47 protein-coding genes, 15 pseudogenes and 1 other annotated feature (1 of these 63 running past the window's edge) are annotated in these 57,671 nt (G+C 39.5%); of the genes and pseudogenes, 28 read left to right on the top strand and 34 right to left on the bottom strand.

Features of this window, described 5'->3' with window-relative positions:
• The 3 genes and pseudogenes from ABLC00_RS18890 to ABLC00_RS18880 all read left to right on the top strand — a co-directional run.
• A pseudogene (locus ABLC00_RS18890) lies at positions 1–77 on the top strand (IS256 family transposase) (it extends 1,146 nt beyond the left edge of the window).
• A 42-nt stretch (positions 78–119) separates the two neighbouring features.
• Complete coding sequence (locus ABLC00_RS18885; RefSeq protein ID WP_002055446.1) at positions 120–2,786, top strand: excinuclease ABC subunit UvrA; 2,667 nt, start codon at positions 120–122, stop codon at positions 2,784–2,786.
• 162 nt (positions 2,787–2,948) lie between these two features.
• Positions 2,949–3,886, top strand: a pseudogene (locus ABLC00_RS18880) (IS5 family transposase).
• Positions 3,887–4,019: 133 nt separating this feature from the next.
• Here ABLC00_RS18880 and ABLC00_RS18875 read toward each other — a convergent pair.
• Positions 4,020–5,183, bottom strand: coding sequence for a zinc-dependent alcohol dehydrogenase (locus ABLC00_RS18875; protein WP_001202406.1), 1,164 nt, complete (start codon positions 5,181–5,183; stop codon positions 4,020–4,022).
• 1,031 nt (positions 5,184–6,214) lie between these two features.
• Here ABLC00_RS18875 and ABLC00_RS18870 point away from each other — a divergent pair.
• The 4 genes from ABLC00_RS18870 to ABLC00_RS18855 all read left to right on the top strand — a co-directional run bounded on the left by ABLC00_RS18870 (position 6,215) and on the right by ABLC00_RS18855 (position 9,318).
• Positions 6,215–6,490 (top strand): metal/formaldehyde-sensitive transcriptional repressor, encoded by a 276-nt coding sequence (locus tag ABLC00_RS18870; RefSeq protein WP_001133624.1) that lies wholly within the window; start codon positions 6,215–6,217, stop codon positions 6,488–6,490.
• Between the two features lie 21 nt (positions 6,491–6,511).
• Positions 6,512–7,624 (top strand): S-(hydroxymethyl)glutathione dehydrogenase/class III alcohol dehydrogenase, encoded by a 1,113-nt coding sequence (locus ABLC00_RS18865; protein WP_000842147.1) that lies wholly within the window; start codon positions 6,512–6,514, stop codon positions 7,622–7,624.
• 228 nt (positions 7,625–7,852) lie between these two features.
• A complete protein-coding gene (gene fghA / locus ABLC00_RS18860) occupies positions 7,853–8,692 on the top strand; it encodes an S-formylglutathione hydrolase (RefSeq protein ID WP_000402508.1) in 840 nt (279 codons plus the stop codon).
• A 323-nt stretch (positions 8,693–9,015) separates the two neighbouring features.
• Positions 9,016–9,318: a putative quinol monooxygenase gene (locus ABLC00_RS18855; RefSeq protein ID WP_000920559.1), complete on the top strand. Its 303-nt coding sequence runs from the start codon at positions 9,016–9,018 to the stop codon at positions 9,316–9,318.
• Between the two features lie 138 nt (positions 9,319–9,456).
• On the opposite strand, the pseudogene ABLC00_RS18850 reads toward ABLC00_RS18855, so the two are convergent.
• Positions 9,457–9,729: pseudogene (locus ABLC00_RS18850) on the bottom strand (IS3 family transposase); the annotation flags it as partial.
• Positions 9,730–9,914: 185 nt separating this feature from the next.
• Here ABLC00_RS18850 and ABLC00_RS18845 point away from each other — a divergent pair.
• From ABLC00_RS18845 to ABLC00_RS18835, 3 genes are all read left to right on the top strand, one after another.
• Entirely contained in the window at positions 9,915–11,072 is a 1,158-nt protein-coding gene (locus ABLC00_RS18845; RefSeq protein WP_033847075.1) for an iron-containing alcohol dehydrogenase, read from the top strand.
• 84 nt (positions 11,073–11,156) lie between these two features.
• A complete protein-coding gene (locus ABLC00_RS18840) occupies positions 11,157–11,834 on the top strand; it encodes a type 1 glutamine amidotransferase domain-containing protein (RefSeq protein WP_033847074.1) in 678 nt (225 codons plus the stop codon).
• Between the two features lie 200 nt (positions 11,835–12,034).
• Positions 12,035–13,162 (top strand): alkene reductase, encoded by a 1,128-nt coding sequence (locus ABLC00_RS18835; protein WP_033847073.1) that lies wholly within the window; start codon positions 12,035–12,037, stop codon positions 13,160–13,162.
• Positions 13,163–13,245: 83 nt separating this feature from the next.
• Here ABLC00_RS18835 and ABLC00_RS18830 read toward each other — a convergent pair whose 3' ends face one another.
• Complete coding sequence (locus ABLC00_RS18830) at positions 13,246–13,476, bottom strand: hypothetical protein (RefSeq protein ID WP_001087955.1); 231 nt, start codon at positions 13,474–13,476, stop codon at positions 13,246–13,248.
• Between the two features lie 110 nt (positions 13,477–13,586).
• Positions 13,587–14,195, bottom strand: coding sequence for a TetR/AcrR family transcriptional regulator (locus tag ABLC00_RS18825; protein ID WP_000804055.1), 609 nt, complete (start codon positions 14,193–14,195; stop codon positions 13,587–13,589).
• Positions 14,196–14,338: 143 nt separating this feature from the next.
• On the opposite strand from ABLC00_RS18825, the gene ABLC00_RS18820 reads away from it, so the two are divergent.
• Positions 14,339–15,358 (top strand): NADP-dependent oxidoreductase, encoded by a 1,020-nt coding sequence (locus ABLC00_RS18820; RefSeq protein ID WP_000859511.1) that lies wholly within the window; start codon positions 14,339–14,341, stop codon positions 15,356–15,358.
• Positions 15,359–15,374: 16 nt separating this feature from the next.
• Positions 15,375–16,013: a glutathione S-transferase family protein gene (locus tag ABLC00_RS18815; protein WP_000593330.1), complete on the top strand. Its 639-nt coding sequence runs from the start codon at positions 15,375–15,377 to the stop codon at positions 16,011–16,013.
• A 410-nt stretch (positions 16,014–16,423) separates the two neighbouring features.
• Here the strand turns inward: ABLC00_RS18815 and ABLC00_RS18810 are convergent, their stop codons facing one another.
• Entirely contained in the window at positions 16,424–16,855 is a 432-nt protein-coding gene (locus ABLC00_RS18810; RefSeq protein WP_000684950.1) for a PPC domain-containing protein, read from the bottom strand.
• A gap of 299 nt (positions 16,856–17,154) precedes the next feature.
• Between ABLC00_RS18810 and ABLC00_RS18805 the strand changes: the two genes are divergently transcribed.
• Positions 17,155–18,354, top strand: coding sequence for an integrase arm-type DNA-binding domain-containing protein (locus ABLC00_RS18805; protein WP_033847072.1), 1,200 nt, complete (start codon positions 17,155–17,157; stop codon positions 18,352–18,354).
• A gap of 33 nt (positions 18,355–18,387) precedes the next feature.
• Positions 18,388–18,609 (top strand): annotated as a pseudogene (locus ABLC00_RS18800) (antitoxin HicB).
• Positions 18,610–18,884: 275 nt separating this feature from the next.
• Here ABLC00_RS18800 and ABLC00_RS18795 read toward each other — a convergent pair.
• Positions 18,885–19,136, bottom strand: a complete 252-nt coding sequence (locus ABLC00_RS18795; RefSeq protein ID WP_000937271.1) for a hypothetical protein — start codon at positions 19,134–19,136, stop codon at positions 18,885–18,887.
• A 194-nt stretch (positions 19,137–19,330) separates the two neighbouring features.
• Between ABLC00_RS18795 and ABLC00_RS18790 the strand changes: the two genes are divergently transcribed.
• Positions 19,331–19,552, top strand: a complete 222-nt coding sequence (locus tag ABLC00_RS18790; RefSeq protein WP_000627021.1) for a helix-turn-helix transcriptional regulator — start codon at positions 19,331–19,333, stop codon at positions 19,550–19,552.
• Positions 19,553–20,072: 520 nt separating this feature from the next.
• On the opposite strand, the pseudogene ABLC00_RS18785 reads toward ABLC00_RS18790, so the two are convergent.
• From ABLC00_RS18785 to ABLC00_RS18770, 4 genes and pseudogenes are all read right to left on the bottom strand, one after another.
• A pseudogene (locus ABLC00_RS18785) lies at positions 20,073–20,243 on the bottom strand (IS5/IS1182 family transposase); the annotation flags it as partial.
• 7 nt (positions 20,244–20,250) lie between these two features.
• Positions 20,251–20,653, bottom strand: a pseudogene (locus ABLC00_RS18780) (helix-turn-helix domain-containing protein); the annotation flags it as partial.
• Positions 20,654–20,898: 245 nt separating this feature from the next.
• Positions 20,899–21,603: an IS6-like element IS1008 family transposase gene (locus ABLC00_RS18775; RefSeq protein WP_001067790.1), complete on the bottom strand. Its 705-nt coding sequence runs from the start codon at positions 21,601–21,603 to the stop codon at positions 20,899–20,901.
• Between the two features lie 249 nt (positions 21,604–21,852).
• Positions 21,853–22,131 (bottom strand): annotated as a pseudogene (locus ABLC00_RS18770) (hypothetical protein); the annotation flags it as partial.
• A gap of 10 nt (positions 22,132–22,141) precedes the next feature.
• Here ABLC00_RS18770 and ABLC00_RS18765 point away from each other — a divergent pair.
• On the top strand, positions 22,142–22,441 hold the full coding sequence (locus tag ABLC00_RS18765; RefSeq protein ID WP_369028993.1) for a helix-turn-helix domain-containing protein: 300 nt from the start codon (positions 22,142–22,144) through the stop codon (positions 22,439–22,441).
• A gap of 183 nt (positions 22,442–22,624) precedes the next feature.
• Here the strand turns inward: ABLC00_RS18765 and ABLC00_RS18760 are convergent, their stop codons facing one another.
• Together ABLC00_RS18760 and ABLC00_RS18755 are read right to left on the bottom strand one after the other, a co-directional pair.
• Positions 22,625–23,353, bottom strand: coding sequence for a substrate-binding domain-containing protein (locus ABLC00_RS18760; RefSeq protein ID WP_171062543.1), 729 nt, complete (start codon positions 23,351–23,353; stop codon positions 22,625–22,627).
• A gap of 436 nt (positions 23,354–23,789) precedes the next feature.
• A pseudogene (locus ABLC00_RS18755) lies at positions 23,790–24,722 on the bottom strand (IS5 family transposase).
• A gap of 232 nt (positions 24,723–24,954) precedes the next feature.
• Between ABLC00_RS18755 and ABLC00_RS18750 the strand changes: the two are divergent.
• Positions 24,955–25,194 carry a hypothetical protein gene (locus ABLC00_RS18750; RefSeq protein WP_016165165.1) on the top strand — a complete coding sequence of 80 codons (240 nt, stop codon included), beginning with the start codon at positions 24,955–24,957 and terminating at the stop codon, positions 25,192–25,194.
• Positions 25,195–25,489: 295 nt separating this feature from the next.
• Here the strand turns inward: ABLC00_RS18750 and ABLC00_RS18745 are convergent, their stop codons facing one another.
• Positions 25,490–26,368: a LysR family transcriptional regulator gene (locus tag ABLC00_RS18745; RefSeq protein WP_121595086.1), complete on the bottom strand. Its 879-nt coding sequence runs from the start codon at positions 26,366–26,368 to the stop codon at positions 25,490–25,492.
• 137 nt (positions 26,369–26,505) lie between these two features.
• Between ABLC00_RS18745 and ABLC00_RS18740 the strand changes: the two genes are divergently transcribed.
• Together ABLC00_RS18740 and ABLC00_RS18735 are read left to right on the top strand one after the other, a co-directional pair.
• Positions 26,506–27,573, top strand: coding sequence for a YeiH family protein (locus tag ABLC00_RS18740; RefSeq protein ID WP_016165167.1), 1,068 nt, complete (start codon positions 26,506–26,508; stop codon positions 27,571–27,573).
• Positions 27,574–27,654: 81 nt separating this feature from the next.
• Positions 27,655–28,359, top strand: a complete 705-nt coding sequence (locus ABLC00_RS18735; protein WP_001067783.1) for an IS6-like element IS1008 family transposase — start codon at positions 27,655–27,657, stop codon at positions 28,357–28,359.
• A gap of 50 nt (positions 28,360–28,409) precedes the next feature.
• Here ABLC00_RS18735 and ABLC00_RS18730 read toward each other — a convergent pair.
• From ABLC00_RS18730 to ABLC00_RS18715, 4 genes and pseudogenes are all read right to left on the bottom strand, one after another.
• Positions 28,410–28,637 (bottom strand): annotated as a pseudogene (locus ABLC00_RS18730) (transposase); the annotation flags it as partial.
• 49 nt (positions 28,638–28,686) lie between these two features.
• A pseudogene (gene glmM / locus ABLC00_RS18725) lies at positions 28,687–28,899 on the bottom strand (phosphoglucosamine mutase); the annotation flags it as partial.
• A gap of 86 nt (positions 28,900–28,985) precedes the next feature.
• A complete protein-coding gene (gene sul2 / locus ABLC00_RS18720) occupies positions 28,986–29,801 on the bottom strand; it encodes a sulfonamide-resistant dihydropteroate synthase Sul2 (RefSeq protein ID WP_001043260.1) in 816 nt (271 codons plus the stop codon).
• 134 nt (positions 29,802–29,935) lie between these two features.
• Positions 29,936–31,169, bottom strand: a pseudogene (locus ABLC00_RS18715) (IS3 family transposase).
• Positions 30,764–30,880: a sequence feature (AL1L pseudoknot), on the bottom strand. Its footprint overlaps the pseudogene before it by 117 nt.
• Before the next feature lie 56 nt (positions 31,170–31,225).
• On the opposite strand from ABLC00_RS18715, the pseudogene ABLC00_RS18710 reads away from it, so the two are divergent.
• Positions 31,226–31,333 (top strand): annotated as a pseudogene (locus ABLC00_RS18710) (DUF3761 domain-containing protein); the annotation flags it as partial.
• Positions 31,334–31,550: 217 nt separating this feature from the next.
• Positions 31,551–32,015, top strand: a complete 465-nt coding sequence (locus ABLC00_RS18705; RefSeq protein WP_004968108.1) for a hypothetical protein — start codon at positions 31,551–31,553, stop codon at positions 32,013–32,015.
• A 597-nt stretch (positions 32,016–32,612) separates the two neighbouring features.
• Here the strand turns inward: ABLC00_RS18705 and ABLC00_RS18700 are convergent.
• Positions 32,613–33,254, bottom strand: a complete 642-nt coding sequence (locus ABLC00_RS18700) for a TetR/AcrR family transcriptional regulator C-terminal domain-containing protein (protein WP_004787586.1) — start codon at positions 33,252–33,254, stop codon at positions 32,613–32,615.
• 65 nt (positions 33,255–33,319) lie between these two features.
• Between ABLC00_RS18700 and tet(39) the strand changes: the two genes are divergently transcribed.
• The gene (gene tet(39), locus ABLC00_RS18695) at positions 33,320–34,507 is read left to right on the top strand and encodes a tetracycline efflux MFS transporter Tet(39) (RefSeq protein WP_004856455.1); all 1,188 of its coding nucleotides are present in this window, start codon (positions 33,320–33,322) and stop codon (positions 34,505–34,507) included.
• A 225-nt stretch (positions 34,508–34,732) separates the two neighbouring features.
• Complete coding sequence (locus ABLC00_RS18690) at positions 34,733–35,344, top strand: recombinase family protein (protein WP_015060246.1); 612 nt, start codon at positions 34,733–34,735, stop codon at positions 35,342–35,344.
• A gap of 189 nt (positions 35,345–35,533) precedes the next feature.
• Here ABLC00_RS18690 and ABLC00_RS18685 read toward each other — a convergent pair whose 3' ends face one another.
• The 5 genes from ABLC00_RS18685 to ABLC00_RS18665 all read right to left on the bottom strand — a co-directional run bounded on the left by ABLC00_RS18685 (position 35,534) and on the right by ABLC00_RS18665 (position 40,476).
• Positions 35,534–36,418: an Mph(E) family macrolide 2'-phosphotransferase gene (locus ABLC00_RS18685; RefSeq protein WP_000155092.1), complete on the bottom strand. Its 885-nt coding sequence runs from the start codon at positions 36,416–36,418 to the stop codon at positions 35,534–35,536.
• A gap of 55 nt (positions 36,419–36,473) precedes the next feature.
• Positions 36,474–37,949: an ABC-F type ribosomal protection protein Msr(E) gene (gene msr(E), locus ABLC00_RS18680; RefSeq protein ID WP_000052512.1), complete on the bottom strand. Its 1,476-nt coding sequence runs from the start codon at positions 37,947–37,949 to the stop codon at positions 36,474–36,476.
• 492 nt (positions 37,950–38,441) lie between these two features.
• Complete coding sequence (gene nadS / locus ABLC00_RS18675) at positions 38,442–38,714, bottom strand: NadS family protein (protein ID WP_000369781.1); 273 nt, start codon at positions 38,712–38,714, stop codon at positions 38,442–38,444.
• On the bottom strand, positions 38,707–39,027 hold the full coding sequence (locus ABLC00_RS18670) for a type II toxin-antitoxin system RelE/ParE family toxin (RefSeq protein WP_000897307.1): 321 nt from the start codon (positions 39,025–39,027) through the stop codon (positions 38,707–38,709). The genes nadS and ABLC00_RS18670 overlap by 8 nt, the downstream gene beginning before the upstream one ends.
• Before the next feature lie 123 nt (positions 39,028–39,150).
• On the bottom strand, positions 39,151–40,476 hold the full coding sequence (locus ABLC00_RS18665) for an ISNCY family transposase (protein WP_008942541.1): 1,326 nt from the start codon (positions 40,474–40,476) through the stop codon (positions 39,151–39,153).
• A gap of 178 nt (positions 40,477–40,654) precedes the next feature.
• On the opposite strand from ABLC00_RS18665, the gene ABLC00_RS18660 reads away from it, so the two are divergent.
• Entirely contained in the window at positions 40,655–41,074 is a 420-nt protein-coding gene (locus ABLC00_RS18660) for an SMI1/KNR4 family protein (RefSeq protein WP_001180106.1), read from the top strand.
• A 150-nt stretch (positions 41,075–41,224) separates the two neighbouring features.
• Positions 41,225–42,550 carry an ISNCY family transposase gene (locus ABLC00_RS18655; RefSeq protein WP_008942541.1) on the top strand — a complete coding sequence of 442 codons (1,326 nt, stop codon included), beginning with the start codon at positions 41,225–41,227 and terminating at the stop codon, positions 42,548–42,550.
• A 90-nt stretch (positions 42,551–42,640) separates the two neighbouring features.
• Here the strand turns inward: ABLC00_RS18655 and ABLC00_RS18650 are convergent, their stop codons facing one another.
• A complete protein-coding gene (locus ABLC00_RS18650; RefSeq protein WP_000985609.1) occupies positions 42,641–42,922 on the bottom strand; it encodes an addiction module antidote protein in 282 nt (93 codons plus the stop codon).
• Entirely contained in the window at positions 42,923–43,225 is a 303-nt protein-coding gene (locus tag ABLC00_RS18645) for a type II toxin-antitoxin system RelE/ParE family toxin (protein WP_000286964.1), read from the bottom strand.
• Positions 43,226–43,373: 148 nt separating this feature from the next.
• Between ABLC00_RS18645 and ABLC00_RS18640 the strand changes: the two genes are divergently transcribed.
• Positions 43,374–43,904: a hypothetical protein gene (locus tag ABLC00_RS18640; RefSeq protein WP_000172759.1), complete on the top strand. Its 531-nt coding sequence runs from the start codon at positions 43,374–43,376 to the stop codon at positions 43,902–43,904.
• 88 nt (positions 43,905–43,992) lie between these two features.
• On the opposite strand, the gene ABLC00_RS18635 is transcribed toward ABLC00_RS18640, so the two are convergent.
• The 7 genes and pseudogenes from ABLC00_RS18635 to ABLC00_RS18605 all read right to left on the bottom strand — a co-directional run bounded on the left by ABLC00_RS18635 (position 43,993) and on the right by ABLC00_RS18605 (position 49,592).
• Positions 43,993–44,307, bottom strand: coding sequence for a BrnA antitoxin family protein (locus ABLC00_RS18635; protein WP_004728120.1), 315 nt, complete (start codon positions 44,305–44,307; stop codon positions 43,993–43,995).
• Positions 44,294–44,581, bottom strand: a complete 288-nt coding sequence (locus ABLC00_RS18630; protein WP_000438825.1) for a BrnT family toxin — start codon at positions 44,579–44,581, stop codon at positions 44,294–44,296. The genes ABLC00_RS18635 and ABLC00_RS18630 overlap by 14 nt, the downstream gene beginning before the upstream one ends.
• 255 nt (positions 44,582–44,836) lie before the next feature.
• On the bottom strand, positions 44,837–46,162 hold the full coding sequence (locus ABLC00_RS18625; protein WP_008942541.1) for an ISNCY family transposase: 1,326 nt from the start codon (positions 46,160–46,162) through the stop codon (positions 44,837–44,839).
• 134 nt (positions 46,163–46,296) lie between these two features.
• Positions 46,297–46,902 (bottom strand): LysE family translocator, encoded by a 606-nt coding sequence (locus ABLC00_RS18620; RefSeq protein WP_000447788.1) that lies wholly within the window; start codon positions 46,900–46,902, stop codon positions 46,297–46,299.
• 49 nt (positions 46,903–46,951) lie between these two features.
• Positions 46,952–47,779 carry an AraC family transcriptional regulator gene (locus tag ABLC00_RS18615; protein ID WP_000073658.1) on the bottom strand — a complete coding sequence of 276 codons (828 nt, stop codon included), beginning with the start codon at positions 47,777–47,779 and terminating at the stop codon, positions 46,952–46,954.
• 173 nt (positions 47,780–47,952) lie between these two features.
• Positions 47,953–48,659, bottom strand: a pseudogene (locus ABLC00_RS18610) (IS1 family transposase).
• A 90-nt stretch (positions 48,660–48,749) separates the two neighbouring features.
• Entirely contained in the window at positions 48,750–49,592 is an 843-nt protein-coding gene (locus ABLC00_RS18605; protein ID WP_002002480.1) for a carbapenem-hydrolyzing class D beta-lactamase OXA-58, read from the bottom strand.
• Positions 49,593–49,672: 80 nt separating this feature from the next.
• Here ABLC00_RS18605 and ABLC00_RS18600 point away from each other — a divergent pair.
• Positions 49,673–50,041, top strand: a pseudogene (locus tag ABLC00_RS18600) (IS1-like element ISAba3 family transposase); the annotation flags it as partial.
• 134 nt (positions 50,042–50,175) lie between these two features.
• Here ABLC00_RS18600 and ABLC00_RS18595 read toward each other — a convergent pair.
• A pseudogene (locus tag ABLC00_RS18595) lies at positions 50,176–51,243 on the bottom strand (ISNCY family transposase); the annotation flags it as partial.
• 65 nt (positions 51,244–51,308) lie between these two features.
• Between ABLC00_RS18595 and ABLC00_RS18590 the strand changes: the two are divergent.
• Positions 51,309–52,013, top strand: coding sequence for an IS6-like element IS1008 family transposase (locus tag ABLC00_RS18590; protein ID WP_001067790.1), 705 nt, complete (start codon positions 51,309–51,311; stop codon positions 52,011–52,013).
• Positions 52,014–56,732: 4,719 nt separating this feature from the next.
• Here ABLC00_RS18590 and repM read toward each other — a convergent pair.
• Positions 56,733–57,671 carry a replication initiation protein RepM gene (gene repM, locus ABLC00_RS18585; protein WP_002046604.1) on the bottom strand — a complete coding sequence of 313 codons (939 nt, stop codon included), beginning with the start codon at positions 57,669–57,671 and terminating at the stop codon, positions 56,733–56,735.

Here is a 57,671-nt window from a genome sequence, read left to right as displayed (position 1 = left end):
TGCCAATTCAAAATTGGCGTTTAGCAATGAATTGGTTTACGATTCAGTTCGATGATCGATTAAAAGATCATTTATAAAAAATGGGACTAACACAAAATAATTTACAGGCTCGTAGAAACATGAAAATACATTCTTTTGGTGAACACAATAACATTACTTTATCTAATAATTGTATTGAAGTTCGAGGTGCACGTGAGCATAACCTTAAGGATGTAGATGTTTCTATCCCAAGAAATGCACTTGTTGTTTTCTCAGGTGTATCGGGTTCAGGAAAATCATCACTTGCTTTTGGAACTATTTTTGCTGAAGCACAAAGAAGATATTTCGAATCTGTTGCACCTTATGCAAGACGCTTAATAGATCAGGCCGGAGTACCAGATGTTGATGCTATTGATGGTCTACCACCAGCAGTAGCATTGCAACAACAACGTGGTGCAAGTAATACCCGTTCTTCTGTTGGAAGTGTAACAACTTTATCAAGTCTCGTGCGAATGATTTATTCGCGTGCTGGTGCATATCCTGCCGATCAGCCAATGTTATATGCCGAGGACTTTTCACCGAACACTCCTCAAGGTGCCTGTCCTACCTGTCATGGTTTAGGTCACATTTATGAAGTTACAGAATCGACAATGGTTCCTGACCCAACACTCAGTATTCGTGAGAGAGCTATCGCATCATGGCCACCTGCTTGGCACGGGCAAAACTTACGCGATATCCTAGTAACCCTAGGGTATGATGTTGATCGACCATGGAAAGATTTACCGCAATCGGATAGAGACTGGATTTTATTTACTGAAGAAACCCCAACAGTTCCTGTCTATGCTGGTTTAAGCCCCGCTGAGACTCAATCTGCACTTAAACGTAAACTAGAACCCAGCTATATGGGCACTTTCACTGGTGCTCGTCGCTATGTCCTTCATACTTTTGCTAATACCCAAAGTACGTTGATGAAAAAACGTGTTTCACGTTTTATGGAAGGAAAAATATGCCCTTCCTGTCATGGTAAACGCCTTAAACCAGAAGCCTTATCTATTACCTTTGCTGGAGTAGATATTGGTGAGTTTATGCAACTTTCTTTGGATAAGTTAACTTGCCTGCTTGAGCCCATTGTTCTAGGCAATTTCGACGCTCATGATGCTGGAGAAAAGACTAATAATAAAGTAACCCAACTTGATAGATCTGAACGAGCAACAACAGGTAGAGCAGTGCATTCTGTATCTCCAGATGTAAGACGTACGTCAGCACTTTCAGATGAAAAGAAAATTGCTGCGCAGCGTTTAGCAAATGGTGTGGTGGGGCGTTTAAATCAATTACGCCAGTTAGGTCTTAGTTATCTAACATTAGATAGAGCCACACCGACTCTTTCAGCGGGAGAGTTACAACGTTTGCGTTTAGCAACACAATTAAGTTCTATGCTATTTGGTGTAGTTTATGTACTGGATGAACCGTCTGCTGGATTACATCCTTCAGATAGTCAGTCATTATATGATTCTCTCGATAAATTAAGAGACGCTGGAAACTCCGTATTTGTTGTAGAGCATGATTTAGAGCTCATGCGTCGTGCTCAATGGTTAGTGGATGTTGGACCAGATGCAGGAGAGCAAGGTGGTAATATTTTATATAGTGGAGTACCTCAGGGTTTAAGTGAGATTTCAGCTTCACGTACTGCAAGTTATTTATTTAATAAAATCCCAGTTACTCAAAGTTATGGACGTACACCCTCTGGTTGGCTTGAACTTAACAATATTTACCGACATAACCTGCATAATATTGATGCTCGTATACCTCTTGGTGTACTTACAGCAGTTACAGGTATTTCAGGTTCAGGTAAATCTAGTCTCGTTTCTCAAGCTTTACCCGAGTTAGTACTTTCATATTTAGGCAATGAATCTGAAACTGAAAACAATAATGAAAATAATCCTTTAAATGAAGGAATGTTGGTTACCGAGGTTACACAGGGTTCTCTGGCTGGTGATGTGGAGGCTATACAGCGTCTGGTACAGGTTGATCAAAAACCAATTGGCCGTACTCCACGTTCTAATCTGGCAACTTATACGGGTTTATTTGATCATGTTAGAAAGTTATTTGCTGGGACTCCTGAAGCTCGCCAAGCTCATTATGATGCTGGACGTTTTTCGTTTAATGTGGCTAAAGGGCGATGTGAAACTTGTGAAGGTGAAGGCTTTGTCAGTGTAGAATTATTGTTTATGCCAAGTGTATATGCCCCTTGTACGACATGTCATGGTGCTCGATATAATGATGACACTCTGAAAATTCGCTGGAATGGACGTAATATTGCTGAAATATTAGGAATGACCGTCAATGAAGCACGTGATTTTTTTGATGGAGAGGTCTCGATTGCTCGTTCACTACAATTATTAAAGGAAATTGGCCTTGGTTATTTACGTTTAGGGCAACCAGCGACTGAACTATCTGGTGGAGAAGCGCAACGTATTAAATTGGCGACCGAGCTGCAACGCAATCAGCGTGGAAATACACTGTATATACTTGATGAGCCAACTACAGGTTTGCATCCATCAGATGTAGATCGATTGTTAGTTCAATTGCAGCGATTAGTCGATGCGGGTAATACCGTGGTTATGATTGAGCATGATATGCGTGCCGTTGCACAAGCAGATTGGGTGATTGATGTGGGACCAGGTGCTGGAAATGCTGGTGGGAATATTGTTGTGGCAGGAACACCAAAACAAATAACAGAAAATCAAGATAGCCGTACTGCTCCATATTTAGTTAATGAGTTAGTGAGTCGTGATACTAAACATTGATATTGCGAGTGGGTAGAATAAAACCTTAAATTAAAAGCCTGTAAAATCAATCAGATATTTTTTTTAGGTGGTGTGTGAGCATGAAATCTAAAATTTTTTTCAACTAAGGGCTTTGTTGCACAAACCTATTTCTAAAGGCTTATTCCACAATATAATTTTCAAATGAATAAGCCCGCACCTAAAATCTACCGCACAACCAATTGGCCCGCATATAACCGAGCACTCATGAGTCGCGGAAATATTGCCATTTGGTTTGATCCTGCTACGCAATGGTATGCGCCATCAAAAGGCAAACAAGGGCGAAATCAAACCTACTCCGACGCAGCCATCCAATGCTGCTTAATGATTAAATCCTTATTTCGTCTGTCTTTACGTATGGTTACTGGCTTTGTGCAAAGTCTGATTAAACTTTGCGGATTAAATTGGATAGCTCCAGATTACACTACGCTTTGTAGAAGACAAAAGCATATTGATATTGTAATCAGCTACCAAAAAAGTAGAGATGGGCTGCATCTACTCATGGGCTCTACAGGCATGGAGTTTCTAGGTGAGGGTGAATGGAAGCGCAAGAAACATGGACCTGAATATCGTCGCCAATGGCGTAAACTACATATTGGTATAGATGCCAAAACCCTGCAAATACGAGCATTTCAGCTTACAACCAATAATGTCAGTGATTCACAGGTGCTTGGTGATTTACTTAATCAGATTCCACAAGATGAGCGGATTGACTCTGTTTATACCGATGGAGCTTATGACACCAAGCAATGCCGTCAGGTCATTGCAATTGCAGATCGGCAAGCGCATGCGGTGATTCCACCTAGAAAAAATGCGAAACCATGGAAAGATACAAAGAGTAGCTCGCTAGAACGAAATGAATTACTTCGAACAGTTAAACGTTTAGGCAGGATACTATGGAAAAAATGGTCAGGCTATCATTGGCGAAGTTGGTTGAAACTAAGATGCATTGCATCAAATTATTAGGAGATAAACTCAGTGCAAGGAGTTTTGATAGCCAAGTCAATGAGATTCATGCACGTGTAGCAGTGCTCAACAGATTTACGGAATCAGGTCGACCATTTACCCAAGTTACGCCTTAAATTTGGCTCAATTAGGGGCGCTTTGCATTTCAAATCTTTGTGCAACAAAGCCCTTAAAAACAAGAAAAAGAGGATTGATAAAATGATGATAAAAAATAAAAAAGCGCCTGATGGCGCTTTCCTTTAATCATATTTATGGCGTCAGAATTACTTTACGACAGTCTTCTTCTTTTTTATCAAAAATACGGTAACCTTCCGCAGCATCTTCCAGTTTCATGCGATGGGTAATAATCAGATCTGGAGACAGATCTCCATTTTCGATATGTTCTAGCAACTGCGGCAAGTAATTATGCACATGAGTTTGTCCCATTTTAAAGGTTAAACCTTTGTCAAAGGCATCACCAAACAGGAAGCCGTGAATTGGACCGGCATAAACTCCAGGTACACTCACCACACCGCCGCGGCGGACCGCTGCAATACATTGTCTTAACGCTGAACCACTCGAACCTTCTAATTTCAGGTTAGTCATTACAGTTTCCAGCATGCTGCCTTTGGCTTCAAAACCGACCGCATCAATGACGGCATCGACTCCACGATAACCCGTGGTATTTTGAATGATAAATTCAGCGGCATCGACTTCATCAAAATTGACCGGAATCACCCCATAGGTTTGATGTGCGAAACTCAGACGATAAGGATGGTGATCGACCATAAAAATCTGCTCGGCACCGAGCATCCGCGCACAGGCAGCAGCCAGCAGACCGACTGGGCCAGCACCATAAATCGCCACACTGGAACCTCGACCAACTTGGGCATTGTTCACTGCTTGCCAGGCGGTTGGCAGAATATCAGTCAGGAATAATACTTTTTCATCAGGCAGGGAACCTGGCACTTTAAATGGTCCGATATTGCCCTTGGGAATCCGTACATATTCAGCCTGACCACCCGGTATACCACCATACAGATGGCTAAAGCCAAATAAAGCTGCCCCTGGTGGAATCTGTTTTTTATTGAGAATTGCACCACGGCCGGTATTGGTATTTTCACAGGCAGCCATTAGTTCATGTTCACAGAAAAAACAGTGACCACATGCAATCACGAAAGGAATAATTACCCGGTCGCCTTTTTTGACTTCTGTGACTTCAGGGCCGACTTCTTCTACAATTCCCATAAATTCATGGCCGAAAATATCGCCATCTTCAGTGGCCGGAATTTTACCCCGGTATAGGTGCAGATCTGAGCCACAGATGGCAGTCGCTGTCACCCTTAAAATGACGTCATCTGGTTCCTGAATCACTGGATCTGGAACGGATTCAACTCGTACATCCCGAGCACCATGATAGGTAAGAGCACGCATGCGGATTTCCTCTTTCTAGTTCAACATTAAACAGACTCGTATCAAGGCTGCCAAAAATAAAAAACACTTTTATTAGAGCCTTATGCACCAAGAAATCGCTGTAAATTAATGTATGAAATAAGACATCCGAGTGTTTAAAAAATAAACTTATATAGGGTTTACGTAATTAGTGACCTTATGTGTCGAATGAATAGAAAAGAACAGAATTAAAGAAACATCTAGTAATTTCTATAACTTATAGATTGTTAATTCTGTGCTATCTATTATTTTTAGAAATAAATGTCCCTAACATAATCATAGAGGTACTAACTCCCCCTATTACTAAACTCATGAGTATTATTTCTATACTTAATATCTCTGTCCAATGGCTATGGTCACTCCACGGAATATATATGCCATGTCCAAATAAAAAATTTATAGTGCATAAAATAAGGAAGCTAATGAGAGTGGATATTATCAAGGTAACTATAAGATTTTTCCAAACCTCCTTATTTTTAGAAAGAGTTATTACTTTAATCGTTATACTCTGTAAATAAATATCGTAGATTTCAGCTCTAAAAATTTGATTTATTTAACAATATTTTAGTATTTGGCGTATTTTGCCAGTGAATATTATTTGATTAGTACACAAAATAGTGAACAGAAACTAGCTGTGGTTTCTTGTTGGCTTTCAAAGATCTTTAGTTTATAAGCCCACCTCACTTTCCTTGAGTGGGCTTTTTTTATGCTATTGCTTCGCTCGGCAAATATTTTTTAAACAAAAAAATGATAAAGAAGCCTTTTAGATACATCTTTTAAACATTTTGATTCATATTGCATTTATAATAAATATGCTAACTAGTTGTTCCATTCCCTCAGAGGTTAGTAAAAACTATTGTTTCAGCATGAAATAATGATTTGGCCCACTTCTGTGGGTTTTTTAATGCCTTAAAACGCTCTCGTTTGCCCTCTAAGGTCGGTTTATAAAAAATATTGTTCTTTTTTATACTATGGGGTACTATAGTATCAATGCTAGCAAATAAGGAGGTCTGATGCCTAATCAGGTCGAAGACAAAAAAAAGATTCTTCTACGCGTCAGAAAGATCAAAGGTCAGACACAAGCGATTGAAAAAGCGCTAGAAGACAATGTGGAATGTGGTGCGATTCTGCAACAAATATGCTCTGTGCGTGGTGCTATTAATGGTCTAATGAATGAGATGTTAGAGGTTCATTTAAAGGACACTTTAGTATCAGGTGAAACCACAGAACAACAACGAAAAGAAGAATTGGCTGAAATCGCCAAGATTCTAAAATCATATTTAAAATAGATCTGTATAAGGAATTATTCCATGAAGTCACGTGCTGCCGTTGCGTTTGGTCCTGGTCAACCTCTTCAAATTGTTGAAGTTGATGTTGCACCACCGAAGAAAGGTGAAGTATTAATCAAGATTTCCCATACCGGTGTGTGTCATACAGACGCATTTACTTTATCTGGCGATGATCCTGAAGGCGTTTTTCCGGCTATTCTCGGGCATGAAGGTGCTGGTGTCGTAGTTGAGGTTGGTGAAGGCGTGACTAGCGTCAAACCAGGTGATCATGTAATTCCACTTTACACCGCTGAATGTGGCGAGTGCCTATTCTGTAAATCTGGAAAATCGAACTTGTGTATTTCCGTTCGAGAAACTCAAGGTAGAGGCGTAATGCCAGATGGCACGACTCGTTTTTCCTACAATGGTCAACCGATTTACCACTATATGGGCTGCTCAACGTTCAGTGAATACACGGTAGTGGCAGAAGTATCATTGGCTAAAATCAATCCTGAAGCCAATCACGAACATGTCTGCTTACTAGGTTGTGGTGTAACAACGGGTATCGGTGCAGTACACAACACGGCTAAAGTACAAGAAGGTGATAGTGTTGCGGTCTTTGGTTTAGGTGGTATTGGTCTAGCAGTCGTACAAGCCGCACGTCAAGCTAAAGCAGGACGTATTATTGTGGTTGACATGAATCCAGATAAATTTGTGCTGGCAAAAGAGTTTGGCGCAACGGACTTCTTGAACCCTAAAGACTACGATAAACCAATCCAGCAAGTCATTGTCGAAATGACTGGTTGGGGTGTAGATCATTCATTTGAATGTATTGGCAACGTGAATGTAATGCGTGCAGCCCTTGAAAGTGCACACCGTGGCTGGGGACAATCTGTAATTATTGGTGTAGCTGGCGCAGGTCAAGAAATCTCTACCCGTCCATTCCAACTGGTTACTGGTCGTAAATGGCTAGGTTCTGCGTTTGGTGGCGTAAAAGGTCGTACGCAACTTCCAGGAATGGTTGAAGATGCCATGAAAGGTAAAATTCAATTAGAACCATTTGTGACACATACGATGGGCTTGGATCAGATCAATGAAGCCTTTGATCTAATGCATGAAGGTAAGTCAATTCGTACTGTAATTCATTACGAATAATTCCGTCAGACCTTATAGTTTTCCATGCATGTGCATCATGAATGACATGCATGGAATCCTCTAAAACGGCACATTATCTGTAAAACCCATCTATCTGTGTAGGCATCGTGTATAGGTTCAACAAACCTGCCTACATTTTAAATCTTAATCACTATTCTCTGTGGAGAATGACAGACTCTTTGTTTACTCGATTTCTCATGAAGTCTTGCTCAACATAGGTAATTGATTATGGAAATAATTGAGAAACATGCTTCTTTTGGTGGATCGCAAGAAGTGTATTGCCATCAGTCAACAGCATTAAACTGTTCAATGAAATTCTCAATATATCTGCCACCTCATGACAAAGATGAGCGGTTGCCAGTTTTATATTGGTTATCAGGGCTGACTTGCAACGAACAGAACTTTATTACTAAAGCCGGAGCACAAAAGTATGCGGCTGAACATAAAGTCATTATTGTTGCACCAGATACCAGCCCACGTGGAGAAGATGTACCAGATCATGCAGATTATGATTTAGGCCAAGGTGCAGGATTCTATGTGAATGCAACACAAGCACCCTGGTCACAGCATTTCAAAATGTATGATTATATTGTGGAAGAGCTCAGAAATCTGATTGACCTGAATTTTCCGACCAACCAAGTCCAAAGCATTATGGGGCATAGCATGGGTGGTCATGGTGCATTAGTCATTGGGTTAAAAAACCCTGAGCTGTATAAAAGTATTTCTGCTTTTGCACCAATTGTTGCACCTAGCCAAGTACCTTGGGGGAAAAAGGCTTTCACACACTACCTAGGTGAAAACGAAACTTTATGGAAAAGCTATGATGCGATTGAATTAATCAAAAACGCGGAAGTTCATTTACCTATTTTAGTCGATCAGGGAACAGCTGATGATTTTCTTGAAGAACAGTTAAGACCTAAGCTGCTTAGTGATATTTGTTTGGAACAAGAATATCCTCTTACACTTAACCTAAGAGAAGGGTATGACCATAGCTATTACTTCATTGCGAGCTTTATAGAGAAACATATAGAGTTTCACAGCAAATTCCTAGCAAAAAAACTTTCATAGATATGAGGATATACATGTTGTTCTTGAATGCTTCTTGAGCAATATAATCTCCAGATGAAGAGGTCAGCTTATAAATCTAAGGTAGAGTCAATTGATCCTTATATAACTAAGATTGAATTTAATCATCTCATATCTTGATTTTTGATTCAAATGTTAATGATATTAACTTGAATAAATTCATAGCATTATGTCGAAATAAAAATCTAAATTTTGGCTCAGCTATGGGAAATTTTTTTAACTTTTATACAACAAAACTTTCTGACATGCATACATTAGCAATGTCAGAATCAGTTTGAATTCTAATCAATTGTGGAGTTTTAGTCATGCTTAAAACAGCTTTATATGTGCGTCTTGAAGCTAAACCGGGTAAAGAAGAAGAAGTGGAAGCTTTCCTTAAAGCCGGTTTACCTATTGTAATGGAAGAACCTGCGACCGTTGCGTGGTTTGGCCTACGTCTTGGACCTACAACATTTGGTATTTTTGATGCATTTCCTGATGAGGCGGGTCGCCAAGCGCATTTATCTGGCAAGGTTGCAGCTGCTTTGATGGCTCAGGCCGAAGAGCTATTTTCAGAGCCACCGTCTATTGAAAAAGTAGATGTTTTGGCGAGTAAACTACCAGCTTAAACCGACGCTTAAATGTATGAGTGTGCTGCCTGAAATTTTGAATGAAAGGCAGCACTTCAACACTGTGAGGTTTGTCAGAGGCTTTTTATTCAAGTTGGGCTACTTTATTTATTGGCTTAATCTCATCGTTTACATGGGTCAATATCCAAAACAGGGTAAATAAACGAATGAATCCACATGCCTTATATTGAACCAATCTATCTAATTTAGCGCTGCATTTGTACATCTGCTAAACCTTGCCAATCTGCTTTTAAAATATTTAATCATTGCTATTTTCTATGAGCCATTCACTGTTTCAGCCAATGCGTTCACGACCATGTCAATAGTCATACGTGTTGATATCTTCCATCCAACAATCGCTCGTGAAAATACATCAATAATAAAAGTGGTATAGAACAAGCCTGAATTTGTTTAAGCATCACTCAAGTTGGCAAGCTGAAATAATTTTTTTAAAAAAATAGACGACTGGTCTATTTTTATGTATAGTTAGCACATGGTGTAGGCAAAAGCCACAGTATTGTCCAATTTTTTAAAGTTTATTTGATGAATAACGGTGGCTTTTCAAATCAATTAGCTGATCATCCTAGGATAAAAATATGCTGAATTTTAACTTTTATAATCCGACCCGCATTATTTTTGGTGGCGATACAATAGCTGAAATCAATGACTATGTGCCTACAGAAGCAAAAGTGTTAATGTTATTTGGTGGTGAAAGTGCACGTAAGAATGGTACTTTAGCTGAAGTGCGTGAAGCATTAGGTGCAAGAGAAATTCATGAATTTGGCGGAATTGAGCCGAATCCGAGTTATGAAACCCTCATGAAAGCTGTAGAGCTGATTCGAGAACAAAAGATTGATTTCTTGTTGGCTGTCGGTGGTGGATCGGTAATTGATGGTACTAAATTTATTGCAGCAGCAGTCAATTATACAGGGGATACATGGGAGATTTTAGAAACCCATGGTACTAAAATTACTCAAGCTTTGCCTTTTGCGAGTGTACTCACCCTTCCGGCAACTGGTTCAGAAATGAATAGCGGTGGTGTAGTAACCAGAAAATCGACCCAAGCCAAATTGTCATTTAGCAGTCCCTATGTTTTTCCGCAATTTTCCGTACTAGATCCGAATAAAAGCTTTAGCTTGCCGACGCGCCAGTTGGCTAATGGCGTGGTGGATGCATTTGTTCATGTCATTGAACAGTACTTAACTTACCCTGTGAATGCACAAGTACAAGATCGTTTTGCCGAAGGTCTATTGCAAACTCTGATTGAGATTGGACCGAAAATCTTGGAAGATTCAGCAGATTATGACACGCGTGCGAATTTGATGTGGTCTGCTAGCATGGCACTGAATGGGCTGATTGGAGCTGGTGTACCACAAGATTGGTCAACCCATTTGATTGGACATGAGCTCACGGCTTTACATGGTATTGATCATGCTCGTACCTTGGCCATTGTGTTGCCGGCCAATCTACAAGTGCGTCGTCAAGAGAAGCGAGAAAAATTACTACAGTATGCAGCTCGTGTCTGGCAGATTGTCGAAGGTGATGAAGAACAACGTATTGATACGGCTATTGCTCGTACTCGAGCCTTCTTTGAGCAACTTGGATTGCCGACTCGTCTTAGCGATTATGGACTGGGGGAGACAGATATTGAGATCATCATTACGCAACTTAAATCACACAATCTGACACGGCTAGGCGAACACAAAAATGTTTCATTAGAGATCAGTCGCCAAATTCTTGCGACGAGCATCTAAATAAGCTATCTGGCATGCTCACGCCACACAGCAAGTGATCATGCAACAATGCTCCTCAATCATGAAAATTATCGGAGAAATAACATGAAAATTTTAGTCGTTTTAACCTCACATGATCAACTTGGCAATACTGGTAAGAAAACAGGTTTCTGGCTAGAAGAACTTGCTGCACCGTATTACACCTTTATTGACTCTGGTGCTGAAGTTACGCTGGCGTCGCCTCAAGGTGGGCAGCCACCACTAGATCCTAAAAGTAATTTAGCCGATGCGCAAACTGAAGCCACTCATCGTTTTGAAGCTGATCCAACTGCAATGCAAGCATTGGCACAGACGCATAAACTTAGCGAAATTTCTGTAGCTGATTATGATGCGGTGTTTTATCCAGGCGGGCATGGTCCATTGTGGGATTTAGCAGAAGATCCGATTTCAATTTCTCTGATTGAACAGGCGATTCAGTCTGGCAAACCTGTTGCAGCAGTGTGTCATGCCCCAGGTGTTCTTCGTCATGTGAAAGCGAGTAATGGAGCGCCTTTAGTCAGCGGTAAATTAGTCACTGGTTTTAGCAATACTGAGGAGGCTGCTGTAGGCTTGACTGAAATTGTACCATTTTTAGTCGAAGACATTCTTAAAGAAAATGGTGGTCATTATTCTAAAGTAGATGATTGGCAAGTACATGTTCAAGTAGATGGCTTGCTGGTTACTGGACAAAATCCAGCCTCTTCTGCTGCAACTGCTACAGCATTACTTCAATTGTTGAAATAAAGAGTAGCTAGCGTCTGTTGTGGTGCTTAGCAGTGAATAACTTCTGACTCTGAGCAACGGGTGCAATAAGCAAAATAACCCTCACTTAATGGTGGAGGGTCTGAGTTAATAGCTTTCTTTCCTTTATTTTTCTATATACAGGAAGGAAGGGTATTTTTTAATTTAGATCAATTAAGTCATGATTATTTGGATACAATGAAATGAAAGACAGCATACTTTTTCAAAACTTAAGCTTAGGCCCTTATGTTTTGCGAAACCGTATTGTATTGCCACCATTAACGCGGTCGCGCAGTACTCAGCCAGGGAATATTCCAAATGAACTGATGGCAACCTATTATCAACAGCGTGCCGGGGCAGGATTTATGGTCACCGAAGGTACGCAAATCGAGCCACGTGGTCAAGGCTATGCTTGGACTCCCGGTATTTACAGCCCTGAACAGATTGCTGGATGGCGTAAAGTGACTGAAGCAGTGCATGCTAAAGGAGGCATTATTTTTGCACAACTTTGGCATGTTGGGCGTGTTTCACATACATCTTTGCAACCCGATCATGCATCACCGGTCGCGCCTTCGGCTATTAGGGCTGATAGTAATGTTAAAGTCTTTATTGAGACCGGGCCCAATGCAGGGGCCTTGGCTGATCCTTCAATGCCACGTGCTTTAAGCAATGCAGAAGTTAAAGAATTAGTGCAACTCTATGCTCAAGCTGCACGCAATGCCTTGGCTGCTGGTTTTGATGGAGTTGAAATTCATTGTGCAAATGGTTATTTGGTAAATCAATTTATCTCTGCACATAGTAACCACCGTGAAGATGAATATGGTGGATCACTAAACAATCGTTTGCGTTTTTTACGTGAAGTAGTAGAGGCAGTTGCTGAGGTGGTTGGTGCAGATCGTTTAGGAGTGCGTTTTGCCCCGCTATTTGAAAGTACAGAGGAAGATCGTGTTTACATGGGGTTGGTTGAAGATGATCCACATGTGACTTATATTGAAGCCATAAAAATACTTGAAGAAGTTGGGATTGCCTATTTATCGATTGCAGAAGCTGATTGGGATAATGCACCAGAACTTCCTCATGATTTTCGTAAAGATGTCAGAGACACTTTCAGTGGTCGGATTATTTATGCAGGTCGATATACGGCAGAAAGAGGGACTCGAATTTTAGAGGCAGGGCTGGCCGATTTAATTGCATTTGGACGCCCATTTATTGCGAATCCAGATTTACCCGATCGCATCGCCAATGGGTGGCCATTGAATGCAGTAGATGCAAGTACTATGTATGGTGGGACGGAAAAAGGCTATATTGATTATCCAGCTTACGCAGATTAATATTGACTTAATGAGTTATTTTGCCAACCTTTGTGGTTGGCAAAATAACGACTTAGGATTGCTGTTGCCAGCATAAATTCTTCTTAAAACAAATTCTTAAAATTTTTTAGCTGTGTAATGAGCCAACCTGCCAGTGGGAAAGAAATCAGTTGCGTTACTGGCACTAATACTATGACTTCAATCAACACCATCATCGGGAAACTTTGATGCTCAGTAATTGGCTTTAATAAAGTGAGTACCAGTAATAGTGTGGGATATAAGCCTAAATATCCGACTAAAATACGAGTCATGAGGGCTTTAGGAGGAGAATTCATTGTGCGCTATACTCATGATTGTTAATTGATCTAATAGCAACACAATAATAGGTAATCATTGGACTGCTATCATGAATTATTAATTATGTAGTTGATATTTAATTTAATTTTTATGAATCTTCACTTTTTAATAGAAATTTAGTTGCTCTCAGAGCTTGATGTAATGGTGTTTTATCTTTTTGCAACTTACTCAGTAATGCTGCACCTAACCACATTTGGTAAAGTACTTGTGCCAAAGTCGAGGCCTCAGTATCTGCTTGGATAGATTGATCCTGTTTACCCAAATCAATTAAACCAGCAATACGTTGGATTACATCATCCACGCCAGCGGACATAATGGAGCGCATATCTTCAGATAGATCGGCAACTTCTGCGGCAAGTTTCACAATTAAACAACTATCCGCCCAACCACACTGTGTTTCAGGATCTTCTATCCATAAATTAAAATACTCAATCAGCTTTTGATAAGGAGATTTATCGCTACGCCATACATCATTTAAACGAACTTGGTAATTATCCACATAATGCTGTACCAATTCACATCCGAAAGCTTCCTTGGATTGGAAATAATGATAAAACGAGCCTTTGGGGATCTCACAGCTCTGTAAAATTTCCTGTAATCCTACACCAGTAAAACCTTTATGCAAAATCAGGTCTGAACTGGTGTTAAGAATGTGTAAGCGCTTCGCTTCAGACTTTTTAATAGGATTAGGCTTCATATTAATTATTTACTCTATTACAAAAAATAGACCAGTCGTATTGTTTTTTATTATAACTCCTCTACAATGGATGTAAAGAAATTTTAATCATAATTTTTGATTGTGAAGGGAAGTAATTCTAAATAAAACATGGAGTTATGTGTGTGAAAACAGTTATTAATCAACGCATCGTTTTAGCTAAACGGCCAGTGGGTGAGCCAAAACACAGCGATTTTCGTATTGAACAAGTTGAGCTCAATGAACTTAAACAAGGCGAGATATTGTTAAAAACCATTTACTTGTCACTCGATCCTTATATGCGTGGTCGCATGAGCGATGCTCCTTCATATGCAGCACCGGTTGAAATTGGCGAAGTGATGGTCGGTGGAACAGTCAGTCAAGTAGTGGCCTCTAAAAACCCAAAATTCAAAGAAGGCGAGTGGGTTTTTTCAGGAAATGGCTGGCAGGGCTACGCAATTTCTAATGGGACTGCATGTCAAAGCTTAGGTATGCAACCTGAACATCCATCTTGGGCATTGGGTATTTTGGGAATGCCAGGATTTACTGCTTATATGGGGTTGTTGGACATTGGTCAGCCTAAAGCCGGTGAAACTTTAGTCGTTGCAGCTGCAACGGGACCTGTTGGTGCTACGGTTGGACAGATTGGCAAACTTAAAGGTTGTCGCGTGGTTGGCGTCGCAGGTGGGCCTGAAAAATGCCGTTATGCAGTAGAAGAACTCGGCTTCGACGCTTGTATCAATCATCATGATGAAAATTTTGCAGAACAATTACAACAAGCAGTTCCGAACGGTATTGATATTTATTATGAGAATGTAGGGGGTAAAGTGTTTGATGCGGTATGGCCATTGCTTAACTCTGCGGCACGTGTACCGGTGTGTGGTGTGGTTTCCCAGTATAACGCTACCGAGCAAGTACAAGGGCTAGACCGTTTACCGGGCTTTATTTCCACCCTTTTAAAAAAGCGTATTCGCATGCAAGGCTTTATTATTTTTGATGATTATGGCAGTCAGTATCCGGAATTCTATCAGCAAATGTTTGAATGGTTGAAAGACGGAAAAATCAAATATAAAGAGCATATGGTGCAAGGTTTAGATAACACGATCAATGCTTTCAATGGTATGTTGAAAGGCGAAAACTTTGGCAAAGTGGTTGTAAAAATTTAAAAAAATAGGAATTATCATGATTAAACTACATCATTTAGATCAATCACGTTCTTTTCGCATTTTGTGGTTACTTGAAGAAATCAAGCAGCCCTATGAGCTGAAACGCTATTATCGTGACTCAAGCACGCATTTGGCCCCTGAATCTTTAAAAACCATCCATCCTTTAGGGAAATCTCCAGTATTGGAATGGGATGGCAAAGTTATTGCAGAGTCAGGCGCAATCGTTGAGTTATTAATTCAGAAACTTGCGCCGCATTTAGCACCAGATATGGATGAATCTACTTATGTCGATTATCTACAGTGGATTCATTTCTCAGAAAGCTCTGCCATGCTGCCATTTTTGTTAAAAACGTTTAATGCGATAGAAACCAAGCAAGGTACGAAGTTGGTATTTCTAGAAAATTATACTCAAGTTGAGTTCGATAAGGTATTTGGCCATTTAAATGAATATTTAAAAGATAAAGAATTTCTAGTGGCAGACCGTTTAACCGGTGCTGACTTTATGATGGGCTTTGGACTACATGCTTTAGTTTATCATATGGGACAAGGTGAAAATTATCCCCATATCCAACGTTATGTAGCAGGTTTAAGCCAACTACCTAGCTGGCAAGTCGCAGTACAAATTGAACAAAATGGTGTGAAAAGTCAAAAATAGCAAAATTGTTTTTTTAACGCAATTGAGAAAAAGAATCATGATTGACAAGTACATATGATTATAAAATAACCTGACACTTATTTAAAGTAAACGCCTAATGAATTTCATCGGGCGTTCTCTATTTTAAAGATAAGGAATTACCATTATTTAAGACAAGTTTCGCCTATTCTTTCACTGCAAATTCCTATCAAAAGAGCTTGAATATCACGACGGTTACGTTGAAAGATATAATCAACTTTTGAAAGAAAAGTGACTAACGCACAGCAACATTAAATTATTCCTTGGGGTATTAAACAAGTAATCTATATCATTTTAATAACATAAACACATATGCGTAAAAATCACGCCCCGCTTAACTGGCAATAGTTTTTGAACCCTCGTATAAAAGCTTAAAAGAATCTAGCAAGTCTTTATTTAATGTTAATACTCATCCAGTATTGAGGTTTTTTATCTTTTCTTGCCTGTGATCTAGGTTGTAATACTCTAATTTCATACTCACCTGAAGCAGGTAAAATATAAATACCATTATCATCAAGCTCTGGAGAATATTCTCCAATATTGATGGAGTCTTTTAATTGATTACCCCGTAAGTAAGCTTCAACATTTCCTCCAGTCAACTTCACTTTTAACTTTTGCCCTTTTTTAGCATAAAATTTGTAGGAATCATACTTGTATCCCTCTATCCTTCCGTAATAATTTGCAGAGTAAGCTTTTTTTGCAAACTTAACTACAACAGTCTTTCGTATATCATTGTTATCATTTGCAAGTACGGCTGGGCTAAGCATAGTTAAAGTTAGGGCCATAAAAGCACCAGCTAGTAATTTCGTATTCGCTATTTTCATAAGGTTACCTTAATTCTTGTATCGCCCCTGACATAGTAACATAAGTAATAAGTAACCATGAATCATGGAACAGAACTGTGAATAGTCATAACATAGAGTTGCACTTCAAATGCTAATTTAAGACTTGCGAAATCAATGGTTAATTAATTGGTCACTAAGGAATAGCCAATCTAGATATAAAGTTTATTTAACAAATACTTATAAAAATATATGATGCGTATCATACGCATCATATATAAAGCGTTCTATTTTGATATAATTGATCCAATCAACCCCTTATTAGGTTTCATTTAAATTCCATGAGTCTTACTGATATTAAAGTTCGCCAAGCTCATTGCAAGGAAAAAACCTGTTTTTTATCCGATGAAGATGGGCTTAGCCTGAAGATTGAGCCGAGTGGAAGAAAATCTTGGTGCTATCGCTATACAGATCCACAAACTAAAAAACGTCGACGCATTCAGTTAGGTCTTTATCCTGATTTATCGCTGAAAAAGGCACGACAAGTCAGAGATGACTTTAAAGACAATAATTTCTGTTTTGAACATCATACTGCCTCTAATCTTATCACCTTTGGTAAGGTCGGGGAGGAGTGGTTACAGTTCAAACTGAAGAATGCCTTCAACGATCTACCCCGCTGTGGTGTACTACAGTTAGCAGAAAGATGCTTACAGCAAGATATTTATCCAGACCTTCAGGATTTACCTTTTCAAAACATCAAGCGCTATGACCTGGTTTCAGTAATCAAAAAAATAGAGGGACGCCAAGTAAAAGAACCTGTCAAAAAAGCTTGTAGTTATTTGAACCAAATTTATGACTACGCTGTAGCGATGGGTTATTGTGAGTTCAACATCGCTCATGGTTTAAATAAAATCACCATTAACAGCAAAATCAAGAAAAATTATCCGTATTTGAAAGCGGAGGAAATATCTGATTTTAAGAATAAATTACAAAAATTGGATGCCCATCCCATTATTAAAAAAGCACTGATGTTCAAATTACATACTGGCGTGAGAGGGGCCGAATTGTTATTGGCTGAGCCTCATCATTTTGATTTAAATGAAAAAATCTGGAAAATACCTGCCTTGCATATTAAACAGTTTCGACGAAAAGTTATATTAGGCCATGAGATTCCAGATTTTTTAGTTCCACTTTCAAATCAGGCTTTAGAGATTTTGAAAGACGTCATGCAGTGGTCATACGGTGAAAAATACCTTTTTGCTAGCCCTCGCAAACACAATCAACCAATTCATTTTAATACTCTAAATTTGGCCATACGTAAGATGGGGTATGGCAAACATCAACTATCTTCTCATGGATTACGTTCTACTTTTAGTACCATTTTGAATGACTCAGGTTTGTTCCAAGATAAATGGATTGAGGCACAACTTTCACATATTGATAAGAACCGTACCCGTGCCAGCTATAATCACGCTGACTATTTAGCTCAACGGACTGAAATGATGCAGTGGTGGGGTGATTATTTAAGTACTAGTAAGTGAAAATCGTACTTTTATACATAAACTTAAAACATGATGGGGTGTCAAATGGATAGTAAACAATATACTTACCGTGTTAAATGGTCAGTTGAAGATAAGGGGTATGTTGGGTTATGTGCTGAGTTTCCATCATTGTCTTAGCATGATGCGGATCAGTCTAAAGCATTCTCAGGAATAGAGGAGCTCGTTGCTGATGTTGTCGCTGATATGATTAGCAATAATGAAAAAGTTCCTACACCACTCTCCGGAAAAATATAGTAGGCAATTTATTGTCCTTGTTCTCAGTGGTTCAACAAAAACTAGCCCTCGAAGCTGCAGAACGTAGTGTGGGCATGAATCGTTTAGTATCAGTAAAAAGAGCTATGTAATTTTAGTCTTTACTAAGGTCTAGTAGGAGTGAGTGATAAAGCAGGAACAAGAATTTATGCTTCATATATTCTGTAAATCGTATGAATTTGAATTAATAGGTATTTTAAAAGAAAGTTTTCTTTGATTTAGTGTTTTTATATAAAAAAATAATTTTTAAAAATAACTTAGGCTAATTGATAAACACTATCTGGAAAGATTAAAAGAAAATATTTTTTAATTTCTGCTAATTCATTTAAGGCAGGTTCCCTTTCTAGCAGTTGAAATGTCCAAATAAGTACAGCCTGATGATTATCATAGCAAGTATTTACTCCAAGAAAATTAGCCAATCCATAACTTCTATTGATGTTCATTTCTTTAATTAATTGATTTCCTAAGTCACGAGCTTGCTGGCTGATTAATAACTCATTTGGTAACACGGCGGTTATCTCCACAAAAAAATCTAATGCAGGTTCAATCCTTATATTTAAAAAGTTATAATTTAATTGAAATGGATAAAATATACTTTCTATAAGTTGTAATAACCTGCTGTAGGTTAATTTTAGCAAAGTATTACTCAGGCAACAACTTCAAATAACCCACAGCAAGTTATTTTTTGTAAATTAATTTAAATATGATTACTTGTAAGTTATCTAGCCTCATGGGCGATAGAAAAATTTTAAAATTAAGTGAAGTGGTGCATGCGACAGGAATCAATCGTAATACGCTGACAAGTATGTATTATGACCGTGCTATACGTATCGAATTGCCAGTCGCTGATAAGTTATGTAAATACTTTAACTGTACGATGAATGATTTGTTTGAGTTTAAGGAAGAAGTTGAAGAAAAAGATTAACCAATACTTCTTTTGATAAGTTTTCTCTACAGGTCTAATACTGAACTTTATAAAATTTCATCGAAAACAGAGATTTACTTTATTATTTATATAAAAGAATCAATCGAATGATAGAGGTTTTTTTCTTATAACTTAATCAAAAAAAGGGCTAATGACCCACAATAGCGGTAACTATTGTGGGTTTGTTCCATGTAATGCAAATTGCAGTACAAGGAATTTAAAATGACTTCAGTGCTGATCTTACGTTGCCCTTGTACTTATTGCAAGATTTTTAGTCTTTTTACATGATTTTTCATTTAACCATTTAAATTTCTTCTTTTTATCATTTTGATAATTTTAAGTACCCGATCTTGACGTCATAGTGTTTGAGATCGAACGTTCGATAGATGTCCGCAATCCCTCGAATAGCTGAACCTCATTTGAGGTTCGCAGAGAGTCCAATATATTTTAGCTCAAGGACTCTATGATTGCTTTGGGATTTCAAGATTTAAAAGTTAAGACTTCTCATGTCTACTCAAATTTAAGTGACAACTCGGGTATGTGGTCTGCCTAAGTCCGTAAATTTATTTAATACTACCATACGTGCATGAATCTCATTGACTTGGCTTTGAAAATATCTCGCACTGAGTTTATCCCCCAATAATTTGATGCAATGTATCTTGGTTTCAACCAAACTTCGCCGATGATAGCCTGGCCAGGATCAGTTCACCATAACAATCTCGGTTATATCGAGGCTGATAGGGTCGTTTCAGGCGTTTAGAGCGAGGAATCCACAAATTGGCTGCAATCTGTTTCCACGGAAATATCAAAGCCATGAATGCTGGTCAGCTTTTCATGGGCTAAGGTGGGTCCGAAACCATGAAATTGATTAGAGACAATATTGAGGCACTTCAGTCTAAGTTCTTCAGGAATCTTAGAGTTGCTGGTTTGGCCACGTGCCGCATGGGCTAACGCAGCTGGACCTTGAGCTTTGTATTTTTGCAATAAGCGTCTGATTTGAAGCTCTGAAATATGAAGTAGCTGAGCAGCCTGAGACTGGCTAATGCGTTGATCACAAATTTCTTGCAAGACCGACAATCGTTTAAGTTCTTTATCCGACATAGACACCAACATATCAAACAGTCCACTTCGATAATCGCAAAAGTGCATATTCTAAAAGCGGACATTTTTACTTTGGAGAAACCGGACATTTCTATTTTGGGCTTACATGTTCATTTCGTATAATCTTGATTATGTTAAATTGAGTACATGATACTTTAAGTTCATAGACCTCTTTGTTTAACCTAGAATCAATGGCACTGTTGCAAATAGAGATTTGAGTCGATGATGTTCCCTTTAAAAAGTACTTAGAGACCGAAAACCCTGTTGATTAGACACACTTCACCCTGAGGCTGACCATAATAAAATGACGATGCTTGTCCTTTACGTAGTGCACGCATGACTTCAATACCTTTAATTGTGGCATAAGCCGTCTTCATAGATTTGAATCCTAATGTGGCCCTGATGATCCGCTTTAGCTTGCCATGATCACATTCAATCACGTTATTTTTATACTTAATCTGCCTGTGCTCAATATCTACTGGACATTTTCCTTCTCGCTTTAACCGTGATAAAGCATGGCCATAGGTCGCTGCTTTATCTGTATTGATGACCCGTGGAATTTGCCATTTTTTCACCGTATTGAAGATCTTTCCTAAAAAACAATAGGCTGATTTACTGTTCCGTCTAGCGGAAAGGTAAAAGTCAATCGTATGACCACGTTGATCAACTGCACGATACAGGTAAGTCCATCGCCCCTTCACTTTGATATAAGTCTCATCCATATGCCATGAATGTAAATCTGTAGGATTACGCCAATACCAGCGTAAGCGTTTTTCCATTTCTGGAGCATAACGCTGAACCCAACGATAAATTGTGGTGTGGTCAACATTCACACCTCGTTCAGCGAGCATTTCTTGAAGTTCACGATAGCTGATGCCATATTTACAATACCAACGAACAGCCCAAAGAATGATTTCACCTTGAAAGTGCCGACCGTGGAAGGGATTCATCTGCTGTATCTCGAAATAAATAAGATATTTAGCTTATCATGTCAGCCTATTTGCAACAGTGCCCCTCAAATTGGGCTCTATGCTGCACCTCACGTTCTTTAGCTTCTTTGGCGTAGTGCTGGTGTTGATGCTGACTGTCATGTGGATGATCGTCGCGGCTAAAACCCTGGCTGGTGCCTATCGCGGCAACTTGTTCGTCTCGCCGTGTATCCACTCGCTGAGCAAGGCGAGCAAAACCTGAGCCTTTGGCTACTTGATCGACTGTTTGGCGTGACGCAGTGTGGACAAAATGCGCTGTCTAACATTCGGGTGAGTGCAAACAGAAAGGGGACTTGGGTGTGGCATTTCCAGCAATGAAAAATTAGGGAAGGCGAGCCGAACACGCGGTATGGCTTTCTGGGCAACACGTCCGGCAAACACGATAGTGACGAGATCAGGGAAAAGCGTCAGTAGCGTGATCAGCATCTCGATACCTTCCTCAATCTGCGCTCTGCGGAGCGGACTCTTGGGCTTATCGAGATCTGGTATGCGCGCACTCATGAATTACTCTTGGCCCGGAAACATTCCTCAGTTGAAAAATGCCTTGGATAGGGCTCGGGTTTTTGCAGATGATGGACGTATCGAATATGAGCATCTGCCCGCTGAACTGTTGCAGCCATCCGCATCCTCTTCTTTGTCCTCTTTTTCGTCATCCACTCTCGGAGTCAAAAAAAGAAAAATGAATGACTCAGAAATACGTGAGTTGGAGAAAAATTTTTCTGGCTCAAAAAAAGAGCTCGCTAATTATTTAGGCATCAGTGAGAGAACACTTTACAGAAAATTAGGTAGTAAAGAATAGCTTGTTTTGCGGAGATCTCGCGCAGCGATTGAATATTTTTTGAGGTCTGCCGCTCAAGCCAATGGCATGTATTACGTCGCTTGAAAAAACGATTCTCAATTGCGATTCAGGAAGTATTTTATGCAAGGGCAGTGGCGCACACGTGAGCTTGCTCATGCAAGCACCACTGTTCTTAAGCTTATTTTATTGAGTAATCCATCCCCATTTTTTGAAGATAGCCGCACCGTCGTCGGATTGTAAGAACGAAACGAATTGTTTCGCTGCTGTGATCTGTTCACCTTTGTTGGTTAGCACCACACCGGTATCACGATAGATAACATAATCTTTTTCAATGGGCACAACTTCCGCCAAGGTGGGGTTCGCAACTTGCCAAATGTTCCAGATTAGCCAGGCATCCAAAGAAGTGTCATCAGTCCATTCCTGTTTTGCGATGGCGCTGTTTTTGGCGTATTTGGCAATATTTTTTCGGAACGCTTTCACCGACTCAATACTTCCTTTACGGCCCGCTGCGTCCTCCCATACACCATTTTGTCCAGCACCATTGACCACCAAAATTCTGTGTCCAGGTTTGAACAAATCGGAAAGTCCCTTGATATTTTTAGGATTGCCCGGGCGTACAAGTATTGCCAATGGCCTCAGGTAGAGCGGCTTAACCTTGGTTTCATCAAATCCGCCCTCCATAGCCTGGGCGAAGTCGGTCATCATCGTTTCAGATCCGCTGTAGATAATGTGAGCATCGTCTTTTGCGTTTTGAATCCATTTTGGTGTGGGGCCAGCGGTAACTATTACTGGTGTGCCAGTTTTTTCCTCAAATGTCTTCGCGGCTTCTTTCATCGCGGGAGCTGGGCCGCCCGGGCCATAAACTCGTACCTCTTGAGCCGCATGAGAAATTGCTGGAATGACAGCGGACATGCCTAACAGACATGATGTAAGTACGGGAATTAGATGCTTTAGCGATTTCATGGTTACTATCCTAAAAAGAATTCTTTTGATAACAATATTGCTGAAAGGACATTTTTAAGTGTCTTGTCGTGCAACCGAAGCATACTGTTGAGTGATCTTGATTAATCTATTTCACGAAGTACTCAATACCTGTCTCAGACATCAACTTGTCGAGGAAAATTCTCTCCTTTCTATAGAAGTGAACCGCCCCGGATTTTGAGGAGGCTCCGTTATTTGAGACAATGGAGTCATCATGAGCAAAATCCGAACCAAATTTACCCCCGAAGTGCGCGAGCTGTCAACGCCGGTTGAATTTTGTCCGCATCCCCTAGTGGGTCATTTTTACATTGGCGGGGCTTTGTTGCACAAAGATTTGAAATGCAAAGCGTCCCTAATTGAGCCAAATTTAAGGCGTAACTTGGGTAAGTGGTCGACCTAATTCCGTAAATCTGTTAAGGACTGCTACACGTGCATGGATCTCATTCACTTGGCTATCAAAACTCCTTGCACTGAGTTTATCTCCTAATAATTTAATGCAATGCATCTTAGTTTCAACCAAACTTCGACGATGATAGCCTGACCATTTTTTCCATAGTGTCCTGCCTAAACGTTTAATTGTTCGAAGTAATTCATTTCGCTCTAGCGAGCTACTCTTTGTATCTTTCCATGGTTTCGCATTTTTTCTAGGTGGAATCACCGCATGCGCTTGCCGATCTGCAATGACCTGACGGCATTGCTTGGTGTCATAAGCTCCATCGGTATAAACACAGTTAATCTGCTCATCTTGTGGAATCTGATTAAGTAAATCACCAAGCACCTGTGAATCACTGACATTATTGGTTGTAAGCTGAACTGCTCGTATTTGTAGGGTTTTAGCATCTATACCAATATGAAGTTTACGCCATTGGCGACGATATTCAGGTCCATGTTTCTTGCGTTTTCATTCGCCCTCACCTAGAAACTTCATGCCTGTAGAGTCCATGAGTAGATGCAGCCCATCGCTACTTTTTTGGTAGCTGATTACAATATCAATATACTTTTGTCTTCTACAAAGCGTGGTGTAATCTGGAGCTATCCAATTTAATCCGCAAAGTTTAATCAGACTTTGCACAAAGCCAGTGACCATACGTAAAGACAGACGAAATAAGGATTTAATCATTAAGCAGCATTGGATGGCTGCGTCGGAGTAGGTTTGATTTCGCCCTTGTTTGCCTTTTGATGGCGCATACCATTACGTAGCAGGATCAAACCAAATGGCAATATTTCCGCGACTCATGAGTGCTCGGTTATATGCGGGCCAATTGGTTGTGCGGTAGATTTTGTGTGTAGGCTTCTTCATTTGAAAATTATATCGCTGAAAAACCCTTTACAGATAGGTTTGTGCAACAAAGCCAATTACTGGCGCAAAATTTTTAAATGTTAATACGGGGGTAAAGGCAAGGCAGGTCAGAGGATTAAAAGCCTCCAACCGTACAGATGATGTTAGTCAAGCAAATACATCGTTCCGTCTTTCAGCTATTGCACAAATAGTTAGATGGTATATAGGGTACTTGAATAGCAAAGGATAGGATATGCCAATGTTCGATATAGAAGATTCAAAAGATGTTGATTTAAAGAACAATAAGACCTCAAAAGAAACCTTAGCTAAAGTCAAAAATGTTGAAGGTTTTAAAGCCAAAGGTAATGAGGCTGGAGTTAATTCCAAAGAACCGAAAAGTGAAGAAAAAATAGTAGAATTGAAACCAAATTTTATGGGAATCGGTATTAATCTGAGGGCTTTATGGGAAAAAATAAGATTCAAAAAAACATAAAAAATCAGCCAGCGCTTAACAGTTTGCACCAGCTTTTGCATTATGATTTATGAGTAATCTAAGGTTTTTACTCAGATACGCTTAAAGAAATGATCTCCTTGCTCAAAAAGAGTAACAATATTCATTGGACACATTGGTTTCAAATTGCCCTCGATTTATATGAGTCAAGCAGAGCACTGAGCTCATATGCTAAGAAGCATTTGTAGTCAAAGCAGAACAAACAATAATGCTTCGACCTTCAGCTTCTTATATATACACGACTTACAGCTCAATTCTAATTTTACTCACATAACCTCTATTCACTAAACAGGCTTTTTTCAAATGCTTGTGCAACATGCGAAGACGGTCTGTCTTTATAATGCAGTTGGTATAGCGGCCGAGAGAGTTGCTCGTTATTTTTTTGGCTCAGGCGCGCTAATTTGCCTAACTGCACTAAATCTTCTGTGACTACGTTTGGCAATAAAGCGACCCCCATACCTTGAGCAACAGCTCTTGCTATAGCTTCGTTGCTGCCTAATTGCATACTTTGCTCTGCTTGTACGCCATGCTCTGCTAATAACTTTACAGACATTTCTAACGTGCCAGAGCCTGGCTCGCGTAATAACCAAAACTGCTCGTTTAACCATGCTTTTAAGTCTTTAGTGGGCTTAAAGTTGCTCGGTATAACCACACTCATTAAATCACTTTGCCAGTGCTTACTAATAATGTGCGGCTCGGTAGGTGTGCCTTCAACCAGTGCTAAATCGATAGTGCATTCAAGTAAGGCATGCTCAATTTGCGCGGTATTAGCCACTTGTACTTCTACTTTTATATGCGGGTACTGCGCACAAAATTTGGCTAAATAAGGCGGTAGCCAATAACTGGCAATGGTGGTGCTGGTGCCTATAACTAATGTACCGCGCTTAAGCCCTGTTCGCGATTTAATATCTTCAATGGCGGCTTTTTCGATAGCAAAAATACTGCGGGCGTGATCATACAAAGCTTGGCCGCCCTCGCTTAGGGTGAGCTTTCTACCCTTAGATGCACGTTCAATAAGTTGAATGTTTAACTGATGCTCTAGCTCTTTTAGCGCTTTAGAAACAGCGGGCTGGCTTATAAAAAGCGCTTCGGCTGCGCCTGAAAAACTACCCAATTTAGCCACTGTATAAAACACCCTAAGTGAATGTAAGTTCATTGAACAACCTTAAATTGCATAACTCTAAATTGTATAACTTTAAGTTATCAAATCATGATTTTAATATATTGGAGTTATATTTTGAGCTTTCTTACAATTAAGTCAACACATCAACTTGGTTTAAGTGAGGGAATATTATGCTTAGCGCTATTAAAAGTAGTTTTCAGCCTTTGACTAAGCAATACGGCGATACGCGCTGGTGGTTAGGTATGCTGCTGGTGGTTGTGTTAGCGGGGGCATCTGTTGCATTAAGTAAGTTACCTATAATGCAAAGTGCGCAATTTAGCTCCTTAACAATTGGTATTGTGCTTGGCATTATTGTGGGTAACAGTGTGTTTGCGCGCATTGCTACGCGTACAGATGTAGGCGTTGATTACGCTAAAAGTATATTACTCAAAGCGGGCATTATTTTATTTGGGTTTAGGATTACTTTTGCACAAGTAGCGGGTGTAGGCTGGCATGGCCTATTAACCGATGTGGTAATGCTGCTTGGTACGTTTATATTAGCAGTACAGCTAGGTAAGCGCGTTTTTAAGCTTGATGAACAAACAACCATACTAATAGGTGCGGGTAGCTCTATTTGTGGCGCCGCAGCGGTAATGGCAACAGAGCCAGTAATAAAAGCACAAGCGCATAAAGTATCTGTAGCGGTGGCAACGGTTGTGGTGTTTGGCACGTTAAGTATGTTTGCCTACCCAATTATGTTTGAATATATGGGTGTGAGTGAGCATGCGTACGGTATTTTTGTTGGTTCAACCATTCATGAAGTTGCGCAAGTGGTAGCAGCAGGGACTACGGTAAGTGCCAATGCGGCTGACACCGCCGTGATAGAAAAAATGCTACGCGTAATGATGCTTGCGCCATTTTTAGTAGGCTTATCGTTTTGGCAAAGTAAAAAGCATGCAAACATAAACGCACATGGCGGCGAGCAAAAAGCGGGTATTTCAATCCCTTGGTTTGCAGTGTTATTTATAGTGGCAAGTGGCGTGCATTCGTTATCGGTTATTCCGCAAGGAACTACAAACGCTATTATATGGTTTGATAATATACTACTTACCATTGCCATGGTCGCACTTGGGCTGCGTACACATGTTGGCGCTATTCGCCAAGCGGGAATAAAACCACTGTTATTAGCAGGCTGTTTATTTTTGTTTTTAACCTTAGCTGGCTTTGCCATTAATGTAGGCATTGCACAGCTGTTTTAAATATAACCTGGTCGAGGGGGCACTGTTGCAAATAGGCTGACATGATAAGCTAAATATCTTATTTATTTCGAGATACAGCAGATGAATCCCTTCCACGGTCGGCACTTTCAAGGTGAAATCATTCTTTGGGCTGTTCGTTGGTATTGTAAATATGGCATCAGCTATCGTGAACTTCAAGAAATGCTCGCTGAACGAGGCATAAATGTGGATCACAGTACAATTTATCGTTGGGTTCAGCGTTATGCTCCAGAAATGGAAAAACGGTTACGCTGGTATTGGCGTAATCCTACAGATTTACATTCATGGCATATGGATGAGACTTATATCAAAGTGAAGGGGCGATGGACTTACCTGTATCGTGCAGTTGATCAACGGGGTCATACGATTGACTTTTACCTTTCCGCTAGACGGAACAGTAAATCAGCCTATAGTTTTCTAGGAAAGATCTTCAATACGGTGAAAAAATGGCAAATTCCACGGGTCATCAATACAGATAAAGCAGCGACCTATGGCCATGCTTTATCACGATTAAAGCGAGAAGGAAAATGTCCAGTAGATATTGAGCACAGGCAGATTAAGTATAAAAATAATGTCATTGAATGTGATCATGGTAAGTTAAAGCGAATCATCAGGGCCACATTAGGATTCAAATCTATGAAGACTGCTTATGCCACAATTAAAGGTATTGAAGTCATGCGTGCACTACGTAAAGGACAAGCATCGTCATTTTATTATGGTCAGCCTCAGGGTGAAGTGTGTCTAATCAACAGGGTTTTCGGTCTCTAAGCACTTTTTAAAGGGAACATCATCGACTCAAATCACTATTTGCAACAGTGCCAGCCAGTGACCATACGTAAAGACAGACGGAATAAGGATTTAATCATTAAGCAGCATTGGATAGCTGCGTCGGAGTAGGTTTGATTTCGCCCTTGTTTGCCTTTTGATGGAGCATACCATTGCGTAGCAGGATCAAACCAAATGGCAATATTTCCGCGACTCATGAGTGCTCGGTTATATGCGGGCCAATTGGTTGTGCGGTAGATTTTGTGTGTAGGCTTCTTCATTTGAAAATTATATCGCTGAAAAAGCCTTTACAGATAGGTTTGTGCAACAAAGCCCCATCGAGGTGAAACCGGCTGTGAGCGCGGGTTCAAGCATATAGCCCGACAGGCGCGTATCCTTGCCGATCACGACACGATGGCGGTGGTCACCGCGACGAAAGACACGGCCAGCCGCCATGCCGACGCGCAAGGCGGTTTCCGCCGTCATCGCGCCTTCGTTGGCTTTGCCACGAATACCGTCTGTGCCGAAATATTTGCGCACCATAAGGTCGATTATCCTGTCGTCGGGTCGCCCTCAAAGGGGACATGCCTGCTGAACCGCGAATATAGAGAAATATCCCGAATGTGCAGTTAACGAATTCTTGCGGTTTCTTTCAGCGCCGCCAATACCGCCAGCCCGTCGCGCAAGGGGCGCGGCTCGTGTGTGCGGATGAAGTCAGCTCCACCTGCGGCGGCGGCAAGCTCTGCAGCGAGTGTCGCGGCCCCGACATCCCCCGGACCACGGCCTGTGAGCGCGCGCAGAAAGGATTTGCGCGAAACAGACAGAAGCACCGGCAAATCGAAGCGCAGCCGCAATTCATCGAACCGCGCCAGCACCGAGAGCGAGGTTTCGGGAGCAGCCCCCAGAAAAAACCCCATGCCGGGATCAAGGACAAGGCGGTTGCGTTTGATACCGGCACCCGTCAGCGCCGCGATGCGCGCGTCAAAGAACGCCGCAATGTGATCCATGATGTCGCCAGCGGGTGCCTCGCGCCGATCTGCCTGCCCGTCTTGCACCGAATGCATAACGACGAGTTTGGCAGATGATTTCGCCAATTGCGGATAGAACGCAGCGTCTGGAAAACCGCGAATATCATTGAGATAGGCCACACCACGCGACAAGGCATAGGCTTGCGTCGCGGGTTGATAACTGTCGAGCGAGACGGGAATGCCATCTGCCTTGAGCGCGTCCAGCACCGGCGCGATACGCGCGATTTCTGTGTCGGACGAAACAGGCGCGGCGTCGGGATTGCTGGATGCCGGACCGAGGTCGATCACATCTGCCCCCTCGGCCATCAGCTTACGCGCCTGCGCAATGGCTGCGTCTGGCGCCAGATACCGGCCTCCATCGGAGAAACTGTCCGAGGTTATGTTGACGATGCCGAAAATGATGAGCGATTTATTCATGGGGGCTTCTATAATAATAATAATCGAGCATGAGTCTCATACGGATGCTCGGGTCGAAAGGGAATCCCCAGGCGAGTAACCTGTTTGCGGTGATCTGAACCGTACCGGGTTTGTCGGAGACTTTTTTATTTAAGTTAGGCCACCTGACCTAACGGATTAATTTTATCATAGTACATTGCTTCAAAATCAAAAGGTGGCACATAACCTAGTGCACTATGTACACGCTCTTTATTGAACCAATCTACCCAATTTAATGTCGCAAGTTGTACATCCGCTAAACCTTGCCAATCTGCTTTTAAATATTCAATCACCTCTGTTTTGTATAAGCCATTCACTGTTTCAGCCAAAGCATTATCGTATGAATCACCGGTCGTACCGACTGATGCTCGTAAATTTGCTGCTTCTAAACGATTGGTATAACGAATGGAAAGATATTGCACACCTCTGTCACTATGATGAATCACGTTCTTTGGCATGCCTCGATCATGCAATGCTTGCTCCAGTGCATCGAGCACCATGTCTGTATTCATCCGTGTTGATACTTTCCATCCAACAATTGCTCGCGAGAACACATCAATAATAAAGGCGGTATAGACCCAGCCTGAATTTGTTTGAATATACGTAAAGTCAGCGACCCACAGCTGGTCAGGGTGATCAGCACTAAAATTGCGTTTCACCAAGTCATCTGCTCGTTTTTGATCATCTCGGCTATGGGTAGTTTGTTTATTCTTACCTCGCCAAACACCTTGTATACCTAGCTTTTGCATCAATCGAGCAACTGTACAGCGTGCAATAATATAGCCTTCACGTTTCAGTTTTTGCCAAACTTTACGTACACCATATCGACCTGAACTTTCCTTCCAAATTCGTTTAATTTGTTCAGCATGATGCAAGTCATGTAGATCTCGCTTTGCTCGATGTTCTGGGTTTTCGCAGAGATCTAGAGTCCGGTAATAGGTTGAGGGTGCGATCGGTAAAATTCTACAAATCGCCTCGACTCCGTACAGCTCTTTATTATTATGGATAAAATCCACCATTATTTGTGTGGGCGGTCGAGTTCCGCCTGGGCGAAAAAAGCGGCTGCTTTACGTAGAATCTCATTGGCGCGTTGCAGTTCTTTATTTTCGCGTTCGAGTTGTTTGATACGTTCTTGGTCTGAAAGCTGCTGTACTTTAACTGGATTTAGTTTATCTAAATATTTTTGATACCAAACACGTAGTGTTTCAGGAGTACAACCCTTGCGCAGTATACTGCTCAGGGAGCAATAGCGGTGATCGCAGCCCAATTCGATGGATAATCTTTTTCAGATTCAATCAATAATTGAACCGCTCTTTCTCTGATTTCAGGGGCATATTTTAATTTTGTCATCGGGATAGTCTCTCAGAATATTGACTCTCCGACAAACCCGGTACGGTTCAGCAAATAAGCAACCTTCTAATGCAACAGCGAAGTGTAGAGATGGGACTTGGTCTTTTAGCTTGAATAGGAGAGGTACTTGTTCTGGCCATGGTGGAGTAGCTAACTGGCTTTAGAACTTAGAATACTTCTGATTTAAAGCTTATCATGCAATATGCTTAAAACTTAAAAACCAATAAAAACAGGAATTTTAAGTTCCTATTTTTCATGTTAGAACCCATTTAAAGTGTCTATATTCTCACCAATTAAAATGTCTATATCCTCATCTATAAACTTGTAAAAATTAAAAATTAATATTATCGTATTACTATCAAAAACAAAAATGGATTACATATGCTTCCAATGTTAGCTTCACAACTTCAACAGGAAACAGGTTGGCGAGTTACTAGCTGTGAAATTCTATTAGATCAATCTCATACAAATACTGATGAATCTTTTGGCAATATAGAAATAACATCAAAACATGGTATTACCTTATTTTTCGGGTTCACTTCATCTACCAATAAAAAAATAGAAATGGATGAAATCCGTATTTTCAATGCAGAAAATATTGAAGTTTGTATTGATGAAAATGATGCAAATAATGTTTTCGCTGCTGCTTATGATATTGTCGATCAAACAAATTGGCGAAAAATTGCAATAAATGCAAAATATGAAAAGCAGAGTAGAAAAGTTAAAAGTATAAGTTTTAATCGGGAAAGTGAGGCTGATCTTTTACACTTTGTAGAAAATCAAAAAGATTTTTCAAACTGGGTAAAAAGCAAAATTTTAGAAGAAGTAAGTAAATCTCATGGATGAAAAAAGGCTTACTTTCATGGGCTTTTTGATTATCGATTTAACATAAAATCTCTTATACGAAATCCACCAGATTCAAGACATAAAAAAGCCCGACATCCTGTCGGGCTTTTTCGTATTGGTTCGCTTGGCATAACTCCTGTCGTGCCGCCGATCCTTGTGCGATTATTTATTTTTATTCTGCGGAACATCCTCTTCTCTTATGACTTCATGATATTGAATACAAGGGATTGTGAACATCCGCAAAATCCCTAAATTCATGTGCGCTCAGGCGTACAAAATTGGTGGATTTTTATCCCAAGAGTTGTCCGCAGAAATTGGGGATAATTTAAGCCAGCGCTGGCTTGATAACGCAGAGAAAAATGACAAATTGATTGAAGATTGATCAAATTTATTGGCAAGAAGTATCAAAATTGCTTAAAAAGAAACCGACTTGTTTCCAAGTCGGTATTTTGTTGTTTTTTAGGCGGATTAAAAATTTTTAACTATATGAAAAACAAAGATATTTTAAAAAGTATTTCGTATAAGCTCTATTATGTTAAATAATTAAGGATAAAAGCTTTATTACTAAATAGAACAGTTGCTTAAAGCAGTATAGAGTTAAGTTTGCATTTTAATATCAAGTTGTCTTTCAGCACCGATAATCACCATACGAATCCCATTTTCAAAAATGTCATCCGCATTCATATTTTGTAAGGTATTCACTCCTTGGAGCATGAGTGGATATATAGTTGGATCGGCTTCGAATGGTGGGTCTGATCTTATTTCTTCTTGCTGCTCCTCAAGGACCCACCCAACAATAAACCTTCCTAATGTCATAAGTAATGCAACTGCTTCAACAGGAGAAAACCCAGCATGAGATAACAGCGCAACTTGGGCCTCAATCGTGTTGAAATGTCCTTGACTGGGGCTAGTTCTTGCATGTAGACGAGCACCATCACGGTAAGCTAGTAGTGCTCGACGAAAGCTTACAGAATTAGCGAGCAACCAATCTTGCCATGTCATCCCATCGATGGGTAAAGAAACTAAATGGTGTTCATTTATAATGGTTTCCGCCATTGCTTCCATTAACAAGGATTTATTCTTGAAATGCCAATATAGAGTTGGAGATTTAATACCCAATCGTTGAGCTAGCTTGCGTGTGGTTATTGAATCTATGCCTTCTTCATTCAACATATCCAATGCGGTACGCAGGACTATTTCACGTGTCAGACGTTGAGGTGCAATATCTTTTTTACTCATAAATCTATCACTGATAGGGAGTGTGTGAGAGAATATTAATTCTATCATTGCTAGAGAAGGCATTTGTGAAGAAATCATTGAGCGTGATTTTAATCACTATATTTCTGGATGCTGTTGGGATTGGTTTAATTATGCCGATCTTGCCTGAATTATTACGGTCATTGGCTGGAGCTGAAGCAGGCGGTGTTCACTATGGTGCTTTATTAGCTGTGTATGCTCTGATGCAGTTCATTTTTGCACCTATCCTTGGAGCGTTGAGTGACCGATTTGGACGTCGACCTGTATTAATTATTTCAATTGCTGGTGCAACGGCTGATTATCTCCTAATGGCTGCTGCTCCTTCTCTATTGTGGCTATATATTGGTCGTATTTTTGCGGGAATTACAGGTGCCAACATGGCTGTTGCAACAGCTTATGTTTCAGATATTACTCCAGCCCATGAGCGTGCAAAAAGGTTTGGTCTCCTTGGAGCTGTCTTTGGTATTGGGTTTATAGCGGGTCCGGTAATAGGTGGAGTTTTGGGTGAATGGAACTTACATGCACCGTTCTTTGCTGCTGCTTTTATGAATGGGATTAATTTAATAATGACAGCAGTCTTATTAAAAGAATCAAAACACAGCAATAAAATGACTGAGAAGGTTCAGGAGCAATCAATATTAAAGAAATTATCCTATTTGATCACTCAACCTAATATGGCTCCATTGCTTGGTATCTTTTTAATTATCACATTGGTTTCACAAGTCCCCGCAACTTTATGGGTTATCTATGGGCAGGATCGTTATGGCTGGAGTATATTTATTGCAGGTGTTTCCCTTGCTAGTTATGGAATATGCCATTCTATTGCACAGGCTTTTGCTATCGCCCCTATGGTAAAGAGGTTTGGAGAGAAAAATACGTTGTTATGTGGAATAGCTTGCGATGCAATTGGTTTACTTCTTTTATCTATTGCTGTTGAAGAATGGGTGCCTTTTGCGTTGTTACCATTGTTTGCCCTTGGTGGAGTAGCCGTTCCTGCTTTGCAAGCAATGATGTCCAGAGGTATTAGTGATGAAAGACAAGGTGAATTACAAGGGCTATTAAGCAGTTTTAATAGTCTGGGGGCTATAATTGGTCCTGTATTAGTTACTAGCCTCTATTTTATGACTCAGGCATCAGCTCCTGGAATGGTATGGGCATTAGCTGCAATACTTTATGTAATCACCCTACCCTTATTGCTTAAGTATCGCCTGAATAAATATTCTGGAGTTCCATAAAATATTTAATTTATTGGTTTAAAAACTAATGGATTCTATAGTTTATCTAAAATTAACATAATACACGTTATACGAATTCCCAAGGCATGGCTTTTAGTCATGCTTTTTTTATCAAAAGACTATACCTGAATGATAGCGAGCCAAATCGCATACAATATCTATCATTAGACTTAATGCAATAATTAAATGATAGTATTATCATTAATCTAATAGAATTAAGATTAAATGATAGAAATGAATACACGTATTTATCTACGAGCTTCAACTAAAGATCAAGATGCAGAAAGGGCTTTGCAGATTCTTCAGGATCTAAACCAAAACTTGAATTTGGGTGAAACCATTGTGTACGTGGAAAACTATAGTGGTACGAAGTTAGACCGACCTGAATTGAATAAGCTACTGTCAGAAGCAAATCAAGGTGACACATTGTTAGTTGAAAGTATTGACCGCTTATCACGCCTAACCCAACGAGATTTTCAAGAGCTGAAGCGCAGGATCCAGGAGAAGGGACTTCGTTTAGTCGTAGCAGATCTTCCTACTACCTACCAAATGATTCAAACCAGTGACAGCATTACTCATTCAATCTTGGAACTCATCAACAATATGTTGATTGATCTTCTGGCAACAATGGCCCGCCTAGACAATGAGAAACGTATAGAACGTATTAAGCAGGGCCTGGCACGTTCGGGTTACAAACCAACAGGCAAGAAGGCAAATGAGGCTAAACATAAACGAATAAAAGAATTGCTAGTAGTTGGCAATATGACTAAGGAAGAAATTGCCAAAGCAGTGAATTGTGGAGTTGCAACTGTCTATCGAGTTGCTAAAGTTATCTAAAAGAGGCTTATCTCAACGCGCCCCCAATGGGGCACCGCTGCATTCAGGTTACTTCACATAAGAAATTTTATGTTAAATGATTGTTAGAAATGCCCCTTGATCGAGGCATTTTCTATAAAGAATACTAAAAACTAATTAAAGCCAACCAAGTTTCAAAACAAGGCAGTTCTCAGCAATCATATTTTTAAATTATATAACTCCCAACTGAGCTTTTGCTCCAACGATAAGGCTTTCATTTTGAGTTTCTAAGGCAAATAAACCATACATCAAAGGAGAGGCCGCTGCTCTTTCTAAAGTCTGTTCATATAGTTTATTCCAAACTTTACCCCCTAGTTTTTCATACTCGATGATTAGAGTTTTGAGGCTTTCTTCTCCAAACAAAGTTACATGCCCAGCAAAATCAATCGCTGGGTCATCTATATGGGCTGTTGACCAATCAATAACGCCTGAAACAGCTCCATCCTTTGAAGCTAGTACATGCCCAGCATATAAATCGCCATGTATAAATTGGGTGAAATCTGCCCATAGAACATCATTATCCAACCATTTTCTGTAGCGGGTTTCCAATTGCTCACTTATACCAATTTCAGATTTTACTAACTGCAAATTGTTTGCTATTTCAGGTCTTAAATCTGAAGGTTTCATAATTTTCAAATCATTTTCCCGAACTTCTTTTTCAGGAATACTATGGATTTCAAATAAGGTTTTTGCCAAAGATGTTATGTATTTCGGGCTATCTTTGTCCATATTCCAAATTATTTCATAGGTTTCAGCATCCAAATTTAAAACAGGATTATCTTTAAGTATGGGATAAGCCACTAATTCTGTAGATGAAATTCTCCAATCAGGAACCTCTACAGAAAGATGTTTTTTTACCAATTCTAAAATGCGTTTTTCTTTCTTGATTTGTTCCCTCATGCCATCACGACGAGGAATACGCAGCAACCATTGTTGCCCCTTTGTATCAAGAGCAAAAACGACCTTAAAATCAATGCCCATTTCATTGAAATTCATTTTGTCCGTAAGCAACAAGCCGTGTGCTTCAGCAAGTGATTGAATATCTTGAATTGTCATTTTTAATTTCCTTTAAAGAGTTCAATAATTAATGTTCGGATTAGATTGGCTATCATTAACAATCTCTCTCAAAAGTCTTGATGATTTTGTGGTCTTTGATCTCGTAGATAATGTCAGCAATATTATCGACCAATTGCTTGTCATGAGATACGAAGATAATAGTTCCTGCATAGGACTTCATCATTGTTTCTAATGCGGCAATACTTTTTAGGTCAAGATAGTTTCCTGGTTCATCCATAAGCAAAATATTATATTTTCCTAAAAGCATTTTGGATAAAAGCAGTTTGATGATTTCACCTCCCGATAAGTCGGATAAGTTTTTTTGAATATCATTCGCTCCGATCCCCATTGAAGCCAATACTGCACGAATTTCCGCAACTGTGTACTCGCACTCTTCCTGCATAAAGGAGAGCACAGATTTATGCGTGTTAAATTTATATCCTGTTTGTGTAAAGTAGCCAATTTCAGCTTTTGGAGATATGGTTAATCCATCAGCACGTTCTGATATCATTTTTAACAAGGACGTTTTCCCTGTTCCATTCGATCCAGTTATAGCGACTTTAGCGCCAAGCGGTATTATAAAGTTAGCGTCATCAAAGATAGTACGGCTACCAAATTTTAAGCTCAGACCATCTGCCGTAATCGGGAACTTATTGTGCAGTTCTAGGGCTGAACTTTGACGAAAACGAATAGAACGCAAATGCTCTGGTGCTTGAATATCTTCTAATGCAGCCAAACGCTTTTCCATACTCTTAGCTGCCTGATACAGTTTTCTTTGCTTGGTGCCAGTCATTTTTGCATGCCCAAGTCGTCCAGCACTTTCGGTAGAGTTTTTGGATTTTTCTCCTTTTTTCTTATTGTCTAATCGATTAGCTTGCTGGCGTTTTTCTTGCACAGCAGATTCTAATCGCTCCCGTTCCTTCATCATCAGCTCATATTCTACGGCTTGGTGTTGTCGCTCTTCTTCTTTTTGACGCAAGTAATCCGAGTAACCACCCCAATATTCCGTAATTTTACCGTCTTTTAACTCCCATATCTTGTCTACAACCATATCAAGAAAATATCGGTCATGACTGATAACAAGTAATGCTCCATCAAATGCTTTAAGTTGACCAATAAGTAGATCTATTCCATTGAGATCAAGGTGGCTGGTTGGTTCATCCGCTAGAATGCCATGTACTTGTTGGGAAAATGCGGCAGCAATTTTTGCACGAGTTTCCTCTCCGCCACTCATTGTGTCGTTTTGTACATTGGAAACACCAAGGCGAGATAACATTGCCCGGTCTTCGACCGTTTCTATTTCGATTCCGCCCAGTTGGCTGATATGTGCAAAATCACCAAAACGCTGTAATGTCGCTTCGGCTAAAACAATTTCGCCATTAAGTACTTTGAGTAAACTACTCTTTCCTGCTCCGTTATCACCCACAAGACCAATACGGTCATAAGAGTGAATTTCCAATTCATCAATATCCAAAACATCACGCCCAGCATAATCCAAGCGTATGTTTCTCGCTTTAATAATTAAACTCATTTTTATTTACTCCTGTTTAGCTCTTGAAATTTTTTATGCAGCAAACAGGATTTAGGTGAAAACAAAAGCTAGCATCACAGTGTCCTCCCAAAAAAAAAGCTATTCATCCACAGGGTGGACAAATAGCTAGTCAATTAAGTTATAACTGGAAACTATGCACTAAAAGCATACTTATAAATTAAGCATACTTTTACTTTATATATCCGCATATATTCTTAAAGACACAACAAAAGCCCACCATTATAAAATAGTGTCACTATGCAAATAGTTGTGTCTTAACGAATGCGGATAGAATGCATAAACTTACCTAAAAAATAAAATTCAGTTTTATGATAACTTTACTGTTAAAAGAAGTCTAGACAACCTTGTTTTATGCTTGGATATAAGGCTTATTTTAAAATAATAGTAGTGAAGATTTTCTAAAATTAACATAATACACCTTATACGAAATAAAAATGGGAGCCTTAAGCTCCCATTTTTTAAGTAATTTTTTCAAATAAGGCTTGGGTGAGCATCTAAAATTCGAATCAATGTAGCTGCTGGTCCAGTTGGATAGCGTCGTCCCTGTTCCCAATTTTGCAGGGTACGGGGGCTAATATGTAGACGTGCAGCAAATTCATTTTGGCTCAAGCCAGTTTTTTCACGTACTTCTTTAATATCAGGCAATTCGAGTTCTGTAACTCGGCTTGCTTTAACTTCTTTACGTTTGATAGCTCCAGCTTCTTTGATTGAAGCAACCAAGTCATCAAATAAGTTGTTATCCATGAAATTGCTCCTTCACGAGTTGGTGCAGAATGGCGGTTTCCTTATCTGTTAAATTATCTTTTACTGATTTTGGATAAGCCACTAAGAAAAAGATCTGATCATCCTCGGTGACCCAATAATAAATCACCCGTATCCCACCACTTTTCCCTTTGTTACCTTGAGCACAACGTACTTTGCGAATACCACCGCCATTCTTGATTAGGTCACCTCTATCAGGCTGTACCAAAAGATCTTGCTGAAGTTGACGATATTCCTCATCAGATACAAGGTCTTTAATTTGCTTGGTAAAGATGCTGGTTTCAATAAATAACATGGACTCTTTATACGTCAATGGCGTATTTGAATTTTAGCAGTTTCCATAACAAAAAACGAGAGCTGGTAGATCTCTGTTATTCCCAAGTAGAAATGTCCTACCTAATAACCAAATAGAAATGTCCTATATGGACATTTCCAAGTCAAGCACAGGATTTAGATTTCGTTGTTCAATCGCTGTTTTCTGTGCTTGTCTACGTGGCATCTTTTGAGAACGATTGCGTTTGTTTTGGTGTTCCAGTTGTTCATGCTGTTGTTGAATATGTGCCAGCACAGAACCCAAACGTTTATTCTCAACGATCTCTCGCTGGTTGAGCTGACTTAATTTATCAAAGATGCTGTAATTGATTTTTCTTCCCTGATATTCAATGGCTACAGTACCATCCGGATATTCCAGGAACTCAAGATACTTGCCGCCCAATCTTTGATTTTCTTCGCTGTTTTCCAAGATATATACGCATTTATCATAAGTAATCGTCAAGCTGTTCGTGACCCTGCGGGGTTCACGCCAGGTAAAAACATCATCTAATTCTTCGGCTGTTTCAGCGATAGGCCGATGTAGATCCTTGGAATTAAAAGCCATCTTGGCGAATTTACGATTAAATTGCTCAATAAAGCACGGCAGCCACTTATTGGCATCTGCAATTGAACTGATGCCTTCTAGACGCATCTCCTTAATCAGACGATCCTGAAGTGTTCTATTCGCTCGTTCTACACGACCTTTGGCTTGAGGGGAGTTAGCGAAAATGATATCGATATTGAGAGTGCTCAGAACACGTCCAAACTGGGTAATCTTGGTGTCTTTCTTGCTACTTTGATTCACCCTAAAAACTGAATGTTTGTCACTGTAAAATGCCAATGGCTTACCATGCTGTTCGATATATAAACGTGTCGAAATCATATAGTCAAAGGCTGACTCTGACGCACAGAAGCGTAAATGCTGCAATTTTCCTGTGGCATCATCGATGAATACTAGCAGACAGCATTTAGGTGCTCGACCTTCAAACCAATCATGGTGTGAGCCATCAATTTGGATCAATTCACCATAACAATCTCGGTTATAACGAGGCTGATATGGTCGTTTCAGGCGCTTGCAGCGAGGGATCCATAAATCGGCTGCAATCATCCAGGAACGCAGGGTTTCTACTGAAAGATCGAATCCATGCACGGTGGTGAGCTTTTCATGCGCTAAAGTGGGTCCGAAACCATAAAGTTGATCTGAAACAATATTGAGACACTTAAGTCTGAGTTCTTCAGGAAGTTTAGAATTGCTGATTTGGCCACGACCGGCATGGGCTAATGCAGCGGGACCTTGAGCTTTGTATTTCTGCAGTAAGCGTCTGATGTGACGTTCTGAGATATGAAGTAGCTGAGCAGCCTGGGATTGAGTTATACGTTGATCACAGATTTCTTGCAAGACCGACAATCGTTTAAGTTCTTTATCCGACATAGACACCAACATATCAAACCGTCCGCTAAGGAAATTGCAAAAGCGCATATTCTAAAAGCGGACATTTTTACTTTGGAGAAACCGGACATTTCTATTTTGGGCTTACAGATCTCGTTTCGCATAACAGCCATTATGTTAAATTGTAGTAAGAACTTTAATGCGATAGAGCAGAATGTATATGCAAAATAAGCTTGATAACATTATTCAAGAATTAAAAGAACTATCTGGGAATAGTCGTCTAAACATAGAACTACCTGATGATATTTTCATATCTGCTTATGAACGAAAAATAGGTTTTATTTTTCCAAAAGATTATAAAAAAGTTTTGAAAGAGATTAGCAATATCTTTTATGGAACAATTGAATTAGCGTCTCTTACAGATGAGAAAGAATGCTATCGAGGGCTATCTCAGATATTAAATGATGCTAGGGAGCAAGGTCTGCCAGAAGATTGGCTACCTATTTGTGAAGATAATGGTAGTTATTATTGCCTATCTCCTAATCATAAAATTAGATATTGGACAGCAGATGGATATAGCGATGAGCAGTGGGAAGATTTAGCAGATTGGATCAAGCAAGTTTGGATAGATGGAAATTAAGAATTTCTAAAATTAACATAATACACCTTATACGAAATTAAAATGTAAGCCCAAAATAGAAATGTCCGGTTTCTCCAAAGTAAAAATGTCCGCTTTTAGAATATGCGCTTTTGCAATTTCCTTAGCGGACGGTTTGATATGTTGGTGTCTATGTCGGATAAAGAACTTAAACGATTGTCGGTCTTGCAAGAAATCTGTGATCAACGTATAACTCAATCCCAGGCTGCTCAGCTACTTCATATCTCAGAACGTCACATCAGACGCTTACTGCAGAAATACAAAGCTCAAGGTCCCGCTGCATTAGCCCATGCCGGTCGTGGCCAAATCAGCAATTCTAAACTTCCTGAAGAACTCAGACTTAAGTGTCTCAATATTGTTTCAGATCAACTTTATGGTTTCGGACCCACTTTAGCGCATGAAAAGCTCACCACCGTGCATGGATTCGATCTTTCAGTAGAAACCCTGCGTTCCTGGATGATTGCAGCCGATTTATGGATCCCTCGCTGCAAGCGCCTGAAACGACCATATCAGCCTCGTTATAACCGAGATTGTTATGGTGAATTGATCCAAATTGATGGCTCACACCATGATTGGTTTGAAGGTCGAGCACCTAAATGCTGTCTGCTAGTATTCATCGATGATGCCACAGGAAAATTGCAGCATTTACGCTTCTGTGCGTCAGAGTCAGCCTTTGACTATATGATTTCGACACGTTTATATATCGAACAGCATGGTAAGCCATTGGCATTTTACAGTGACAAACATTCAGTTTTTAGGGTGAATCAAAGTAGCAAGAAAGACACCAAGATTACCCAGTTTGGACGTGTTCTGAGCACTCTCAATATCGATATCATTTTCGCTAACTCCCCTCAAGCCAAAGGTCGTGTAGAACGAGCGAATAGAACACTTCAGGATCGTCTGATTAAGGAGATGCGTCTAGAAGGCATCAGTTCAATTGCAGATGCCAATAAGTGGCTGCCGTGCTTTATTGAGCAATTTAATCGTAAATTCGCCAAGATGGCTTTTAATTCCAAGGATCTACATCGGCCTATCGCTGAAACAGCCGAAGAATTAGATGATGTTTTTACCTGGCGTGAACCCCGCAGGGTCACGAACAGCTTGACGATTACTTATGATAAATGCGTATATATCTTGGAAAACAGCGAAGAAAATCAAAGATTGGGCGGCAAGTATCTTGAGTTCCTGGAATATCCGGATGGTACTGTAGCCATTGAATATCAGGGAAGAAAAATCAATTACAGCATCTTTGATAAATTAAGTCAGCTCAACCAGCGAGAGATCGTTGAGAATAAACGTTTGGGTTCTGTGCTGGCACATATTCAACAACAGCATGAACAACTGGAACACCAAAACAAACGCAATCGTTCTCAAAAGATGCCACGTAGACAAGCACAGAAAACAGCGATTGAACAACGAAATCTAAATCCTGTGCTTGACTTGGAAATGTCCATATAGGACATTTCTATTTGGTTATTAGGTAGGACATTTCTACTTGGGAATAACATAAAAAATGGAGCCTAAAGCTCCATTTTTTAATAACTTTTTTTAAATTGCTAAGCGTAAATTCAGTGCTTTTACAACTTTAATCACAGTATCAAAACTAGGGTTAACATCACCAGAAAGTGCTTTATAAAGACTTTCTCGGCCTAAGCCTGTATCTCGTGATAATTGAGCCATTCCTTTAGCTTTTGCAATGTTACCTAAAGCCTTTGCAATGAATGCGGCATCGCCATTAGATTCTTCAATACATGCTTGTAAGTAAGCCTGCATATCATCCTCTGTTTTAAGATGCTCAGCACTGTCCCATTTGCGAAGTTTAATAGCCATTTATAGCTCCTCCTCTAAATCTTGTGCCAATTGCAGGGCAAGTTTTATATCTTTACTTTGCGTAGACTTATCTCCGCCTGCTAAAAGAATAACAACCCTTTGCCCTTGCTTGCAGTAATAAATCCTATAGCCTGGCCCAAAGAAGAAACGTAATTCAGAAACACCTTCACCGACCGGCTCAGTATCTCCAAAGTTTCCATCTTCAACCCGATCAATTCGGACTTGTATGCGTCTTTTTGCCTGCTGGTCTTTTAACTTGGTGAACCAGTCATCAAAGACTTCAGTGGTATATATTGAGTACATAAGTAGAATGTATCCTATAGGATACATTTATGCAAGAAATAAACTTGATATTTGGGGCTCGAAACGGTGAATTTCGTATAACCGCCATTATGTTAAGTTAATCAAAATTCTTAATGCACCAAAACCTAAAAATTTAAATGGAGTAAAAATGACTTTAAAGGGGTTAGATATTCAAGAAGATTGTATCAAAGCTATTTCTAATGAATCTTTAATATTTGATATTAAGAATAAAGAGTTTTTAGAGGATATAGAAAATCTTTTATTACAGTATTTTCAAAATTTTAGTAATGATTTAAATGGAATTGAGTTTGATAATTTTTCTGTGGAGTTTTGGTTCGATGCAGGACAATTGATTATTTATCCTGAAAAAGATTTATTAGATCGTAAACCCTTTGAATCTGAATATGATTTAGATAGATTAGACCCTTATTTTTATCTAGTTTGTGAAGAATATAGGATATATTTTGATGACTTAATATCTCGAAAAGTAAGCGATCAAGTATCTGAAAAAGAAGCTATTTCTAAAACTAATGACGTAATTGATTGTGTAAGCAAAGCTATAAAAAATATAAATGATGAAAACAATCTTTTAAAGATGTTAGGCAGGCCTAAATTAGAAATAAGATATTTCGGTGTAACGAAAGAAGAACTTTTAGCAAAAGAAATTCTCGTGAAATGAAGTAGATATTTTTGTCGTATTAAGGAAAACTAAAATTAACATAATGGGCGTTATGCGAAGTCAAAAATGGGAGCTTAAGCTCCCATTTTTATTGATGATTTTTTAATTCTTTCAGCATAGCATCCCGTAAAATTTCATTCATTCGTGTTTGATAACCTTTGCCTTGTGCTTTGAACCAAGCAAGTACATCAGCATCTAACCGAATTGAAGTTTGTTGCTTCACTGGGCGGTAAAATTGATTTTGGCGTACAGCACTGCTCCAATCGGTAATTTCAGGAATATCTGATAGATCTAGCTGATCATCAGGAACCGTGCCTTTAGCAAGCAAGCGTTGAATTTCAGCATCTTGCTTCTCACCAAATTTCTCATTCAGCTCTTTGCGTGAGTATCTAACCATGCTCATATTTGTTTCGCTCCGCTTTAGTCACTTGCCTTGCACTAATGATTCGTATGATTTCACAGTCATCTTCATCAAAAATGGTGTGAGCCACCAATAACATTAGTACGCCTTTAACTCGTCCAATGGTTTGCCAACGTTCTTCACCATCGGTATGTCTGTCTTGGATTGAGATCCGTAATGGATCTTCAAAAACAAGGCTTGCAGTTTCGAAAGAGATATCATGCTTTTTCTGATTCTTTCGATTCTTAGCCTCATCCCATTCAAAATACTGTTCCATAAAAAACATTCAAATTTGTATATACAATAATGTATCACAAAATTGTATAACTCAAGTTGAGAAGCGTAATTTTTAGTCAAATTTATTGGCAAGAACTATCAAAACTGCTCATAAAAAAGCCGACTTGTTTCCAAGTCGGCTTTTGAACATCATCGAGCAAATAATTTATATCATAAGTTTTTGATTTTTATATTTTTCAATTTGTGTGTTATTCCCAAGTAGAAATGTCCTACCTAATAACCAAATAGAAATGTCCTATATGGACATTTCCAAGTCAAGCACAGGATTTAGATTTCGTTGTTCAATCGCTGTTTTCTGTGCTTGTCTACGTGGCATCTTTTGAGAACGATTGCGTTTGTTTTGGTGTTCCAGTTGTTCATGCTGTTGTTGAATATGTGCCAGCACAGAACCCAAACGTTTATTCTCAACGATCTCTCGCTGGTTGAGCTGACTTAATTTATCAAAGATGCTGTAATTGATTTTTCTTCCCTGATATTCAATGGCTACAGTACCATCCGGATATTCCAGGAACTCAAGATACTTGCCGCCCAATCTTTGATTTTCTTCGCTGTTTTCCAAGATATATACGCATTTATCATAAGTAATCGTCAAGCTGTTCGTGACCCTGCGGGGTTCACGCCAGGTAAAAACATCATCTAATTCTTCGGCTGTTTCAGCGATAGGCCGATGTAGATCCTTGGAATTAAAAGCCATCTTGGCGAATTTACGATTAAATTGCTCAATAAAGCACGGCAGCCACTTATTGGCATCTGCAATTGAACTGATGCCTTCTAGACGCATCTCCTTAATCAGACGATCCTGAAGTGTTCTATTCGCTCGTTCTACACGACCTTTGGCTTGAGGGGAGTTAGCGAAAATGATATCGATATTGAGAGTGCTCAGAACACGTCCAAACTGGGTAATCTTGGTGTCTTTCTTGCTACTTTGATTCACCCTAAAAACTGAATGTTTGTCACTGTAAAATGCCAATGGCTTACCATGCTGTTCGATATATAAACGTGTCGAAATCATATAGTCAAAGGCTGACTCTGACGCACAGAAGCGTAAATGCTGCAATTTTCCTGTGGCATCATCGATGAATACTAGCAGACAGCATTTAGGTGCTCGACCTTCAAACCAATCATGGTGTGAGCCATCAATTTGGATCAATTCACCATAACAATCTCGGTTATAACGAGGCTGATATGGTCGTTTCAGGCGCTTGCAGCGAGGGATCCATAAATCGGCTGCAATCATCCAGGAACGCAGGGTTTCTACTGAAAGATCGAATCCATGCACGGTGGTGAGCTTTTCATGCGCTAAAGTGGGTCCGAAACCATAAAGTTGATCTGAAACAATATTGAGACACTTAAGTCTGAGTTCTTCAGGAAGTTTAGAATTGCTGATTTGGCCACGACCGGCATGGGCTAATGCAGCGGGACCTTGAGCTTTGTATTTCTGCAGTAAGCGTCTGATGTGACGTTCTGAGATATGAAGTAGCTGAGCAGCCTGGGATTGAGTTATACGTTGATCACAGATTTCTTGCAAGACCGACAATCGTTTAAGTTCTTTATCCGACATAGACACCAACATATCAAACCGTCCGCTAAGGAAATTGCAAAAGCGCATATTCTAAAAGCGGACATTTTTACTTTGGAGAAACCGGACATTTCTATTTTGGGCTTACATTGTGCTTTCGTATAACGCCCATTATGTTAAATAGCATGCAATATTGGATACCATACTGAAATAAGTAAAACAGTACCTAATACTCGATTAAAGAGCACCATATGATGAGCTGTAGAAAGTATTTTTTTTGTGATTTTTCCTAAATAAGCCCAAATAAATAAACAAGGTAGAGAAATCAGCATAAAGATGAATGAAAATAGAATGAGTGACTGATAGTAGTTAGCTAGTTGTGCTGTATAAACAGTAATAACAGCAATAGCCATCAACCAGCTTTTAGGGTTGATAAACTGTAAAAAGAAGCCTGTAAAAAAACCATTTTTCTTATTTTGATTTTGGATTTTAGATTCTAGATCAGGTCTATAATTAAAAATTTTCCATCCAATATAGCTTAACCAAATGCCGCCAGTGAAACTTAATATTAATTGAATCTTGGGGTATTCATTGAGTGTTGTACCAATTCCAAGTCCTGTAATTAAGACTAATGATGCAGCACCAATACTTCCACCGAAGATTAAGCCTAATGTTTTTTTAATACTGAATTGATGACTTGTACTAAGAATAAGGAAATTGGTTGGTCCAGGAGTAATTGATGCAACAAAAGAAAAGGCACAAAAAGCTAAAATCGTTTCCAAAATAAAATCCAAAAATTAATAAACTATTTGGCTAGTTTGATAAATATCTTCAAGATATATCTAGAACATTTGTGCACGCTTTTTGATATTGATTCAATGTTATGCCATAACAACGTTTAAACCATCGACCTAGATGACTTTGATCAGAAAAACAAAGATATGAAGCAACAGTTGTTGCTGATAATCCTTTTCTTAACAATTCTTTTGCCTTATTTAAACGGAGTTGGATCAGATATTGATGTGGAGAACAGTTAAAGTTTTTTTTAAATACACGGTTAATATAAAAACGATCTGTTTTCACCAATGTTGAGAGTGTTTGTAAGTCTAAATCATGAAAGAGACTTTCATGTAAAATTTCTTTTAGCTTTAATGCAATATTAGGTAATGTCTGGATAGACTTTTCACGTTTATATAAAATTTTTTTATTTACTAAGTTTTCTAATAAAAGATCTAAATACGTATCTTTCATCAATTGAGATTCATTGTTATTCAATATATTGTAGGTTGAAAGTATCAAATGTGAAAGTTGAGGATCAGAACGTAGGGTTGATTCGATAGCAAGTTCGATAGGCTCATTAAATATTCCTTCATAGCTTTTTTTTAACCATGCTGGATCTAAATGCATCATTTTATAAGTGAAGCCGAGAGGATCTGGTGCATTACCATCATGAACTTCTTCAGGTTCAAGCATGAAAGTTTGACCTTGATAGCTATCAATAATTTTTTTTCTACAATTGAATTGTTGATGTCCTAACTCTGTTACCCCTATAAGATAACTTGAGTGTAGATGAGGATCGTATGCAAAGCCTTTGAAGTGGGCATGAATTAGTTCTATACCTGTAGACTTATCCTGTGTGACATTGACCCAATTGCTCATATTTACTTAATTAGTCCTAATGGATTTAGCTTATCAAAAATTATCTAATGAAGAAATTCTAAAATTAACATAATACACCTTATACAAAATGCCCTTGTAAGCCCTTAATCAAGGGCATTTTTAGTCTCTACTTAACATAAAATTTTGGTGGTGCTTCAAAAAGTATGCTGCCTTTAAATGAAGCCATTATTGATGTAAAAGAAAAGAAGGCTAAATCAAAAGCTTTAAAATGGTTTTCAAGCTTTTTTGAAAAATTACAGCTTCTTCTGAAGCTACGCCTAATTCTATGCCTTATTTTGCAATTATTGCCTTCAATACCTACAGTAAAAAATTTACCAATACTTTGCTTACCATTTTTAAAAGCAGTGATGAAACTGTCCCAATGATCACTTGCAATTCGGGTGTAGTGAATATCTAATTGTTTAAGCTTTGTCTTCAATTGTTAGACTGTAGCTAAATCTCGTTTACCCCAAACATAAGCAACAATTTCACCTGTTTCTCGATGATAGGCGTAAATAAGCCATTGTTTATTCTTTTTATTTCCAACAAAATTCCAGAACTCATCTACTTCGAGAGATTCATAATGACTTTGCTGAGGCTGAATTTCATAGGTTGATTCAGTTAAAGTACGTAAAACTTTACCGATACTGATGCGCTCAACTTCAGCAATATCTCGTATACCGCTGCCTCTGACCATCAACTGTAATATTTTACGAGTAATACCTGACTTACATCCTAGATAGCTCAGTGCATGATCACCAATAAACTGACGTTTACAGTCTTTGCACTGATAGTTTTGTTTCCCATCTACTTTGATACCATTTTTCTTTATACTATCACTGAGGCAGGTTGGACATTTGATTGCTAGAGTTATTTGCATTTCTCTATTTTATCAAAATCCAATCGGCTTTTTCTTCAGCATACTTTTTGAAACACTACCAAAAATAGATTAACCTCAAACTTCTAATTCTTATAAATAATGAAAAACACCCAACTTATCTAGCACATCTAAAGACAATTGTTTACGTAGAGCAATATCATCACCAGCTTTCATTTGCATATTTAAAGCAAATGCCACCACTTGCCCATCTGCCTTTTCAACAAAACCCACATACCAACCCACTTGCGGGTCTACAGCCATTCCCCAGCCACTTTTAGCATATAGACGATTCTCCCCTCTGCGCTCTACATACAACATCTCTTTCACTTGTTGCTGAACTTCAGGTTTAAAAGGCAATTGCCCTTGGGCTAAATCATACACAAACTTTACTTCTTGTATAGGTGTAATTGTCAAAGGCCCTTTCAACCAAAATTGATCAACTTCCGTGCCTATTTGCATATTGCCATAACCAATACGTTGCAATTCACTTTGCATTAAGCTTGGACCAATACGACGTGCCAATTCTTGATATACAGGCACTGTAGATGCTTGCATGGCTTCGCCCAAAGTAAAATCTTTGTCCCATGCTTTAAAAAAACGTGGCTTTCCATCCCACTTAAATATTTCTGTAGATGTTGCTTTATGATTTTCTAAACCAATTAGTGCATTGGCAATTTTAAATGTAGATGCAGGAATATAAGCTGTTTTTGCTCGGTCTAAATGCGTGCCATATTTTTTAATATTTTGACCATCATATGTGACAAACACAGCATCAGCTGAGATTTCATTAAAAAGCGCTTGAACATTCTGATCGATGATTGAGTTATTCACTTGTGGAATTGTACTTGTTTTTGCTCGACTCATACTATGCTCAGCACAAGCCCCAATACTTATGCTTAAGCAAACTAAACTCAATATTTTTAATAATTTCATGATATACAACTTTAAAATTTGGTAGTGTTTCAAAAAGTATGCTGAAGAAAAAGCCGATTGGATTTTGATAAAATAGAGAAATGCAAATAACTCTAGCAATCAAATGTCCAACCTGCCTCAGTGATAGTATAAAGAAAAATGGTATCAAAGTAGATGGGAAACAAAACTATCAGTGCAAAGACTGTAAACGTCAGTTTATTGGTGATCATGCACTGAGCTATCTAGGATGTAAGTCAGGTATTACTCGTAAAATATTACAGTTGATGGTCAGAGGCAGCGGTATACGAGATATTGCTGAAGTTGAGCGCATCAGTATCGGTAAAGTTTTACGTACTTTAACTGAATCAACCTATGAAATTCAGCCTCAGCAAAGTCATTATGAATCTCTCGAAGTAGATGAGTTCTGGAATTTTGTTGGAAATAAAAAGAATAAACAATGGCTTATTTTTGTTCAAAAGTCATATTTTACCTCGGAGAAACCGGACATTTTTATTGGTGAGAATATAGACACTTTAAATGGGTTCTAACACTCTCTGTTATTCCAAAGTAGAAATGTCCTATCTTAAAACCAAATAGAAATGTCCTATACAGACATTTCCAAGTCAAGCACAGGATTCAGATTTCGTTGTTGAATTGCTGTTTTCTGTGCACGTCTTTTTGGCATAGATTGAGAACGATTGCGTTTGTATTGCTGTTCCAATTCTTCATGCTGTTGTTGAATATGATTGAGAACAGCACCTAAACGTTTATTCTCAACAATCTCTCGCTGGTTAAGCTGACTTAATTTATCGAAGATGCTGTAATTGATTTTTCTTCCCTGATATTCAATTGCGACTGTACCATCCGGGTATTCTAGGAACTCAAGATACTTACCAATCAATCTTTGGTTTTCTTCCGTGTTTTCCAGGAGATATACGCATTTATCATAAGTAATCGTCAGGCTATTCGTGACTCTGCGGGGTTCACGCCAAGTAAAAACATCATCTAACTCCTCAGCAGTTTCAGTAACAGTCCGGTGTAAATCCTTGGGATTAAAAGCCATCTTGGCGAACTTCTGATTGAACTGCTCAATGAAGCAGGGTAGCCAGGCATTCGCTTGCTCAATCGAACAGATGCCTTCCAGGCGCATTTCTTTGATCAGACGGTCCTGAAGCGTTCTATTGGCCCGTTCTACACGGCCTTTGGCCTGTGGTGAATTAGCGAAGATAATATCGATATTCAGGGTGCTGAGTACGCGCCCAAACTGGGTAATCTTGGTGTCTTTCTTACTGCTTTGATTCACCCTGAAGACTGAATGTTTATCGCTGTAAAATGCCAACGGCTTACCATGCTGCTCAATATACAAACGTGTTGAAATCATATAGTCAAAGGCTGATTCTGATTCACAGAAGCGTAAATGCTGCAATTTTCCTGTGGCATCATCGATAAATACCAGCAGACAGCATTTAGGGGCTCGACCTTCAAACCAGTCATGGTGTGAGCCATCGATTTGGATCAGTTCACCATAACAGTCCCGGTTATAACGAGGCTGATACGGGCGTTTCAGACGCTTGGCGCGAGGAATCCATAAATCGGCTGCAATCATCCAGGAACGCAGTGTTTCCACTGAAATATCAAAGCCATGAACGGTGGTGAGCTTTTCATGCGCTAAAGGGCACTGTTGCAAATAGGCTGACATGATAAGCTAAATATCTTATTTATTTCGAGATACAGCAGATGAATCCCTTCCATGGTCGGCACTTTCAAGGTGAAATCATTCTTTGGGCTGTTCGTTGGTATTGTAAATATGGCATCAGCTATCGTGAACTTCAAGAAATGCTCGCTGAACGGGGTGTGAATGTTGACCACACCACAATTTATCGTTGGGTTCAGCGTTATGCTCCAGAAATGGAAAAACGCTTACGCTGGTATTGGCGTAATCCTACAGATTTACATTCATGGCATATGGATGAGACTTATATCAAAGTGAAGGGGCGATGGACTTACCTGTATCGTGCAGTTGATCAACGTGGTCATACGATTGACTTTTACCTTTCCGCTAGACGGAACAGTAAATCAGCCTATTGTTTTTTAGGAAAAATCTTCAATACGGTGAAAAAATGGCAAATTCCACGGGTCATCAATACAGATAAAGCAGCGACCTATGGCCATGCTTTATCACGGTTAAAGCGAGAAGGAAAATGTCCAGTAGATATTGAGCACAGGCAGATTAAGTATAAAAATAATGTCATTGAATGTGATCATGGTAAGTTAAAGCGGATCATCAGGGCCACATTAGGATTCAAATCTATGAAGACGGCTTATGCCACAATTAAAGGTATTGAAGTCATGCGTGCACTACGTAAAGGACAAGCATCGTCATTTTATTATGGTCAGCCTCAAGGTGAAGTGTGTCTAATCAACAGGGTTTTCGGTCTCTAAGCACTTTTAAAAAGGAACTTCATCGACTCAAATCTCTATTTGCAACAGTGCCGGAATTTGTCCACTTATTCCAATGATGATGAGAACTGCAGCATTGACTTAGATCGCCAGTGCTCAGTACTGGCCATCATGTAGCTTTTATCGCTTTAGCGCCTTAACTTATTTAAGTGGCGTAACTTGCATAACTTATGCATCCTATTTAAGTGATGTAAGTTATAGTATTCCGTGTCAGGAATCTGTCTACTTATCAGCGTCCGCGGAACTGCAGGATTTCTGGCTTTGTTGTTCGCAACGAGGGCTAATTCTGGAGTTCCGTATAAGGCATAATCAATAACGACATCTCGGCTGATAATCAGCGCAGTAACTTTAGCCAATCTCGCTGCAATTTCCATGTCAGGAATTTGTCCACTTATTCCAATGATGATGAGAACTGCAGCATTGACTTAGATCGCCAGTGCTCAGTACTGGCCATCATGTAGCTTTTATCGCTTTAGCGCCTTAACTTATTTAAGTGGCGTAACTTGCATAACTTATGCATCCTATTTAAGTGATGTAAGTTATAGTATTCCGTGTCAGGAATCTGTCTACTTATCAGCGTCCGCGGAACTGCAGGATTTCTGGCTTTGTTGTTCGCAACGAGGGCTAATTCTGGAGTTCCGTATAAGGCATAATCAATAACGACATCTCGGCTGATAATCAGCGCAGTAACTTTAGCCAATCTCGCTGCAATTTCCATGTCAGGAATTTGTCCACTTATTCCAATGATGATGAGAACTGCAGCATTGACTTAGATCGCCAGTGCTCAGTACTGGCCATCATGTAGCTTTTATCGCTTTAGCGCCTTAACTTATTTAAGTGGCGTAACTTGCATAACTTATGCATCCTATTTAAGTGATGTAAGTTATAGTATTCCGTGTCAGGAATCTGTCTACTTATCAGCGTCCGCGGAACTGCAGGATTTCTGGCTTTGTTGTTCGCAACGAGGGCTAATTCTGGAGTTCCGTATAAGGCATAATCAATAACGACATCTCGGCTGATAATCAGCGCAGTAACTTTAGCCAATCTCGCTGCAATTTCCATGTCAGGAATTTGTCCACTTATTCCAATGATGATGAGAACTGCAGCATTGACTTAGATCGCCAGTGCTCAGTACTGGCCATCATGTAGCTTTTATCGCTTTAGCGCCTTAACTTATTTAAGTGGCGTAACTTGCATAACTTATGCATCCTATTTAAGTGATGTAAGTTATAGTATTCCGTGTCAGGAATCTGTCTACTTATCAGCGTCCGCGGAACTGCAGGATTTCTGGCTTTGTTGTTCGCAACGAGGGCTAATTCTGGAGTTCCGTATAAGGCATAATCAATAACGACATCTCGGCTGATAATCAGCGCAGTAACTTTAGCCAATCTCGCTGCAATTTCCATGTCAGGAATTTGTCCACTTATTCCAATGATGATGAGAACTGCAGCATTGACTTAGATCGCCAGTGCTCAGTACTGGCCATCATGTAGCTTTTATCGCTTTAGCGCCTTAACTTATTTAAGTGGCGTAACTTGCATAACTTATGCATCCTATTTAAGTGATGTAAGTTATAGTATTCCGTGTCAGGAATCTGTCTACTTATCAGCGTCCGCGGAACTGCAGGATTTCTGGCTTTGTTGTTCGCAACGAGGGCTAATTCTGGAGTTCCGTATAAGGCATAATCAATAACGACATCTCGGCTGATAATCAGCGCAGTAACTTTAGCCAATCTCGCTGCAATTTCCATGTCAGGAATTTGTCCACTTATTCCAATGATGATGAGAACTGCAGCATTGACTTAGATCGCCAGTGCTCAGTACTGGCCATCATGTAGCTTTTATCGCTTTAGCGCCTTAACTTATTTAAGTGGCGTAACTTGCATAACTTATGCATCCTATTTAAGTGATGTAAGTTATAGTATTCCGTGTCAGGAATCTGTCTACTTATCAGCGTCCGCGGAACTGCAGGATTTCTGGCTTTGTTGTTCGCAACGAGGGCTAATTCTGGAGTTCCGTATAAGGCATAATCAATAACGACATCTCGGCTGATAATCAGCGCAGTAACTTTAGCCAATCTCGCTGCAATTTCCATGTCAGGAATTTGTCCACTTATTCCAATGATGATGAGAACTGCAGCATTGACTTAGATCGCCAGTGCTCAGTACTGGCCATCATGTAGCTTTTATCGCTTTAGCGCCTTAACTTATTTAAGTGGCGTAACTTGCATAACTTATGCATCCTATTTAAGTGATGTAAGTTATAGTATTCCGTGTCAGGAATCTGTCTACTTATCAGCGTCCGCGGAACTGCAGGATTTCTGGCTTTGTTGTTCGCAACGAGGGCTAATTCTGGAGTTCCGTATAAGGCATAATCAATAACGACATCTCGGCTGATAATCAGCGCAGTAACTTTAGCCAATCTCGCTGCAATTTCCATGTCAGGAATTTGTCCACTTATTCCAATGATGATGAGAACTGCAGCATTGACTTAGATCGCCAGTGCTCAGTACTGGCCATCATGTAGCTTTTATCGCTTTAGCGCCTTAACTTATTTAAGTGGCGTAACTTGCATAACTTATGCATCCTATTTAAGTGATGTAAGTTATAGTATTCCGTGTCAGGAATCTGTCTACTTATCAGCGTCCGCGGAACTGCAGGATTTCTGGCTTTGTTGTTCGCAACGAGGGCTAATTCTGGAGTTCCGTATAAGGCATAATCAATAACGACATCTCGGCTGATAATCAGCGCAGTAACTTTAGCCAATCTCGCTGCAATTTCCATGTCAGGAATTTGTCCACTTATTCCAATGATGATGAGAACTGCAGCATTGACTTAGATCGCCAGTGCTCAGTACTGGCCATCATGTAGCTTTTATCGCTTTAGCGCCTTAACTTATTTAAGTGGCGTAACTTGCATAACTTATGCATCCTATTTAAGTGATGTAAGTTATAGTATTCCGTGTCAGGAATCTGTCTACTTATCAGCGTCCGCGGAACTGCAGGATTTCTGGCTTTGTTGTTCGCAACGAGGGCTAATTCTGGAGTTCCGTATAAGGCATAATCAATAACGACATCTCGGCTGATAATCAGCGCAGTAACTTTAGCCAATCTCGCTGCAATTTCCATGTCAGGAATTTGTCCACTTATTCCAATGATGATGAGAACTGCAGCATTGACTTAGATCGCCAGTGCTCAGTACTGGCCATCATGTAGCTTTTATCGCTTTAGCGCCTTAACTTATTTAAGTGGCGTAACTTGCATAACTTATGCATCCTATTTAAGTGATGTAAGTTATAGTATTCCGTGTCAGGAATCTGTCTACTTATCAGCGTCCGCGGAACTGCAGGATTTCTGGCTTTGTTGTTCGCAACGAGGGCTAATTCTGGAGTTCCGTATAAGGCATAATCAATAACGACATCTCGGCTGATAATCAGCGCAGTAACTTTAGCCAATCTCGCTGCAATTTCCATGTCAGGAATTTGTCCACTTATTCCAATGATGATGAGAACTGCAGCATTGACTTAGATCGCCAGTGCTCAGTACTGGCCATCATGTAGCTTTTATCGCTTTAGCGCCTTAACTTATTTAAGTGGCGTAACTTGCATAACTTATGCATCCTATTTAAGTGATGTAAGTTATAGTATTCCGTGTCAGGAATCTGTCTACTTATCAGCGTCCGCGGAACTGCAGGATTTCTGGCTTTGTTGTTCGCAACGAGGGCTAATTCTGGAGTTCCGTATAAGGCATAATCAATAACGACATCTCGGCTGATAATCAGCGCAGTAACTTTAGCCAATCTCGCTGCAATTTCCATGTCAGGAATTTGTCCACTTATTCCAATGATGATGAGAACTGCAGCATTGACTTAGATCGCCAGTGCTCAGTACTGGCCATCATGTAGCTTTTATCGCTTTAGCGCCTTAACTTATTTAAGTGGCGTAACTTGCATAACTTATGCATCCTATTTAAGTGATGTAAGTTATAGTATTCCGTGTCAGGAATCTGTCTACTTATCAGCGTCCGCGGAACTGCAGGATTTCTGGCTTTGTTGTTCGCAACGAGGGCTAATTCTGGAGTTCCGTATAAGGCATAATCAATAACGACATCTCGGCTGATAATCAGCGCAGTAACTTTAGCCAATCTCGCTGCAATTTCCATGTCAGGAATTTGTCCACTTATTCCAATGATGATGAGAACTGCAGCATTGACTTAGATCGCCAGTGCTCAGTACTGGCCATCATGTAGCTTTTATCGCTTTAGCGCCTTAACTTATTTAAGTGGCGTAACTTGCATAACTTATGCATCCTATTTAAGTGATGTAAGTTATAGTATTCCGTGTCAGGAATCTGTCTACTTATCAGCGTCCGCGGAACTGCAGGATTTCTGGCTTTGTTGTTCGCAACGAGGGCTAATTCTGGAGTTCCGTATAAGGCATAATCAATAACGACATCTCGGCTGATAATCAGCGCAGTAACTTTAGCCAATCTCGCTGCAATTTCCATGTCAGGAATTTGTCCACTTATTCCAATGATGATGAGAACTGCAGCAATAAATTATAAAGGCAGGATAGGTGGTTACTTAACCAGCATAAGTTATGTAACTTATGCTAATTCATATTAAAATCACATGAAAGCAATCTTAATTAAAAACTTAGTATGAGAGGGCGTGGTCTTTTGTTTAAAGTGACAATTAACTAAAGGGTTACTTCTTGTATTTAGGAGCATAACCAACTTCTAACAAATAAGAAAAATACTTTCTAACATTATCGCTATCAAGAAGATCACTTGATATCCTTTCCTGAAAGTCTTCTAGAGTCTCTCCACGATGTGCGAAATCATTACCAAATTTTGGATAGTTAGTAATATCACATAGCTTTTTAGCAAAGAATATACATTGCTTAGCTGTCAATTTATAAGTTGGCTCTAAAGGAGCACTTGTACTCGTTTTATTTTGTTCTTTTTCTTCAAACATGAAATGTAATTCTGAAATATTTCTTCCCTCCTTTTTTTGTATATAAGAAACAGTAATATCCGTAAATTTGTTAATTTGATTTAAAGCTACGGTAAGAACCCTTTTTTTAAAGTCTCCCATCTTTTTATATTCATCTTCTATCAATCCGAGTTTTGATCTAAGCTCATCTATAGAAATATATAACTTACCAGTTGATCTCCAACGTATGAGTAACTCATACAGGCGAATAGCATAAATGCTTGTAAGTGGTGAGATTTGTTTAAGTTCATATCTTGTGAACTTTTCTTCAAGTTTTACAAATAAGGGGATAATATCTGGTGCAAAAATTAGTTGGACGCATCCCTCTTCCTTAACATAACCAACTTTTGAAACCCACCTACTTTTGTATATTCCTATTTTTCCAGTTATAGGATCTACTGCTTTATAATTCAAATGCCGTTCAAAAAGATTATCACATGCAGATTGTAACGCTTCATAAGATGCTTGACGTCCTAAATTAAACTGTTTCATGTATTCAGAAGCATGAATCGTAAGTATAGTATCAGAAGTAAGTTCTTTCTCAATTTCTCGAGCAGCAATGATCGCAATTAATATTAGCCTTTGCTCAGATAGATTTAGTGAATACGATGCTTCAACCAAATTATTATCTTTATATACTATGTTACTCAT

It is taken from the genome of Acinetobacter nosocomialis, assembly GCF_041021905.1.
Classification (GTDB): domain Bacteria; phylum Pseudomonadota; class Gammaproteobacteria; order Pseudomonadales; family Moraxellaceae; genus Acinetobacter; species Acinetobacter nosocomialis.
This window is presented reverse-complemented; position numbering and strand designations above follow the sequence as displayed.

Excerpts from the sequence above, each read along its gene's own strand:
- ABLC00_RS18885 (WP_002055446.1), top strand. The coding sequence starts at position 120 with ATGAAAATACATTCTTTTGGTGAACACAATAACATTACTTTATCTAAT.
- ABLC00_RS18875 (WP_001202406.1), bottom strand. The coding sequence starts at position 5,183 with ATGCGTGCTCTTACCTATCATGGTGCTCGGGATGTACGAGTTGAATCC.
- ABLC00_RS18870 (WP_001133624.1), top strand. The coding sequence starts at position 6,215 with ATGCCTAATCAGGTCGAAGACAAAAAAAAGATTCTTCTACGCGTCAGA.
- ABLC00_RS18865 (WP_000842147.1), top strand. The coding sequence starts at position 6,512 with ATGAAGTCACGTGCTGCCGTTGCGTTTGGTCCTGGTCAACCTCTTCAA.
- fghA (WP_000402508.1), top strand. The coding sequence starts at position 7,853 with ATGGAAATAATTGAGAAACATGCTTCTTTTGGTGGATCGCAAGAAGTG.
- ABLC00_RS18855 (WP_000920559.1), top strand. The coding sequence starts at position 9,016 with ATGCTTAAAACAGCTTTATATGTGCGTCTTGAAGCTAAACCGGGTAAA.
- ABLC00_RS18845 (WP_033847075.1), top strand. The coding sequence starts at position 9,915 with ATGCTGAATTTTAACTTTTATAATCCGACCCGCATTATTTTTGGTGGC.
- ABLC00_RS18840 (WP_033847074.1), top strand. The coding sequence starts at position 11,157 with ATGAAAATTTTAGTCGTTTTAACCTCACATGATCAACTTGGCAATACT.
- ABLC00_RS18835 (WP_033847073.1), top strand. The coding sequence starts at position 12,035 with ATGAAAGACAGCATACTTTTTCAAAACTTAAGCTTAGGCCCTTATGTT.
- ABLC00_RS18830 (WP_001087955.1), bottom strand. The coding sequence starts at position 13,476 with ATGAATTCTCCTCCTAAAGCCCTCATGACTCGTATTTTAGTCGGATAT.
- ABLC00_RS18825 (WP_000804055.1), bottom strand. The coding sequence starts at position 14,195 with ATGAAGCCTAATCCTATTAAAAAGTCTGAAGCGAAGCGCTTACACATT.
- ABLC00_RS18815 (WP_000593330.1), top strand. The coding sequence starts at position 15,375 with ATGATTAAACTACATCATTTAGATCAATCACGTTCTTTTCGCATTTTG.
- ABLC00_RS18810 (WP_000684950.1), bottom strand. The coding sequence starts at position 16,855 with ATGAAAATAGCGAATACGAAATTACTAGCTGGTGCTTTTATGGCCCTA.
- ABLC00_RS18805 (WP_033847072.1), top strand. The coding sequence starts at position 17,155 with ATGAGTCTTACTGATATTAAAGTTCGCCAAGCTCATTGCAAGGAAAAA.
- ABLC00_RS18790 (WP_000627021.1), top strand. The coding sequence starts at position 19,331 with ATGATTACTTGTAAGTTATCTAGCCTCATGGGCGATAGAAAAATTTTA.
- ABLC00_RS18775 (WP_001067790.1), bottom strand. The coding sequence starts at position 21,603 with ATGAATCCCTTCCACGGTCGGCACTTTCAAGGTGAAATCATTCTTTGG.
- ABLC00_RS18765 (WP_369028993.1), top strand. The coding sequence starts at position 22,142 with ATGAATTACTCTTGGCCCGGAAACATTCCTCAGTTGAAAAATGCCTTG.
- ABLC00_RS18760 (WP_171062543.1), bottom strand. The coding sequence starts at position 23,353 with ATGTCCGCTGTCATTCCAGCAATTTCTCATGCGGCTCAAGAGGTACGA.
- ABLC00_RS18750 (WP_016165165.1), top strand. The coding sequence starts at position 24,955 with ATGCCAATGTTCGATATAGAAGATTCAAAAGATGTTGATTTAAAGAAC.
- ABLC00_RS18745 (WP_121595086.1), bottom strand. The coding sequence starts at position 26,368 with ATGAACTTACATTCACTTAGGGTGTTTTATACAGTGGCTAAATTGGGT.
- ABLC00_RS18740 (WP_016165167.1), top strand. The coding sequence starts at position 26,506 with ATGCTTAGCGCTATTAAAAGTAGTTTTCAGCCTTTGACTAAGCAATAC.
- ABLC00_RS18735 (WP_001067783.1), top strand. The coding sequence starts at position 27,655 with ATGAATCCCTTCCACGGTCGGCACTTTCAAGGTGAAATCATTCTTTGG.
- sul2 (WP_001043260.1), bottom strand. The coding sequence starts at position 29,801 with ATGAATAAATCGCTCATCATTTTCGGCATCGTCAACATAACCTCGGAC.
- ABLC00_RS18705 (WP_004968108.1), top strand. The coding sequence starts at position 31,551 with ATGCTTCCAATGTTAGCTTCACAACTTCAACAGGAAACAGGTTGGCGA.
- ABLC00_RS18700 (WP_004787586.1), bottom strand. The coding sequence starts at position 33,254 with ATGAGTAAAAAAGATATTGCACCTCAACGTCTGACACGTGAAATAGTC.
- ABLC00_RS18690 (WP_015060246.1), top strand. The coding sequence starts at position 34,733 with ATGATAGAAATGAATACACGTATTTATCTACGAGCTTCAACTAAAGAT.
- ABLC00_RS18685 (WP_000155092.1), bottom strand. The coding sequence starts at position 36,418 with ATGACAATTCAAGATATTCAATCACTTGCTGAAGCACACGGCTTGTTG.
- nadS (WP_000369781.1), bottom strand. The coding sequence starts at position 38,714 with ATGGATAACAACTTATTTGATGACTTGGTTGCTTCAATCAAAGAAGCT.
- ABLC00_RS18670 (WP_000897307.1), bottom strand. The coding sequence starts at position 39,027 with ATGTTATTTATTGAAACCAGCATCTTTACCAAGCAAATTAAAGACCTT.
- ABLC00_RS18665 (WP_008942541.1), bottom strand. The coding sequence starts at position 40,476 with ATGTCGGATAAAGAACTTAAACGATTGTCGGTCTTGCAAGAAATCTGT.
- ABLC00_RS18660 (WP_001180106.1), top strand. The coding sequence starts at position 40,655 with ATGCAAAATAAGCTTGATAACATTATTCAAGAATTAAAAGAACTATCT.
- ABLC00_RS18655 (WP_008942541.1), top strand. The coding sequence starts at position 41,225 with ATGTCGGATAAAGAACTTAAACGATTGTCGGTCTTGCAAGAAATCTGT.
- ABLC00_RS18650 (WP_000985609.1), bottom strand. The coding sequence starts at position 42,922 with ATGGCTATTAAACTTCGCAAATGGGACAGTGCTGAGCATCTTAAAACA.
- ABLC00_RS18645 (WP_000286964.1), bottom strand. The coding sequence starts at position 43,225 with ATGTACTCAATATATACCACTGAAGTCTTTGATGACTGGTTCACCAAG.
- ABLC00_RS18640 (WP_000172759.1), top strand. The coding sequence starts at position 43,374 with ATGACTTTAAAGGGGTTAGATATTCAAGAAGATTGTATCAAAGCTATT.
- ABLC00_RS18635 (WP_004728120.1), bottom strand. The coding sequence starts at position 44,307 with ATGAGCATGGTTAGATACTCACGCAAAGAGCTGAATGAGAAATTTGGT.
- ABLC00_RS18630 (WP_000438825.1), bottom strand. The coding sequence starts at position 44,581 with ATGGAACAGTATTTTGAATGGGATGAGGCTAAGAATCGAAAGAATCAG.
- ABLC00_RS18625 (WP_008942541.1), bottom strand. The coding sequence starts at position 46,162 with ATGTCGGATAAAGAACTTAAACGATTGTCGGTCTTGCAAGAAATCTGT.
- ABLC00_RS18615 (WP_000073658.1), bottom strand. The coding sequence starts at position 47,779 with ATGAGCAATTGGGTCAATGTCACACAGGATAAGTCTACAGGTATAGAA.
- ABLC00_RS18605 (WP_002002480.1), bottom strand. The coding sequence starts at position 49,592 with ATGAAATTATTAAAAATATTGAGTTTAGTTTGCTTAAGCATAAGTATT.
- ABLC00_RS18590 (WP_001067790.1), top strand. The coding sequence starts at position 51,309 with ATGAATCCCTTCCATGGTCGGCACTTTCAAGGTGAAATCATTCTTTGG.
- repM (WP_002046604.1), bottom strand. The coding sequence starts at position 57,671 with ATGAGTAACATAGTATATAAAGATAATAATTTGGTTGAAGCATCGTAT.